This window comes from Pedobacter heparinus (genome assembly GCF_032678725.1).
Taxonomy (GTDB): domain Bacteria; phylum Bacteroidota; class Bacteroidia; order Sphingobacteriales; family Sphingobacteriaceae; genus Pedobacter; species Pedobacter heparinus_A.
This window is the reverse complement of record NZ_JAVTSC010000009.1, coordinates 115,344-171,268: the sequence shown is the minus strand read 5'-3', so window position 1 is coordinate 171,268 and position 55,925 is coordinate 115,344. Positions and strand designations below refer to the sequence as shown.

The following is a 55,925-nucleotide window of genomic DNA, read 5'->3' as shown; positions in this document are numbered from 1 at the left end:
CATCAGTACTAACCGTGAATCTCTCATCTGGAAAATAAACTTGTCATATTCCAGCAGCTTACTCAGTGCGGTGTAGCCAAACAATAGTATCAGTAGTGCTATGCATATTTCGATAAGTATCATTTTTGCCTTCATATATTTGTTATTGATTTGAAACAAAAATAGCCTCCCAGAAGGAAGGCTAAAAGTTGTTTTCGTGGTTTGAAAACAGTTTTTTCAAGGTTTTTTGATACTAATCAGGGCAAATCTTTCTTGCATCCAGAAGAGTACTCTCTTTTGTTCCGATAAAACTACAGATCTCCTTGTTGCTCAATCTCCATACCCCATTAACCAAAAATTCAGGAAACTTTTGCTTACACACGCAATAGCGCATCTTTTTGTCTACCATCTGCAGTATCTCTGTTTGCGAATCCTTGCGCATAATTTCCGCTGCCCTGATCTTTTCGGTTAGCCTATAGGCAACAGTATGTTCTTCATAGATATCATCCATGCAAAAATTGCTGATGCTGACCAGCTCGCAATCTTCCATTAGCTCTATATACAACACTTCGTTTACCAAACGTTCCCTGAAAGCTTCCAGTAAAACAACAATACTTCCGGCAGCCCATATAAAGCGGATCTTCTCTTCACCGCTTTGTGCATCAATGCTATACAGTTTAATCAGCCCTTTCCGCAGGTAATGGGCTTCTGTCATCAGCATATCCGGTTGCAACAGGAAATAGCCTTTCAGTTTAAAATGGGGCTTTAAAGTACTCATCAGTACCTGGGCAAGTGCACCCATGGAATTTGAATCAGGTAATAAAGAGGCCAGGTAGTTTACCACCTCTTGTTTCCATTCCAGTATTTGAGCTTCGGTTAATTTAAATGATTTTTTGTTCATGTTTAATTTTAATTAGTTAATTATTGATGCACAGCGTTCATATATCCCTATTTCCCCCTTATGATCGCTAATTCCCTAAAAAAAATTATTGCTTTAAGTGTCTTTCATAGTTTTTTGTTTTTAGTGAATAGATAGGTTAGTGTATTTATCCAATTGTTTTATGGATATATTTTCGAGTATTTTCAACGATTATCAAGATTTTGATAGCTTAGGCGGTAAAAAAAGCGGATCAATTCTTTCAGTTTTTATCAGCTCCAGTAAATTCATCATCCTCGTCAATTCTTCATTTAGATTTACAATTACTTTCCGCTGCCTTTTACCTGCATCAGTTAATAATTTGAGTATCCTTTCCTGCAGCTGCAGCAACTGGGTTTTACTATGCTGGTATTTAGCCATTGCCAGCTCTTTATCCTTTTCCTGGCTCAGGTGCTTAAATTCCTTCATCAGTAAAAATAACAAGTCATCAGTATGATAAAATGGCAATACATCTCCCAGGTAAGCCACATCCAAAAGCGAAGCAGAAAGCGCAGCAACATGGTCCAGATTATTTTCTTCTGTTTTATTCATTTGCCAGGAATGGCTTTATTTTTTCCTCGTTAAGTACAGGTATCAGATCGATGTATTCTTTTTCGAATAAATCCCATAGGAGGTCATTCGCTTCTTTTCTGGAGATACCCAGTCCGGCCATCAGGCTTTCAGTATCCAATATAGGCTCCTGGGCAAAAGCGATAAGTTTCATTTTCATCATAGCTCGCAATATTCTCGCTTCTACGTAAAAGAAACCGGTATTTTTCAGAAAAACTTTGGGATTATGCTATCAGGTAAAGTTCAAAGCCCCATGTTCAACAAAAAATTATTTCAGGTTTCTTGACTACTATAAACTCAAATCTATATAGGTTTACAATAGGACAAAAACTTAAATTCATAAACCAAACAAAAACTTGTCAATTTGAAAAGTTTTTACTATATTTGAACTGCATGATGAACATCATTAAGCGCCCAACAATTCAGTATTATAATGAAAAGTACAGACAAGCCGAAACAGCTTTAGACGTATGGTACCAGGATTTCCGGAGCAGTCCTTTAAAAATCCACAAGCCTTAAAGAAGGTATATGGCAACGCTAGTATAATTGCCAACCAGCGTGTGGTATTTAATATTATGGGTAATAAATATCGACTGGTTGTTATGATAAATTACGAGGCCGCCGTATGTTATGTGATCTGGTTTGGCAGCCATGCCGAGTACGATAGAATTAATGTTGAAATAGTAAAGTTTGAAGATAAGGAGCAGAAACAATGAAATTTAAGGTTTTAAAAACAGAAAAAGCATACAATATTGCTATTTACCGGATTGAAGAACTTTTCAATGCTAAACCAGGGTCAGAAGCATTTGATGAACTAGAACTGCTAAGCTTACTGGTTAAAGATTATGAAGACAGGCATTATCCAATGCCAGAGCCAGATCCAATAGCAGTAATTAAACTAAAAATGGATGAAATAGGACTAAAAAATAAAGATCTTATTCCTGTTGTTGGTTCAGAAAGTCATGTTTCATCTATACTAAGCGGCCGAAGAAAGCTTACTTTAGATATGGCCAGGTCGCTCGCCATATTTCTTGATCTTCCTGCCAGGGTCTTTATCAATGACAGATACAGCCTGGAGCATTATGCACCTGCGATCACGTCGTCTGCTACACCACCTGTTCTTGGTGCGGCACTAAAGTTAACCGTATATGCTGACCGGGCAGAGAAGAAACCTAAAAAGTTTAGAGAGGCTCGCTAAAAACTTGCCAATCCTGCAGAGGCTGTCTCTTCAGTGGCCACACTTGCAGGCATAGCCGGTCGTGTCATTCCAACCCCCGTTTATTACTTTCAATTGCTATGAACTCCGGTAAATAATTCGGCGTACATCCCTTTGACACCATTTCGCCTTTGTAAAGACCAGTTGCCTCGCCTATAGCAACGCAACGTTCCCGGAACTTTTTATCGTAAATCCCTATCCAGCCTGCAGTAAAATTCATGGCCCACTGCACTTCGGCTGCCTCCCCGGCAATGTTGGCTTCAATTGCAGAAAGCAAGTATGCAGTATTATCAGGAGAAACCTGCCCAACCCATCTCAAGCGTGCCTGATAATACCAGAAAACCCGCCTTTGGAGAGGCAAAGGGCTGTTTTCCCAGGATTCCATCAATGCAATAGTTTTCTTGTTTTTAGTAAGTTGATTGGCCATAAGCCAGTCTATCAATTGATTTCGCTCGTTAACCGGGTGGCCCTGAATATCCTGTACCAGATTATCGACCAGTTCTTGCGTAAGCACTTTATTATCCATAATTAAGATGGCCAGCTGCCTGGGCAGGAAATCGCCGCTGCTCCAAAGCTCAATAGCCAGGGCATGATCCATCTTAATTTCCTTTGCCATTTTCCGCAGGTCGCCAAGTTTAGTCTTACTATTGATCTGTCCCAGGAGTTGTTCTGCTTTTTTTGAACGTTGCATATCAATCTTTCTGCTTTCCAGTTAATTCCTCTATCAAATATATCATTTGTATATTTAGTTCGCTATAGCATCATAAAGTATAATTGCTTTTGGAATATTACTTATCTTGTCCAATAAACCACTACCAGCCAATCTATATTATTATCATTTGCATGTTTAATTTATTCAAAAAAAGGCAAAACAAACTTCATCATCATCAGTATAAGAATCTGTCGATTGAACTTCCTTCTCATTGGAAATATGAACTGGAAGAGGGCGAACAACAATCTTGTTATGATCCGAAATCACAAAGCACCTTGCGCATTAATATAATCAAGGCCATTCCTCCCCAACAGTCTGATGATGAGGCAATAAAAGCACTAACCGACAATCTACCTTACGTCACTACGTCAAAAGGATATTTATTAACCAATCCTACATACTTTGACACCACCGAAAACGGTATAAACATTACGCTCGTAACCTGGAGATTAATTAATCATAAAACTGCACAGAAAATAATAGCAGTGCTCACTTATACGGTACTATCAGCAGAAATTAACAGCGCTCAGGAAAAAGAAGCTATCTCTATGATTGAAAATTCAATACAAAATGCTGATCTCGAATAGCTGATATATCTCATGGAACGATCATTAACTTACGACAAATGCTCCTACACCCTTCTGTTATCAGGAAGCCAATTTTGCACAGATTTCTTAATTTGATTGGGCGGCAGTTTTTCAGCTATAGTTTTTTGCAGCAGGCCCGGTAGTTCAGCATCGGATGCAAAACGCAGCGCAGCGATCTGGCCAAAAGTAAGTTCCTCTTCCAGCGGCTCCAGTCTATTCCCGGTGATGGCAAGATACCGGTACCGCATCTCCAGTAACACAACGCGGTTTTGCAAGGTCATGGCATAATGCTGTCGGAGCATAAAGGAAAGCCAGCCTATAAGCAATAGTATTGCCGAGATAAACACCCACATCGTAGAATTTAGCTCATCGATGAAGGTTTGCCTGATGGCCAAAGCCAGTAGCACTCCTATTAATGGATAAAATACGAAGTGATGTGGAATATAAAAACGGATGTGATTTTTGTAATTCTGCATATAAACGATTTGCTTTATCAATACTACAAAATTATCGGCTGTTTGTTCCATGCTTTACATTGCGAAGAACACCAGATTACTCCTAGTTTGCTTCAAAATCCACCTTAAAAAGAAAGGCAACTTTTGAAGCATCAGTTAATCTATCAAAACTGAAAGCTGCATACCAACCATCTTCAACAGGCAAATAATTAGCCCAGCCCAGGATAAGTTTAACTTTATCTTTATTTTGGAAAGCCGATAAGGGCCTATCCATGTATCTTATCTTATTAATTTCGAACGTGGTGTCAGTTGTGAGTATGCCCACAATTTTGCCTTCTTTTACAGCCCCGCTAAATTTCCTGCCATTGTGTTCAAACTCAATTAAGTTTTCAAAACCATATGGTGGCGGCATATACATCTTATTATTAGCATCAATTGCACCGTTCCATGTATCCCCGATTTTAGGAAAGCTTTGCGCCTGGCTATTTGTTGTTAGTATTAAAGTTGTTATCACAAACAAGCTTAAAATTTGAAGATATCTATTCATGTTCTTTCTAATCTCCATAGTGTGAATATAGATAATTAAAATCATTCCAGGGCTTTATTTCAACGGATAATAAAAGTGTACCACATCCTCCCCTGTTGCACCCGTAGAACGATAGAAATCCAGGGCATAATCATCTGCCACATCTGCCTGCACAAATACTTCTTCCACTCCTATCTCTTTGCAGTAATTTTGGATAGCTGTCATCAGCATCTTGCCAATACCCTTACGCTGGTATTGTATACTACAATTTATCATATGTCTTTACCACCCCATCTTTTTTATTTAAGATTTTCTAAGTCGTTTTCCATTGTTTAAATAGATGATTTGTATATTTATTTCAGCATTAGAATGAACACGCACTCCTATCATTACTTATAAATTAACGCTTTTATGAAAAAATATTTCTGTACCATTTTACTCCTCTTTGTTGTTCTCCAATTATTCGCCCAAAATCCTCAAAAACAAAACCTGGCGAATCTCGCGACCATTACCTTCCCTCAAAAACCTGAAACGTTAGATACATTGGGGCATAGTATGACCCAGTTTATCGATTCTGCAGCCATTTACTCTACGATAACCAGAGAATTGGATGCTGATCAGCTGCTGCAGGTCCATAGTAAAAAATTGCCAGAATTTTATGACAGCACCATCAATGGCTTTTTAGATGCTGCCCAGGGTAAGCTAATTAGTAAAAAACCATTTGAAATAGACGGATTAAAAGGAATAGAAATAGAATTCGTCGCAACCTCGAACCCCAACCTGCCCGATTTAAGATTTGCACGTTTTATACTTTTAAATAATACCCTGATTACCGTAAATTTTATGACCTTGTCAGAAAACAAGCAGGCTACTCAAACAGACAGAACGCAATTTTTAAACTCATTAACTATAACCGCCGACAAAACGAGCTTAACACAAGGGATTGATCATCCAGTAGAATATACTATTGGATTTATAATTGGAAAACTTGCGGCCTGGGCAATTATACTTGGCATAATTGCAGGAGTTATCCTGTTAATAAGAAGATTCACAACAAAGAAAAAGACCATTAATAAAGCAGAATAAGAATGCTTTAATGATTTTCTTCCCTTGCCATGCAGCCTCTTTTAAATCCCTACCTCAACAATACAAACATGACCAGAATGTCAATAATCAAAAAGGCCACAAAGAAATAAACACGATGGCCAAAAAAGAACCGGGGCAAATATTTTTTAATTTCCATAAGTTAAATATAATAAATTCTTTACCACCCCATCCTTTTTCTTAACGAAATAATCTGTTCCGCATGATGCGCACCATGCCAGCTGTACTGATTGGTCATTTGCCATACCGGCATGTACTCCTTATTTCCAGGATGATAATAGGTTCTTGTCCAGTCCTCTTCCTTTAAGTTTTCCAGCAGCGTTGCCCATCTCCTATGCAGCGCATGTAGTAAAGTAACCGATACATTCAACGGCACAAGCTGTACATCCGGAAGTTCAGCCCAGGCATTTTCCTCATAAGGGCTAATGGTGGGCGTATCTTCTGTCAATGCCAGTTTCAACCTAATGTAAGCATTCATATGGCTGTCTGCAACATGGTGCACCACCTGTATCACATTCCAGCCATCCGGGCGATAAGGCGTATTCAACTGGGCCTCATCCAGGTTTTCGATGCAGTAATCGAACAGTAAGGGTGCCGATCTGATGCCACCTATCCAGGATGCCAGCGTATCTGGGTTGTATTGTCTGGCAGGAACAAAGCGGCCGATAGGATATTTAAGATTTTCTAAGTCGTTTTCCATTGTTTAAATATAAAATTTACTCCTGATTATTATAAATGATAAATCCAAATCTTTAGGACGAAAGGCTATCTTGATGATACGAAAAGCAAGGACGATGATACGAACGGAATAACGAGCAGGTTAGATAACGACATTTTCATCTCAATCAACGGATCTTTAAAAGATGTTTTCCAGATATTACAAATGCCTTTATAAATAAGCATGGTTCACGCCATTAAATTATCATCTTTGTGCACCATGGAAAGCCATATAGATCAGATTGAAACAGCTGGATTTACTATCCTTAATAATGTCTTTTCAGATGAACAGGTGCAGCAGCTCTGTGCGCTCATAGGTACTGCAAATGGTTCGAGCGAAACCTTCAGAAGGTCAGCCGATCTTTTTGCCATCAGGCAGTTTCTCAAAGAAATACCGGAAATCCAGCAGCTCATTTTTACTGAAAAATTTAAAAACATAATCACCCGGTTATTTGGAAGTGATTATTTCGTAGTGAAATCCATTTATTTCGATAAGCCAGAGCAATCCAATTGGTTTGTTTCCTATCATCAGGACCTGACCATTTCCGTAGATCAAAAAACTGAAGTCGATGGTTATACCAAATGGACGGTTAAGCAAGAGCAGTTTGCGGTGCAGCCACCATTAAACATCCTGGAAAAGGGATTTACCATCAGAATTCATTTGGATGATACTGATGAAAACAATGGAGCCCTGAAGGTAGTGCCCGGCTCACATCTTAAAGGAATTTACCGTTCTGAAGATATTGATTGGAAAACAGAGACCGAGGCCGTCTGTTCTGTACCCCTCGGAGGCGTAATGATCATGAAGCCATTATTGTTGCATAGTTCCAATAGAACAACTAACAATAACAAAAGAAGGGTGATTCATATTGAATTTAGCAATCAGGAACTGTCTGGAGGTTTGCAATGGGCAGAAAATGCACAGATTAGCTAGGTTTCCCCCATTGTGACCACAATGTCATGTGCCCGCATCGCACTATGTGCTTTCAAAAATAAAGTTAAGCAAAAATTCTCAAATCGCGAATCAAGAATTTAAGAGCGAATCATGTTGACCGTTAGGCGGTTTCCCTCCGTATTGTCATCTATAGTAATAAAACCAATTACTACTATAATTAGTATCAAAATTCTCTCTGCTATCAAGGCAAATGTTAAACTTTTCCCTGGTAAAATACCTGAATTCATCATTGGGCACCAATAAATCAAAATACTTATTCGCCCATTCTTTTTTCATATCACTATTTTCATAGTGCTGCACCTGTTCGTCTGTGTATAAAAAGAATGTAGGCTCTCCAAAAGCACGGGATATTGTCCAAAGGTCCTGGTTGCGAAGTTCCTTTTTCAACCTAGCAACATCCTGCTCCTGAATTTTTTCATAAGCTTCAATTCTGGCTATTGGCTCAAAGGCACTATAACAAACAAAAACATTCCTCGTATTATATTTATCATTGTCGGAATTTGTAAAAATGCTCCATATACCATTTTTACCACCCAAATCCTGTTCCTTCAATGTTTCTTTAAACTTACGCGCAATCAACTGTTGTTTTTTACTGTCAAAATTAAAAGCCGCATTATTTTCATTAAAAACTTGCTGCTCTCTTCCAAATTCAAAGCAAATATTCAATCTTGGCCTTTTGTCAACACCGAAAGTATCATAAATAATATTAATGGTTTTTACTCCGAAAGTTTGATCTATAAAGTCGGCAAGTAGCCTAAAGTCAGGGTTCATTACCGATTCACCAAGCATTATCCGCTTGGTTATCTTATAAGTTTTATCTGAGGGCATTATCATTTACCTAAGATATGAGTTTGACTTTAAAATTTAATCACAAATACATTGATCTGCCTATACCATAAGGTCAGCACTTGTTCAAGACCTCCCCAGTTCGGAGCTGCTCGAATTCTCTGCTCATCGAATACTAATGGCAATTTTCATAATCCCATTATTTCTTTATTGGAAGTCACATGATGTGACTTCCATTAAAATAACGGCCCTGGCTTCGATAATATGTATGAGGGTAACAAAATCTGGCCTTGATTGATATACCTGTAAACAAACAGAAATTAACATTTAAGATCAAGATCATGAAATCAATACTACCAGCTTTTATCCTGTCACTGATCAGTGCAGTAGCCATCGCCCAGTCGCCAGTTCAAAAACAAAATCAGGAACCAGTAAAAATTCAAAGCCAGGCTGCTGTTCCTGCACAAGCCGTCTCGTCAGTAGGCACACTTGCAGGCGGAGCCGGTGGCGGTGCAGCAACTGCATCCTATGCCGCTACAGGCAGAGTGGCCGCCCCTACTACCACCCCTGCAGACAGCACCAAAAATTCAGCAGAAAGAAGAAGAGTCGAAGTTTTAAAGAGCAATAAAACAGGCGATCCAAATGCGATTGAGGTTAACCCGCTTTATACACCTTCTGGCAATACTGGAGAAAACGTGCTATACAATCCGGCCTCAAGGGCAATCAATGAATCAGGTGTATCCGTCAAATCAACTACAAAACCAAAAAATAAATAGTAAACGTACATAGTTTTAGGTTAATAGTCCGGGGATATTTTCTCCGGGCTATTTTTACGAACGCTCCTCTTTTCATTTGTAAAAAACGCCATTTTTTATAAATGTTCTTTACACCAGCCTCTTCAATAACTCAGATGCATGCATCTCCATTTTCGAAAATGCAAACCACTTCTTACCAAGATCCTTTAAAGATGCTCCAATATGATAAACCGCAACGCCATCAATGATCAGAAATCGATCATGAGCATTTTTAAACTGCTTAATCATCACAGGCTCATATTGCTGATCATGCTTCTTTTTGTCCAGCAAGAGTTGCTTATTGACTTCTTTCGTATAAATAGTAAATGAAACGCCTTTAGGCCGTTTCGTAAACATATTTAACACCGTTTCATCCACGTAGTTATCAATCAATGCGATCGACTGTTTAGCAGACCTGACCAAATCAGCAACAAAAACATACGCATCAAACACCTGCCCATCATAAAATATCCCCTGCTTAGGTTTCAAGTCACCACTTTCTAAAGCATTAAAAACCTGATCAAATTTGCTATCAGTTTGATATTGAAGTAAAGCATGTTTACGTTCTACATTGTCTAATCTCGTAAGCACCTCTGCATTATCTCTCAAAAACTTCCGCATTTCTATAAATGCACTAATGATTTGGACACTTACATTAACAGCAGTTTCACTTTTTAAAACTGCACTCAACATCAGCACTGCATGTTCGGCGAAAACATATGGAAGTTTCCTGGTTCCGCCCCAACTTGATGTTCCATTTTGGAACATCAAGTTTTTAAACTCCTCGTCGGTCAGCTGAAACATAAATTCTTTTGGAAATCTGGTAATGTTTCTATTAACTGCTTTATTAAGGTTTCTTGTCTCCACACCATACAACGCCGCTAAATCCCGATCCATCATCACCTGTTTACCACGAATAGTATATATCTGATTCTTTATAGTTTCTGGAGTAAGTGCAATGATGTCCGCCATATCTCTATCTATTGGTTGAACAAAGATAATCAAAACCCGATATATTAACCAATGAGAAATATTTTACACCATTTATCAATTTACTAAAACAAGCATCAATATTTTGAGAATGATAGGAGAAGCTATCCATCCAATTCAAAATGTCGGTTTTAATTTCTAGCTTTATTTCATACAAACAGCAATTATGGAAGTAGCAGTTTTACTTTTTGACAACTTTGAAACTTTAGACGTTTACGGACCAGTAGAAATTTTTGGGCGCCTTGATAAATACACCATTAAATTTTATTCTTTAAAGGGCGGTCAAATAGAAAATCAACACGGAGTATCCGCATTGACAGATAAATTAGCAAACATCAGCAATGAGCCCGAAGTATTTTTAATTCCAGGCGGATTGGGCACACGAAAAGAAGTTGAAAACAAAGCACTTATAAACAAGATCAAAGAAATTTCCAATATCAGCAATTATGTATTAACTGTTTGCACAGGAAGTGCATTACTCGCAAAAACCGGTTTATTGGACAATAAAATCGCAACCTCTAATAAAAGGGCATTTGCCTGGGTAATAACAAACGGCGCAAATGTACTATGGAATAAAACAGCTCGCTGGACTGTTGACGGAAAATTTTATACCTCTGCTGGTGTAAGTGCCGGAATGGATATGGCTTTAGGCTTTTTAAGCGATAGGCACGGGATTGAATTTGCAAGACAAGTTGCGTTTGAAATTGAATACAATTGGATAGAAGATAAGACAACAGTACTAGAAATTATACCCAAAATGCAAGCCCGGCTGCCCAAAGAAGAATCTTGACCATTTATCGTCAACCTGTTTAAAAGAATCAGGCATTGTTGATTGATAAGGACGATGCGTCACTGCTATTGAAGGTTGAAAAAAAAGCCTGTCCTTGAAAAGTTTAATGTGGTAACCAATGGAATAAGTGTTAAAGATCTGAAAACCATTGTCAATCTTCTCACCGTTATCATTTACAAAGGTTTGCAAAGCAGGCATCACGTCAACCTGAGCAAAAAGTTGCTTCCATAAAAACCTTTGATAATTCAATGAAACACCGTATTCACGAATATAACCCGGAAACCCTTCTCCCTCTGCTTCAAATGATTTTCCATAAGGAATGCCAATTGGCCAGGCATATTTCCAGGTTTTAAATTCAAGTGAAATGACATCCTTTCCTGTAATGCGATAACCTAAGTTCAGATAAACCATTTCAGGCGGATTATTATCAGCTACTATATTAGCAATCATAAATAAGGTACTGCCTATAAAATACTTTCTATAAGTACTGTCCTGTCTGGAATATTGAGCTTTAACCTGTAGCGTGCCTGCCATCATTAAAATCAAGGCGAACCATAAAATATTCTTTTGCATATCAATCATTAATTGTTAAACGATAATACAAAGGTAGATCGGCGAGCGGCCATAACTCGTTCACTTAAGTTAAGAAAAAACCTTAGCCTGTGTTTTCCGCTATAGTCTTTAATATATCATCAAGAAATATTAAATTGACACCCGTATCGCCTAAATATTAGAAAAATGCAATTGACTAATGATAAAATGGATCAAATCCTGTTAAATTTTTTAGCGAAGTATGTAATCCTGTCCGAAGAGGAGCAAAATGTTATTTTAGATTTAGCCATTTTTAAAAGTTTTAAGAAAGGAACAATTTTATTGAAAGAGGGTCAACGCTCAAAAGATGCCTATTTTGTGCTTCAAGGATGCATCAGGTGCTACTATTTGGTTGATACAGAAGAAAAGACTACTGCTTTTTATACCGAGACTGAAACCCTTAACCCTCCGGGCGCATTAAACAATACCCCATCTGAATACTATGTTGATTGTCTGGAAAACTCTATTTTGATTGTAGCCAATTCAGAAACAGATGAAGAACTTTTTGCAAAATACCCTATCCTGGAAAAACTGTGTCGTCTTGTTTCCGAAGATTTACACTCAAAAAGTCAAATAGCATTTGATAATTTTAAGATTTCTACACCAGAGCAACGCTATTTGAATCTGCTGGAAATAAGGCCGGATTTGGCGCAAAGAATCCCTCAATACCATTTAGCCAGTTATTTGGGTATCACTCCGCAATCTTTAAGTAGAATGAGAAAAAGACTGGTTAAAAAAGCCTCTTAAATCCTTTCTTAACTTAAGTTAACGAGTTTAGGCTTTTATCATTTTTATGTTTGCATAGAACTATTAAAAATGATAAAAATGAAAATTGTTAACACCCTTATCCTGGTATTTTTTACGACCACAACATTGTTCGCCCAAGAAAATGGCGCCTTTAAAAAAGGAAATAAATTACTTAATATCGGTATTGGCGTAAACTCCTCTTATGACGGAGGCATACCTGTTGGTCTTTCTTATGAACAGGGAATCACAGGCAGCATCAGCATTGGTGCAAATGCAGATTATCTCTCCAATGAATACCTGTCCCTCAAATTTACAGCCATTTACTTTGGCGTAAGAGCGTCTTATCATGTTAATCAATTATTAAAAATCAACGGCGACAAAATAGATTTATATGGAGGGCCAACCCTTGGCTACAGAAGTTTTTCCTGGAAAGACAATGGTGAAGACCTGGGCGATAGTTACGGAAGCGGACTGTTTCTGGGCGCATACGTTGGGGGCAAATACTTCTTCAGCAATAGCCTCGGCGCATTTACTGAGCTTGGCGCTATAGGCAGTACCAATGCCAGAATTGGAATAGCACTTAAATTTTAATTAAAAAAATACCTTATGAAAAAGTCAATTTTTGCACTACTGATGGTGCTCACAGTTTTTGTTTCCTGCAAGAAAGATTCAGATAAAAAGCCTGATACAACTTCGCGTAACATCCGTTATGAAATCACTGGAAATTTTACAGGATCAGCGCTGATTGCGTCTTACACCACCGCCGGAGGTGGCACAGATAATGATCCGATCACTTCACTTCCATGGACAAAAGAAATTACTTACGCCACAAATGTAACTGCAGCCATTATTGCCATATCTGGAAATGGAGGAGTTGCTGGCCAGAAAGTAACCTTGGTGATTAAACGGGGTGGTATTCAGTTGGGGACACCGATTGAAGCGGTCGCCGATGCCGTAGGAAGTTTCTCTAAAGCTGCTCCGGTTATCGTTTTTTAGTTCCCTTTGAAAGCATAGCCAAGCCCATCCCGGTGAAACACAAAAGGGCAAATACCGGAACCCTTGTTTGTCAGTCTGGAAAGCGATTAGTATTCTATTTTCCAGGCTGATAATTTCAACTACAAACCAAAAAACAAATAGTCAACGTACATAGTTTTAGGTCAAGATTAGTCAACCGGCGTTTTCTGCGGCGGTGCTTCCAGCTCATCGTCACTGTCAAATTCGATATTCTCCAGTGTTCCAAAGTGACGAGCGTTCGGGTGCCGTGATTCGATCTGCTCAGCCAACAGGTGCAGGATTTCCAGGTCTATGCCTCCCGGGTTCTGGCACACATGTAAAAAGTCCTGTCCGTCAGACTCCAGGCTGGCTACAAAGTTACCGTTCTGAAAGATCTTGTATTTGCAGCCTCCGGTAGCATGATGCAGGTATTGACCAACCTGAAAGTGGTGTTGATGCTCCGGGCCGATAACAACGGTGTAGTTTTCCATGACGCTTTTTTTATTATTAAACAACCTGGCAGAAAAGTGGTTTGAGTTCTACTAAACTTTCACCTGTCAATTGAGATTACATATGCTTTTAGTTCATGCAATTTGCCCCCCTTGAGCTGCCAGACATCACAATAATCATATTTGGTTGATGTTCCATGCTCATCTTTCAGACTGATCTTTCCTACAGCGATGACAAACCTGCTCCCCAATGAAATTCCATTCAGTATCCTCGGTACAGTAGGAAAGGAAGCCCTCGTAGTCACCAGCAATAACTGCGGCGTTGGCTTGTTCTAAAATTTGCTTATTGAATTCAGTCATCAGCTATTTCATGATATTTATAACCTTCAAATAAAATCAAACAAGAATGGAATACTCTTGGAGTGTTTTCACTGCTCCATAAATTTCGCAAGGTTCTCCAGTGAAGATCGCATACCTTCATCATGGTCTTCTTTTTTAATAGTAGAAGGCACATTTTCTGCAATAAAGGTTACTTCTGTTCCATCCTTTACTGGGGTCAGCCGCGTCGTCATCTTCATTTCCTCTGCAAAGGCAGGGTCATCAGATTCAAATTTGATGAGTTCCACAATTTTCCTGTCCGCAATAAGTTCTACAAAAATCCCATTAAAAACATCCGCGTTTGCCGAGGTTTTTCCCGCAGTAGCGTCTTCAGATCTTGTATACTTAAAAGCCATCTTGTACTTTCCGCCTATGCTGGGTTCAAATTCATACACTTCACATTCCATACCAGCAGGCGGACGCCAACTGGCAATAGCTTCAGGGTCTAAAAAAGCAAGGTAAATACGGTGTGCGGGTGCTTTAATAACACGGGAAGCAGTATCAAAACGTTCGTTTTTTTGTTCCATAAATGCGTTGGCTAAATCATAGAAAGTGGTAAAGCTAATTAAGACACTTTTAATTATAAACATTTCTGAAATGCCTTTGTTTTTTACGCAACCGGATTAATCAGTTATGAGGATTTAGTCTTTGCTTAAATAGATCCTTTAGATTAACAAACAATAAATATTATCAGCAATTGTGTATCATTGTGCAATTGCGTAATTTTGATAAACAAATAGATACCGCCATGCTGGAAGTAAATACATTTTGGAAAAAAGAACGTGACACTATGTACAAATGGGGAAAGCAAGAGGCTGAGGCCAAAGCTCTAGAAGAAAAGAAAGCTATCGCCCGTAATCTTAAAAACAAAGATATTGACCTAAAAATCATTGCTGAAGCTACCGGCCTGCCAATAGGAGAAATCCAATCCCTATAATCCGACTATCAGTAACCATAATTCTCCATCCTTAGTGACATAGGATTTATCTAAACCAAAAGCCCTTTCCAACTCACCAAATTAAATTCCGAAAACCCCTAAAAATTCAGTAAAACGAGCTGATTATTTTAAACCATTTACACTCGTTGTTGCGGAGCTTAGCATAATAAAAACTAACGCTATTTATGCCAAAGCAACACCATCAAACTACAATCAGTAAGCCTGATACAAAAAAGGTAAATTCCAGATATCTAAATCCAAAAGACGACTTTGCCTTCAAGCATATTTTCACAAAAGAGACCCATCTGGATCTGCTTATGCATTTTCTGAATGCCGTATTCAAAGGAAAAAAAGTAATCACTAAGGTCCAGATCAGCAAAACAGAACATAAAGGGAACCAAAAGACAGACAGGAAATCCGTATTTGATGTGCATTGTACCGGAGCGGATAACGAGAAATTCACCATAGAGATGCAAAAGGAAAGTAGCCCCTATTTTGCAGACCGGCTCCTGTTTTACGCTGCAATCCTGATCCAGGAACAGGGCAAATCCGTGGATGCCAACTGGAATTATAAACTACCAGAAATCTATTTTGTAGCCATATTGGATTTCAAGTTTGCAGGTATGCCGGCAGATCAGTACATACACAATGTCAGCCTGGTAGAAACCAAAAGTAATCTCCCCTTTTACAAAAAGCTGGGTTACATCTACATAGAGCTGCCTGGCTTCAATAAAACCGAAAAAGAACTAAAAACAGATGAAGACAAGTGGTTGTTCTGTATAAAGCATATGGGAGATTTAAAAGATATTCCTGTATCTTTGAAGGACGACGAGATATTCAATAAACTGTTCAAAATTGCCGAAGTGAGTAACTTAACACCAGCAGAAATGAATGCATACCAACAAAGCTTGAAAATAAAACGTGACAATTACAACCATGATCAATATATCCTGCAACAGGGAGAAGCCAAAGGTGAACACAAAAAAGCCGTGGAAATGGCACTTAAATTAAAGCACAAAAATATGCCTCAAGTTGAAATCGCTGAACTCACCGGCCTTACTGTCGAAGAAATCGAGGCACTATAGTACCTACTACCATAAAAATATTTGATAAGCCTTTCCTACTGAAAGGCTTTTTTATTATCTAAATTTTCAACTTATCATTCTTTATCCCGGACCAGCAAGCTGAATAGCGATTGAATTCATAGTGTAAATTGATTATTCCAAGATAGCAATTCAATTTTATCTGTCCCGGCAGATCACCCAGATTTTTTTAAAACTGCTGACTAATCCTCAAAATCAAACAAAACACCAGTACCACTATTCCAACAATAAGCATTACCCTCCCTTTCTTTCGGTCTGCATCGGAGTAACAATACATTGTCTTACCGTTCGGTAATGTTTTGGTATTAGATGAAATGAACCAGCCCATCATTATCCCAAATACCCCACCCAATAATGCAAACAGGAAACCAGCATACAACCAACCTGGGCTTACCTTTTCAAACTTATTTAACTCCTGAAGTCTCTTTTCTTCAAACTCAGCCAACTCACCATTCCCGAGCACCTTACCCCGTTCCTTTAAAATTTTTTGAGCCAATAGAAAATCATAATTACTCCACTCGTCACGTTTTGAAATCAACTCCATCAGTTCCTCATCACTAAAAGTGAACAGATAATGATTCCGATCAGTCTCTTCCAATTGCACTGAAGCCTCTTTTATCAGCACTGCGTTCGCTCTTTCGAAATCTTCCGATTTCAGCTTTACCCTGTATTCCTGATTCACCGGATTATTAGCAAATGAAGGATCGAATGGAAGAGAAGAGTTTTCAGTAACATAGTCAATTTGATGCTCGGCCAATGTCACTTCCAGTTCCTGAACTAACCCATAATCATTAAAAATCCTATATGTTTTATAACTCTCTTTATTCATTCCTCTTTAATCTAACAAATTCATCCGGTTGTTGCCTTGCATACTTCTACTCTATTGTTTATCGTTATTTAATTTCAGGTAATCGATATTCCGGTTTTCGCACTAGTTTCAATGCCCTGAGCAAATTCAAATAATTATCCTCCATGATTTGCAGGCTGATCTCCCTAGATTTTAATCCTTCTAAACCAGCTATTTTATACTGGCTATTTTGTTTAATCAGATTTACGGTTCTGGATTCGTTATAGAATTTGAATTCCGCTCTATCACTTTCAAAAGTGACATCGCCCAATACCAAATTAAACTTTTCAATTTCTTTCGAAAGGACATCTTCACCTGATCTTTGTTTGGCATAGCTGTAAAATTTTTGGACCATGTTCCGGGTATCTGGAGTGGTGATGGTTTCAAGTTCATTGAGGCTACCCTCTTTAACATATTTTCTAACCCCTTCAAAAAACAGATTAACAACCTTTATTAGCGCATATATTGCAGGTTTATTTTTTTTAAACTCGATTTGATCAACTATCTTCTTACGTAGTGCGGCAATCTTCTCTACGGTCATGTATTCACTATTTTCTCCATTCACTTTCCAACTATCGCCTGTCTTGATCAAATGGATCGTATAATAGTCATGCCCAATCATGCGGCAGGTGGCTTTCTGGCCCTCGATCTTAACTTCACCAGCACTGATTCTACTTATGTCCTCACCTATAACAGGAGCATCAACTATTTTTAGATACTCCTGGGTTAGTTTGATAAACCTAAACAACAAAGGCTCAGTGACTGACTTTAGTTGTACGCTGTCACCGCTTTTAAGTTTAATACGCCCCTTCATATACTGGTTTGCTATTTCTTTAACTTTACTTTCCTCAGTCTGCTTACAGCTGATGGTCAATAAAAATATTCCAATAAATAATAGACAGGTAGTTTGGGAAAAAGATGATAATCGCGCCATAGATATTTAATTTAAATTGTAACTATATATTACCTACTACCTACCTCAGTAATTCAGCATTAGAAAAACAGGCTGTAATAGCCTGATCAATGTTCGAGCGATCAACACCAGCTACATACCATTGATCTTCCCCATGCTGAAGATCTTCCCACGCATAATATAAATCGTAGAAATCTGAAAGTAGTGGCTCATGGTCAAGATCGAAATACAGATTTTTTAATATGCTTAAAGCAACTGAAGGGCTTTCCATTCCAGATAGTACCCTTTGAGCGATATAGGAAATATATCCAGTTATTACCTTATTTTGATCAGCGTAATCTATCTCTAGCTCTTTCAATACCTTATCAGTCAAAGTCCACATCTCAAAGTATTCCAGATTTCCACGCATTCCTGCCAGAATAAGCAGACTTTCTGTTTCATAACCAGCCACAAGCATTTCGTATGCCCAATTTACCCAACCTTTTTCGTTGTGTCTTTTCAGTATCTTATATACTAGAACTTCCGCCGTAGATGCTACTGCCTTCATATTTTATAAATTCAGAATTCTTGTTTAAAATCAGCATTCCTATCCAGCAAGGGTTGCCTGTAAATAAACTCCTCTTCAAAACCTTCATCCCAGGGGAATTTATCATTCCGGTCTGTCCAGATCAACTGAAGTGCAGGTATATCCTTTACCCCGTAAAAATCTAATGCCGTTCCAAAGTAGTCCGCTATATTCCTGCAATCTACTTTTAAAAATTCAGCATTCCCGTTTTCGAAGAAATCATCATAGGGTCTGCCCGTTTCAATAATATGACCATTTTTGATTAATTCTGCAACGTCATTGATTATGATGTGCAAAGTTTGAACACTCAAACCAAAGCAAATAATTTCAGGGTGGTCGTATTTTTGCCAGAGGCCAATGCTGTACGCAAAAGATGGTAAATAATCTGTTGCCTCAATAAGGATTACTGAAAGTCCATATTTCTCTATATCAGAAATTGTTTTTTCATCATTCCTGCAGTTGTGTCGTTTTTCTTCTTTCATTTGATGCGTCAACCAGACGAATATACAAATTGTAGCGAAAAGGATATCGGATGTTATTTTGCAAACATATCCTGGCCGTAAAAAATTTCAGTAGCTAACCTGTAACTGCACTGATCAGTGCGGCCTGTAGCCAACTTGTTATTTCATGTACTTATAGAAATCTGTGATTAGCTCATTATTCTCGTAAACCTCAATGTCATAGTCACCAAGAGTTTGGGGAAACAGCTGTAGACCTCCGTCCTCACTTCCTATTCTTATCGACCACTTAAAATCATCTTGGCAATTAATTGCGACAAATTTTATAGCGTTTTCTGGTGATGCAATGAAAATTACTGCTTCTGGTTCTAACTGTATTTCTAATGGACTGTCGTTCTGATAGCAGAAGAATTCGATAATATTACTCATTAGACTATTTTTTTCGCTAAGTTAGAACTTAAATTATTTAGTCGAGTTGTTAGTTCTTATTCCAAGATAGCAATTCAATTTTATCTCCCTGCAGTTGTGTTGTTTTTCTTCTTTCATTTGATGCGTCAACTAACGAATATATTCCGCACTTTAGAATACAATTTAGTTAAATTCGAGCATCTAATTTGCGAGTTACCAATGAAAATTCTAAACCTGATCAAAAACATAATCAATGGTAAGCCCAAAGCTGGTCAATTTTCATATGTATTCGAGTTCCCAAAACAGAAGAATGGTGAATATACTTTGTCGAGGGCAGATAGAAATACAGGCATCGTTCTAAATGAAAAGTTCAAATATGCTGGCTCCGATCATGAAAGAGTATATACCGAGTTTGGTAATATAGAGGAAGCAATAAACACCGCCAGAGAAATAGCGAAGGCAAATGCTACTGTTGAAATTTATGTTTACGACCACAATGAACAATTGGTTTGCTATATAGATATTGAAAAAGAAAAGTTTCACAACCCCTATCTTGAATTCAATTTCAAACTCAAACAACAGATAGATATATCACCTGAGGAAATGCTTTTAGCCTTTGGCCTGAATATCTGCAAGCGACTTTTACCGGAGTACATCAAATTTTACGACAGACATCAATGGGGAGATCCCGGTGCTTTAACAGAAGTCATCAACTATTGCGAATCTCATAAGATAAATGAGATGCAAAAAACCAAACTTCAGGATTACCATAACCGCATTGACGCAGTAACTCCCGACACTGAAGATTTCGGAGACTCTGATGGCAGCTACGCGTTAAATGCAGGTTGTTCAGTTATTACTCTTCTGGATTTCTTAATTACTGGTGATAAGGCATCGATTTTCGACATCAGCACCTACATGACCGATACCGTAGATTTCAAGCTTCGCGAAGCTCACCCTGATTTAACAGAAAAGGAAATTGATGAACATGCCGACATGATTAACGAGCGGAAATATCAGCTTGAATTGCTGCGTTGTTAAGGTTACACCTCACCCTTACCTATCCTTCATCGTCTCCAGCACAAAATCCTTATCAGCACGTTTCAAACCACTATCCTAAACAGCAGTTTGTTTTTTATCCAGAATTATTAATAACTTTCTGCCTATTCTAAATCATATGCTCCAATTGAAATCACTCCTACTCGGAACTTGCTTTAGCCTGATTTTTAGCTTCAGCTTTGCCCAGGCATTAAAAAAAGTCACTAAAAAAACTAAAATAGACGCTTGTACCTTAGTTGAAAAATACCAGGTACTGAAATCAGATTCAGAGGTAAAACACGGCGATTATTCAGCCCAGATACTTACGTACACTGAAAAAGGACAATATAATCTAGGCAAGCAATCAGGCATATGGGAATTTTCCAGAAATACTGAAGTACATCAAAAGTTCGATTTTAGTACTGGTAAATTCCTATCGGACCAACCATCTAAATTTATTAAAAAAATCATTCTGCAGGACAATAATGACAAGCCAGGTAAGGAAATTGAAGCTAAAAACTTCTATCTAGGCGGAGATCCAAAAATGCTGACAATCGTTAAAAAATGCCTGAAATATCCCAGGGAGGCCATGGAAAACAATGTAATGGGTGAAGCTTTACTGTCGGCAACCCTAACCAAAGAAGGAGAAATCATTAATGAAAAAGCCGAGAGCCAGCTTGGCTTTGGTTTAGAAGAAGAATGGTTACGCGTATTTAAGCTAATCCCACCAACCTGGGTGCCTATTATGGTAAATGGTAAACCAGTTGATGCTAAACTATACTTCCGTTTTAAGTTCACATTGGTCACAATTTAAACGGAAAATCGGAGAAAATCTCAATTGGAAGTCACGTAATGATGATAAATCCAGCTGTATGTTCTAGCCAAAGTTCTTTATCAATGGAAAGGAATATGGAACGCTAATGCTTTTTTCATAATAGACCAAAACTACGATATTGAATATACCTGGTTCGCCGGTTTTGATCCCAAATGATGCCCTCCACCCGACTTTAGCGGTAATCCCTCGTAGGTAATAAATGCTTTCATGTCTCAGCGTTCATTTAAATAATCAGCATACTCTTCCTGAATCATTCCGGCTGATACGTATTTATCCAAAGATGCACCATAGGTGTTCAGCGCAAAATCCAATACTTCTTCTACCGAATCAAATAAATTAATAACTGCCGGTTCATCTGGATCTACATAGGAGAAGTCATAGATATCAAGAAAGCTTTCATTTCCCTCGTCAATGTGTTCCATATAAAGCAGCGAGTATTCTCCATTCCGTTCCTTTTCAATAGCAATGTATTTCAATATTACATAACCGTCTTCTTGTTGATGGCCAAGCCATTGTTCGACCGATTTACCTAGACGGAGATTTGATTTGAGTTGTTCGGGCAGTAAATATCTAGACATTTAGACGCAAGCTGTTAATAGGTTCTAATTCTAATCATTTTATATTAGCGGTACTAATTTCAATAATACTCAAAATAATTGTCCTTGTCCACATGCAATTAAACTTTGCCTTATCAACATCCCTTGATCGGATAATACCAATTAAACTTCCAAATTGAATTTGATTACAAAAAGACAGATTTTTTTTAAAACATATACTACCAACGGTTCTCTTAACTGTTTTCTTAAAAAGAAACCAAATACATCTAACCAATGAAAAAACTAAAACAAACCACAGCTATTTTCCTCACTACAATGTTATGTTTATTTTCTGGCTGCAAAGAAGCTGTGGAGCTAGTTGAACAACCCCACCCCACTTCAAACAAATCACCTGAACTATTCACAACGCTATCAAGTGGTAACCTCTGGTACGATAAATTTGTAGCATATGAAAGCGTATACGGAGATGACAGCTATGCAAGTACCAGTACCGCAACACTCGCCTGGGGCGAAAGCTACATACTGCGTTGCTATGTAAAAATGTGGGAACTTACAAAAGATACCTACTGGCTAAACAAACTGACTACCCATGTAGACGTAATTATCGCCAATGCATCCGACCTCGGTGCTGACGGATACCTGGATTGGGGAACAACAAAATATGGCGACGGAGGAAAGTATCCTTACCTGGTTCATGATGGCATGATTGCCTTGCCAATAGCTCAATTTATCAGACTGGTACACCAGTGGCCTACAGTGCTTGCCGCGTACGCAGCAAAGGCAGCAACCTACCGAAGTTTTATTGAAACACATGTTGTACCCAAGTGGGAAGACAGCGGCAGCTATATGGGAAATTGCTGGGTGCAATTCAGTTCAAGTACCGGCTACTATAAAGAACCCGCATTTAATGCTTTCCCAGGTGTAAATTATACGCAGCTACCCTATAACATGATGGCGCCTTATGCCGAGATGTTGTGGGCCATGTACGACGTAAACGGAATTGCATCTTATAATAACAGGGCCAATCAAATGGCCCAATACTTCAAAAATGGCTTAACCGTAAATGGTTCTGCCTATAAATGGAAATATTGCTTCGTTCTTCCTCAGATCGAAGATACTTCACACGGTAATCTGGATGTTGGAATGGCCCGTGAGTCATTTAACCGCGCAGGCACAATCAGCGGAACACATATTGCAAAAATATCCTACGCATTTACCGGAATCATGTGGAACCAGTCTGTAAGCGCCCCATTGGTTAAAGACAATGTGGATGGTACAGGCACTTCTTACGTATATACCAAATATATTGGCGATTGGATCCCAATGACACAATTTAACCAGAACGCATGGCTGATCGCTGCCGGGCAATATAGAAACTATACCATTACAGCCAGTAACCATAACTATGCCTATAACCTGGTTCAGATTATGGCCTGGGACCTCGAAAAAGTCATAAACCAGGGATTTGAATACAAAGCCTATCACGATCTTACCCTGCCCGCACAGTGGGTCCGTCTGGGCGGTACATCCGCAGAAATCCGGAGATACACTGCCGATAAAAGTGAGGGTACGGCCAGCGTTGCCATTACCTCAGCAACCGGAGACGACATCTGGCAGATGCTTTACCAGGACTGGAAGCAGTGGAAAGCAAATACAGCGTATGAGGTTTCTTTTGATGTGAAAACTAGTGGTGCTAACGGAGGCCGGATATTTATTCAAAATGTAACCGCCGGAACGATTCTGGGTACAGTTCAGGACGTTCCCTCCAGCCCTTCCTGGACGCATCATAGCTTTACGGTTACCACTCCGTCAACTACAAGTCCTAACTTAAGGCTTTACCTGGAAAACTGCTACAAGAGTACTGCAGGCACTGCTTATTTCGACAATGTGAAGATCAAGAAGGCTGGAGATGCGTGGTAAGTTTGTTGTGATGATCTGATTTTAATCCAATATTACCGATCCAATAATTATGTAATCAACCTCCTCAGATCCTTCAACTATCAAAGCCGCGCCTACATTAACCGAAGCATACCGTAGCAGCGGTTTAAATGTTTCCTTCTCGTATCTTGGACTAAGCTCTAATATATCGCTGGTTAATTTGTTTCCCTTAATTGGCTTACTCAATTTAACTCTGATTAGCGTTTTGCACATGTCTACGGTTATTTTAGCATAAGCATCAAATATAAATTAAAGTTAATCGAGTATGCCTCCCTTTATGAAACTGCTGGTCTTACACTTAGGGTTAGTTGTAAAGCCGTATTCACATTTTGTTGATTTTGACACAGTAAATCTGAGGGAATGTAATTTGGCTTCCTGTAAGTCTATCCAAATCGGATCGTAATTTTGTTTTATTTAAGGAAAACTGTATTGTGGATAATAAACTGCAAAATTTAATTAAAATTTATATATTTTGTCACAAATAAGTGATTTAAAATGAACGATTTAATGCTCGAATATGATCAGTTTCTACGATCAGTTGAAATAAGTAAGAATGATACTTTTAGTTTTTTATTGGGTGCAGGAGCTTCAGTTACATCAGGAATACCAAGTGCATCTGAATGCATCTGGCACTGGAAGACAAGTATATATGAAACTAAATCTGACGCTAATATTTTCGAAATATTGGACAGGAATTCCAGTCAGGCAAGAGAGCATGTACAGAGGTGGCTGGATTCCGAGGGCATTTATCCAAAAGCAGGTTCTCCAAAAGAATATTCAGATTACGTTACTTATTGCTATCCAATAGAGGATGACAGGAGGAAGTATTTTCAAAAATTATGTGAAAACAGAAAACCTGGAATTGGCTATAAAGTCTTGCCATTATTATTCGAATCAGGACTATTGAAATCCGTTTGGAGTACAAACTTTGATGATCTATGTAGAGATTCATTTATTAGATGCGGTCATACAGTGATTGATATTTCGTTAGATAGTGTGGACAGGATAATAAGACCGACAAATAACTCTGAGTTTCTATTGATTAAACTTCATGGGGACTTCAAGTATGGTGCGCTAAAAAACACAGATAAAGAATTAAATAAGCAGGATGAAACATTTAGGGATAGTCTAATTCAGTATGTTAGTGATAAGCATTTGGTTGTTTCAGGCTATAGTGGACGGGATATTTCTGTTATGGAGGCTTTAACAGAAAGTTATAAGAAAAAAGGATCAGGGAGGCTTTATTGGTGTGGTAGAGGTCGAGAAATTTCAAAAGAAGTAATTGAGCTGATTACCATTGCCAGAGCAAGTGGACGTGAAGCGTTTTACATCCCAACTGAGGGATTTGACAAATTAGCCATGGGGATCGCAGGTCTTTTTACCAAAACGAATTCGGCTCTAAAAGACCAGTATGATGCAACTCTAAAGACGGAGAAACAAGAGGATTTAAGCACTGCTTTTACTCTGGATATTAATAGAATTAACGCAAGTCTAAAAAGTAACTTATTTCCTATAAAATTTCCACAAGAGGTATTTCAATTTGAAATCAAGTATGAGCAAGATGAGCGTCCTTGGAAGACAATCAAAGGGATAATTAAAAAATTTGATATTGCAGCTGTACCTTATAAAAAACTCGTATGGTCACTCGGAATGCTTTCCGATTTAAATAGTGCGTTCGAAAACAGAATTGTAGGTAAGATTTTAAGGGTACCATTAAAAAATGAAGACTTATGGAAGGACACAGCTCTGTACAATCTAATACTATCAGGTTTGATAAAGGTTTTGTCAAAGCAATTTAATTTAAATACGAATGGCAAGGATCTTCTTTGGAAGCAAAAACATATTGATTATAGAATCATTGACAACGTAGGTTATTATACTTTTCAAGGTATCAAGCTCGCACTGATCTATAATAACTATAAATTTTATCTTTCAATCGTTCCTGACTTTAACATTGGATCAGATCGAGAGGAGATTAAAATAACTAAACAAATTAAACAAGAAATTGGGCGGACTTATTTCGACAAAATTAGAAATCAAGCCTACAATGAATATATAAACGAATGGCGATCACTTTTATTCAAAACACCTGAAAAGTTCGTTGAGTACGAATTCCCGTGTGATTCGGGCACGGGTTTTACCTATAGTATTAGTAAGCTTCCTGCATTTTCTAAAATTATGAAAGTAGAAGATTCAAGGCATTTGAATTTGGTGACGGACAAAGATAGATACCTGTATCGCTTTGAAGGCATACAGTATCCAGAACCACAATTATTGTTTGGGAGTAAATTCCCTGGCATGTTGGAATTTCCCAAGGATTTTCATCCTATGCGCGGTATTTCTAATAATCAGCCATATGATCATTGTCTAAATTCACTGTTGTTTGATCAATCTATAAAACTTGGGGTGATTTGCCCCATGCAGGAGAGAAACAAAGTCAGCCTTTTTCTTAAAAGGCACAATACTAAAGTTTCTTCGAATGGTATAAATAAAGCCTACCTAATTGACTATCCAGGTTTTTATGAAACATATGGGGTCAATCTAAATATTCCAGAAATTGGTACTGTTGACTGGGAGAATTGTCAAGAGCCTACAATAAAAGGAACCTTAAAAGACACGGCACTCGACTTAAGGCATAAAATAATTGAAAAAATAAATCATTTAACACGAGATTCGATTAATAAGGTCATTGTAATTATTATTCCTACTAGATGGTTAGATTACACATCTTATGACATTGAAAATGAATATTTTGATCTTCATGACTATATTAAAGCATATTGCGCTGAAAAAGGTATCGCAACCCAATTTATACAGGAAGATACCATAGATGATTCTGACTTAAGTTGTCAGATAAATTGGTGGTTATCACTATCCTACTTCGTGAAATCCATAAGAACCCCATGGGTTCTTGAAAACCTAGATAAGCACACTGCTTTTGCCGGAATTGGCTATAGTGTTAGTGGAAAGGGTGATAATAGTCAAATAGTGCTTGGATGTAGCCACATCTACAATTCCAAAGGGCAAGGACTAAAGTATAGGCTCTCTAAAGTAGAAGATCAGTTATTCTGGGACAGGCAAGAGAGACCGCACTTATCTTATAACGACGCGTATAAATTTGGATACTCTATATTAGAAATGTTTTATAATACCATGAATGAGCTGCCAAAAAGAGTAGTGATACATAAACGGACTTATTTTACCGAGCAAGAATTAAGAGGACTCAAAGACAGTTTAATGGGCAATGGAATTTTGGATTTAGAACTCATAGAGATAAACTTTGAAGATGATATAAGATTTATCGCAAGCAAAATAAACCAAATGGGAAAAATGGAAATTGATGGCTATGCTGTTCCTAGAGGAACCTGTATCCTCCTAAATAGTAATTCGGCTTTACTATGGACTCATGGTGTTACTCAATCGGTACAAAGCCAGTATCAGAAGTATTATCTAGGGGGACGATACATACCGGGACCTCTGAAAATAATCAAACACTTAGGAACAAGCAACATAAGTACTATAGCAAATGAAATTCTTGGTCTTACTAAAATGAATTGGAATTCCTTCGATTTATATAGTCAATTGCCTGCAACAGTGAATTCTTCGAATGAAATCGCTCGAATTGGGAAACTACTTTCAAAACGCGAAGGTGCGACCTACGATTACAGATACTTTATTTGATTTATGTTACAATGACTAACAATACAGATAAGTAATTTTTTATTACGTACTGAATTGGGTACATTTGATAATAATTTAGGTTTTACCCGATTATCTATGTTCTTTGATGCCCGCTTAAAATTTTGACGTGCCAATTGTTGGGGTTATACTTCATGATCGGTTGGTAGTTACCATATTTTCGGTAACTGAATGTGTGACTGGCTATTCGGAGATATTCACCATACTCTGATAATCTTATCCATATACTTTTTAAACAGTACTATTACTGATATTATTGATATTACATAAACAAAGAAAGCAACAGCGGGCATCAAACTACTTTTCAAACTGAATGAAGCCTACAAAGGAAAACACAAAATATATTGTCAAATCTTTTCAGAAAATGAAAAGTAAGCAAGATCTAGTTGACCTCCTTAATTATTGCAAACCATTCCTCTACGGTAAAAATTCCTTTCCTATATCCCTTGCGCAACTAACTTTTAATGCCAATCCCAAGAGAAGGTTAGAAAGATATAAACAATTTACCATTCAAAAACGCTCAGGTTCAGAACGAGTAATAAACTCACCTAATGCTGGTTTGAAATGTATTCAGCGATGCTTGAATATGATTTTTCAAGTAATATATGAACCTTCAATTTTTGCAACGGGTTTTGTGCCAGGAAAATCTATTTTAACTAATGCCGCTATGCATAAAGGCTGTAATTATGTTTATAACATTGATTTAAAAGACTTTTTTGGTAGTGTAGATCAGGCCAGAATATGGGGAAGACTTCAAAATAAGCCGTTTAATCTAAATAAGGGTTTTGGGAGATTAGAGTTAGCTAATGTAATTTCTTCCTTATGCTGCCACGAAATTGAGGTAGAACGACTGAACCCAGAAGGCAAATGGGTAATTATAAAAAAAAATGTGTTACCTCAAGGTGCACCCACGTCACCGACGCTAACAAATATAATTTGCCAACAACTGGATTACTATTTGTCTGCTATGGCTAGACGTTTTGGAATAAATTATTCTAGGTACGCCGATGATATAACTTTTAGTTCTATGCATAATGTCTACCATAAGGGCGGAGAATTTATCAATGAGTTAAAAAGAATTATAGGAACGCAGAATTTTCATATTAAAGAGGAAAAAACAAGAATTCAAAAGTCTGCATATCGGCAAAGGGTAACTGGTCTAATAGTCAACGATAATCCCAATCTACCACCTAAATATCGAAAAACAATAAAAATGTGGTTATACCTTTGGGAAATTTATGGATACGACAAGGCAACCGAATTGTTTGCCAAAGAGCTTAAATCTCCTGAGCAAGATCATAAAGGCTCGACACATCTTCAAAGTGTACTTTCTGGAAAACTGAACTTTCTGAAAATGGTTAAGGGTGCGGAGGATCAAACATATTTGAAGCTTAAGATGAAATTTGATGATTTATCTAAAGCATTAAAACAACAAGAATTAAAAATAGAAAATATAAACGTTAAAGAAGCAAACGATATCAAGAAACAAAATTCTTTTGAGCTTCCCATTTTACATAAACCACGTGAACTAGTTGAGATATTGAAGATGTTCACTGTCGACAACTCGATACTCAAGTATGCCACCCATACCTGGGATGCGGGGAGAGACGAAAGTAGATTTGAGAGCTACGAGGATTTTATTAAAAAAGCAAAAATAGAATTTGACAAAGTAAATAATGTTCTGCAGCAGTTAAGACCACAGCTCAGAGCTAAAATCCTCTCTTTTCTTTTCAATAAAGAAGTACAACATAACGGATGGGGAACAATGCGCATCAAATTTGGATGGAGTTCACCAGAACTTGCGGAAGTTATGAAAACAAACCCCGATACAAAACCAGAAGAACTGGCAATACCTATCTACGCACGGACATTTTATAAAACTTATAACGGTAGTTCCCATACCATTCAGCGCTTTAAGCAGATTATTGACATCTTTAAGAACGAGATAGAGCTTAGGGACAATAATTCTGCTCTGCCGAATATATTATTGGAATACCATGACCATTATCTGCCGGATTTCGAGATTGTAAGTTTCCAAAACTTGGAAAACAAAAGTTTTTATACTGATGTTGACTATCTCAGAAAAGTATTCATCATTATTTTTGAGAGCATAGCAGCACGTAAGAAGACAGACTTTCCTAATAGGCTAAGCTATATCCTTGATGAAGCTGAGCAATATTACACTTTAAAAATTGCTCACCATGATTCGTTCTCCCGCGGGCTTTCCAAAACTGATGGAAAATTCAGTCTAACCAGAGGCGATTTTGCGACCATAAAATCCAATCTGTTGAACCTCTGTGACTGGAGCATTGAAACCGAATTCCTAGAAGGCCGCTTTCAATTAAACTTTTTGACATCCGACTATCTTGCGCCAAAAGATCATCAAGTGGACAGCTGTGTGGGATTCACCCATATTTTTAGATTTTATAAATAATTATGCGAATAGCCCTTATAGAAGATCGTTTGGACAGACTGCTGAACTATGCTGATGAGAAGTTGATGAATATCGAATTTCTTGATGTAATCACCGATAATGCATTCGAAAAACTAAAAGCCAACCTGAACGTGGGAAAATTAGATGGCCTCGACAAGTATGCTTGCATCATGTCACACCGTTCAGGCCTAGATATAGCTCAAAGGGAACTGGTGATCAAATATTGCCTTGAAAGAAAAATACCGTTGGTTTTCTTTTCGGGGAGCATTTCATCGAGCAGCTATCAAGATGTAAATTCCCCTCTACTGTATATCAATTCCAAAGATTTTTACTCACAAAACATTTACCTGTTCTTGGAACATATTAAAACTCGTGCAGACATCAACTTATTAATCATCCAGTTCGGTGAACAATGGAAACTCAACCTTCTTCTCAATGCGCGAAATGTGATTAACTATAAATTCCATGTGGGTGCTATCAAACGGATGAGGGATTTTGAACTACCGAAAGATATCCTCGAAGAATTAGCTGAGAAAGGTGGACTAGACTGGTTAACCGCAGATCCCGTGGCAGCCGTATCGGCCGAACAGATCAGTGAACTCAAACAGAAACTTAAGGTACTCATTAACGAATCGTTATGAAAAAACTACTTATACACTCTCAAGACACAATCATTGCGAATCCGCATGTCTTTTCGGCAAACGAACAATATGTATTAAAGGTTGACAATTCGGAAACTGATCTTGACCACTTCATCAATGGGGCTCTTTCTAAAGGCGAGCTATACGAAAAGATAATGGATAGCGATATTATTTTCATTAGACTTTCCTTATCTATAAACTATCTTGAGTACCTTGGGTTGAGGTTGGCCTATCATATTCGGCTTACTACAAAATTGGGGAATAAAAGATTTATCCCCATCATTATGGTCTGTGAGGAGTCCTATCAGCTCATTGGACTAACAAGCACACTCCCAGAAATCCTTTTCACCCCAGGGCTTTATATTATGGAGGACTCAAGGAACGAATTCGACAGATATGCTAAAATGTTCAGCGAAGGAAAACTTAAACCAGTGAAGGACGAAAAATCGTTTTTGGACAAAATCAGAATTCCGGCGCCGGCAAACTACACATCACGCCATTCCCTTGCTAACGAATGGGGTATATTACGCTGGGCAGAAATGGGTAAGAATTTTTCAGAAAGCCTACGGACAAAGCTCAGCGAAATCAACACAAGCAACCGTACCTTGTATTTTAAGTACCTAGAAAGAAAACACCTTTTTGCATTAGAAAAAGAAGGCAGACAGGCGTTCAAAAAGGATAGCATGAGAGAAACATTGATCATTCCCTATGTAAAAGATGTTAAGATATATTATATAGATGATGAAGCAAAAAAAGGATGGGGCGTATTGTTTCAGGATGGGATCTTCAAGCAATATACAGATCAGAACTCCTTCGCTTATTTTCAGGATTTTGAAAAGGGCGGCGACAGGTTAATGCAGCTTGCTTCCCTTGAGGCAAAGATTGAAGAGCTAATCCATAAAGAAAATTACAACGTTTTTATCATCGACCTCCGACTGTTCGATGCTGACTTTAAAGAAGGTGCAGTGCCTACGGGATTTCAAATTATAGAAAGAATAAAAATATTGAACCCTGGAATACAAATAGTTGTGTTTACAGCCTCGAAAAAGGCCGAGAATGTACAAAGAGCACAAGAGCTAAGGACAACTGGATACATCATTAAGGAAAGTCCCGAAAATGTGCTGACCCGCGATGAAAGTTGGATGCAATTCATGGCATTTTCCAAAACTATAAGGGTTGCTGCTGAATATTCCTTTCTAGCAAATATTTATGGAAAGTTACAGAAAATCAGAAGTCTAGATGTTTATTCTACATCAACAATAGCTAAGGAGAAAGATTTTCATCTAGCTGTTACTAGTAAGGGTGGGTTTTTGGAAAAAATCTTTAAATTGTTGAACGCCAAGGAGCCTGACCTAATCGGCGCTGCTTTCCTGGAGTGTTTTGTCATGCTGGAAAAGTTTGCAAATCTTTTTTATAATGAAAAAGTTCGTGAATTAGAAGGAGTCATAGTTATGTCAAATGGAAGTGAACATTGCCACTTTAACACGAACGGGAACACCTTTAATACCTGTATTGAATTCAACAGGGGCAATTACAGTTATCAAAAAACACAAGATGGGCGCACACCAATTGCAGCAACCTTCCACCAAACAACAGTCTCAAGATCTAGTAAGATACCTGGCTGCGGCACTCGTGGGCTAGTAAGGCTGTTAGCTGTACTCAAATATAGATTTGCGCATCCTGATGCCCAACTCGAAATGATCATGGAAGCATCCTACCTTCGAAGTAATCTTGCAGCGCATGATACCGGAGAAATTGACAAGACCAAAAAAAGTATCGAATTAAAAGACATATTTTTTATCTTGGATACTTGCATTGAAGTATTCCGTAAAGTCTGATTAATGTTCTGTAACCTTGTTCAATTTTGTTATGGCGATCTAATACATCGATCTATTTAATTGAGTCCTTTCGCAATAGCCCTGCTTCAAATAAACTCCATGATTTATCTTTGTTTTCTTGTTAAACAGATAATTTCAAGACTAGTGTCAGCAAGCTCAGTTAAAATTTCTGAAAACAATAAAGCACCTCGATCAATCGACCTACCGGAAAGCCATGGTTCCGATGTCTGTATCGTACATTAAAGCCAAATATCGATTAATTCTGTAACCTGCTTGCTCTTTTCGCCCGACCAGTTAATGAAAACTTTCATATTATATACACATTACACATTATAACAACAATTAATAAATATAGTCTTCTAACTCTAAAACTTTTTGATTTAAGGACAAATTATTGCTTATGTCAGTCAAACCACGAATTCGGGATTAATGCTCTATCATCATTATCCTCCTCATCATCTCTCCACCTTTTAACTTTAATCACATTTTCCAACCCCTGCCAGGCATATTCACCTACGTGTTCAAGAACAATGACTTGAAGATTATTTTTTGTCCGGACAATCGCTTTGTTTAGCGCCTCGAATATTCGATTCACTCGAATCTCATCTTCATTTTTTTCAGTCCGTTCGTTATCATTCTTTTCAGGAAAATAAACCTGAGTAGGTTGATCAAAAAAAATGAAATTTGGACAAGGATGATTAATTTTTGTCAAAAAGAATTCATGAAATGCAAGGATTGTAGAAACATGATAGGCCATATAATTGGATCCTGAACCTATTTCATATAGTGCGTCAGTACGCCCACTATCAGACAGAAAAGTTAAAGTAAGATCCTTCTCATTAAACTGGATCAGTTCTGTATGGTTTTCAGCCTTAAAAATGTTTGCATAGAAAGAGATTGCATCTGTTATTTTACGCTTGGCTTTCTTCACTTTGTTTTCAATCACGTCCTGATTGATCTGTTTATAAATCACCTGTTTTCTTGCCTCCAACTTAGCGATTTCAACCTCTGTAATCGTGTCATTTGAAAATGAATGGTAACTAGTCAATTCTTTTTCCAGATTTCCCACAAAACGATAAATCGAATTCATAGTATTCAGTTGTTTGTTATTGTCTTCGCTACTCTTCCTGAGTACATCCAATTCCTGTCGAATAATATTCAAATTGGCAACCTTTTCATAAACCAAATTAGAAATTTTCCTAAGTTCACTTTTTAAGACAGTGGAATTATCATTTAATTGAACCCCCTTTGCTATAATTTCCTGATTCGTTTTTATTAGATCAGCGATGTAATCTTTACCGTTGGTTGTTTTGGATAAACAGAATGGGCATTCCTCCACATGTTTCGACAAAAGCGTATTAAACCAGCTACTGGTTTTAAGCCGTCCATGCTGCTTCAATAAATCATTCCTGTAAGTCACATTCCCATCAATTAAACGGTTCAATAGTTCCTGACGATGTTTGAGACCTTGCAATTCATAAGCAACATTTAACTCCTGAGAGGTAAGCTCGGAGATTCTATTCGAAGTTTTGGTAATAGAATCGAGCGGCATTTCTATAGCTACGCCCGAATTTAACCTTTGTGGAATAATATTTAAGCTATTAATGTAATCAATGGTCGTCCAATCGTCTGTTACTTCACTGACTGATAAAAGTCCGAATTCTCTCGCCTGCATATGATATCCTCTGACCTCTCCTAGCCAGCGGTTAATCCCACGCTGTTTTTTCTCAAGCTCACGGTTGAGTTCATAAAGTTTTCGGTCGATCAGTTTTAACTCTTCCTTCAGCTCCAAGTAACTATTGTCAACCGCCTGTAATACATAATTAAAAATACTGATGAGTTTCTGACGATGGGCCATGGAATCAGTTCTATAAAACAGACTTGCTTGGTTAGCAATAATATATTGTGGCTGGAATAGAAAGGAAGTAAAATCTCGAAAACTTGGATGAGAATCAAAGCCCACCTTATTACCATCCTCAGCAAAACTAAGATCCGATAACCCTGCAATATTATTTAATCGTTTTTTGACGTCTGTTACACTGCAATTACTCTCAATCTTTTGGGGGACTATTAATCCCACATCATGCCGCATAAACATTTCTCCTGATGCGATCAATTCTCCCGGCTCTCTTCTTGCCAAAATCAATTCTTGTCCATCCGCCAGAGAAATATGAATTCCAAACCATTCTGTAAAACTTCTTATTTTTCTTGTCGGAATTCGACACTTACTACTTGCCAAGCAATAATCGACAATCGCGATTAACGTCGATTTTCCTTTTTCACTGCCTCCCGTAATTACATTAACCTTGTCAGGAGCAAATGCTATCATTCTAATCGCTTTTTCGGAATTTTTAGGTAGTAAAAAAATAGATTTGATTCTAAATTCCATTAAAATTGAAGATTAAAGTAAAATAATAACTCTGAATGATTAAACTGGCTGAACCATGCCCCAACGCGCTTAGAAGTATGTATAATATCTGAATAATCTTTATTGGAATTTAGACCATCTTTAATTTTCGCAGGCAAGAATTTCATTCTTGGAATAATAAGACTGTTCTCACGGTCATAATAGAAAAGACCCGTCACTGCTCCTAGATATATAGATTCAAGTGTCAATTCAGCCATTCCCTCCATTCTATCTTGTAGTCCTGAAAAAAGATCTTTATTCTCATCCAATGTTTTTAACAAACTGCCTTCCTTAAATTTCCGTTCTTTAACATTCTCTATCACCCTTCTGTTTAGACATAGAGGGAGTACAGGCATGGTGCAGATTAGTGAGGGACAAAACTTGTCCACATGATGCATTTGGTAATATTTGGAAAATTCCCATATCGCATGAGCACCGACTACCTTGTTCTGAAAAATCTCAAACTCATTTAATTTCATCAGGTTTATCTATAAGTGATTTCCAATTCGGGTGCCATCCCAACTGTGTCTCATCGGCTAAATAGTGATAAGATCCCTTGTGGGTATAACTTTGTTCAGGCTCATAATTGTTTAGTCTGCCTTTGTATAATAAAGATTTGTAATAGACCTCGTAGCCAACCTTCTTATGATCTTTGTCTTGTGCAAATTTGAATATAGGTCTAGATATACTTTTCCAATGACTAATAAGATCATCGAAATAGTTATTAAACTTTTGTTCTGAAATCTCACCATCATTTGCAAAACGGCTGCGCTCTGATGCTGCTCTAACAAAATCATGGATTGCTTCAATAATTTCTTCTTCATTACAGCCAATATAACCTAGTTGCTCAACAAATAATTTCCCCCTGTTCCTTTCAATGTCCATATTACCAACGGGCAAAGAGTCCACTGTTTGTTCAAAGAAAGATTTCTTTTTAAAATCTGTCAGCAACTGTGTGTATTGCTGATTGAAAGCCTTAACAGAAATCCAACCTGGCTGCCTGTCTCGCCATTGCATAATCAATGTATCCGCAACATATCCGAACAAAGCTTTGTACATGTGGTCGAAAGGAATATCTTCTGACATACTTAAATTATTACGAAGTTTCAACTTTGCATTATGTGAATTATGTGTGTAGTGCATATCCATAATGGTGATCTTATCAACTATTTGAATCAACATTTCTAATGGGCATTCTAAGATAACCTGACCATACTTCTTCAATGATTTCGGAAGCTTACCGGCACGTTCAATTAAATTTTGAGCAAGAGCTCTAATCGACTGGTTTGCTTGGCCTAGGTTTTCAGGATTATTTAGTCTCTCCCGATCAAGCATAACAATCAATCTATTTGAAGGTATTTTTTTATTACTCAAAAAAGAGAATATCGAATGTTTAACATTAAATCTTCCTGATTGAACAGCTTCAACCCAGATGCTTAATGTTTTCCAAACATCCTCGCTGTTGTCTGAATAGGGTATTTTTTTACTGATACTGTGTTTTGACTGTTCATATATTGTTTGAATGTTATCACCAGCACTAAGCTTCACCGTAATATCATCGTCAACCTCAACACCTACCACCGCTTCAAGATTAGACGAACTAAGCCATTCCATAGCTCTTTCAATTTGATATAAAAAACCTAAAAAGCTACCGTCAGCACTATGCAAATTCTCTACACTATTCATTGTAATAAAAAATTACAATCTAGAATATTCTTGTACGTCATTAAGTCGTAAGTATAAAGTGACATATGAACAATTATTTGATATTCTTGATAAGGCGTTACGGAATAATATTTGGCAACCCAATGATAACATATTATTACGATATTATCAATAAATTTTACGGTCGATAAATAATAGCAATAAACAAAATATAATGCGTCTCCTTATATTCTCCACTAATCATCATCTCTATCCTCCCTATCAGCCCCGTAAACTCCTCATACAACACCACCATTATCCACCCCCCCAAAAATATCCCCCCACCATAAATTCCCTATATTTATTCGCTAAAACAGACCTTCCCTTATGGAGCGCTATGAATTTTTCAAACAATTCCACCACATTAGCCTGGCCGAATACCATCTGTTAACCGATTGCCTTAAAACCAAATCGTTCAAGAAAGGGGATTTCATCACCGTTCCCGGTCAAATCCAGCGGGAGCTGTATTTTGTAAAAAGCGGCGTTCAAATGTCTTACTTTGAAACCGGCGATAAAATCTACACACTGGTTTTCACCTATTTCCCGCATCTATGTGCCATAGCTGATTCTTTTTCATTTCATGTGCCTTCAAAATACCATTTAATTTGCTTAACAGACAGCGAACTGGATTACATCAGCTATGAAAATCTACAAAAGCTGGTCGATCAGTCACAGCAAATAGAAAGGCTCTTCCGCCGGATGACCGAAGCCATGTTCGCAGACATGATTGATCTGCATATCGAGCTGCGCGCAATGAATATCGAAGAACGGTATAAAAAGTTTTGCCGGAAAAGCCCACACCTACTCCAAATTGTACCGCACAAATACATCGCTTCCTATCTGGGCATAGACCCCACCAATTTCAGCAAGCTGTTCAACAACGTTAAATTTTGATCTTGGTGTACACCAAGATTTGTTTCCCCGGGAGTTCCCACCTTTGTCAATAAATAAGCACAAAAGAAATGGAAAATCGTGGAAACTATGCTAGCATTAATGGATTACAGCTATATTATGAAATACATGGTACTGGAGCGCCGCTGCTCCTTTTACCCGGTGCACTATCAGGAATCGGCACCGCATTCGGCAAGTTAATCCATCTGCTCGCCGCAAAAAGACAAGTTATCGCGGTAGAATTTCAGGGATATGGCCATACAGCCGATATCCCGGAACGCCCGCTTTCTTACAAACAGCTAGCAAATGACATTATTGAACTACTCCATGTTTTGAATATCCCGAAAACCGACATTTTCGGTTACAGTACGGGCGCAGGGGTGGCCTTGCTGATGGCTATCCGCAGGCCCGATGTAGTCAGAAAACTCATACTGGCCTCGGTCAGCTATAACAGCCTCGGGCGGCATCCAGATCTCAGTACCCTGTTTAATCCGGAGTTCATGGCGCAAGGGCTGAAAGGTTCGCCATATGAAACAGAGTACCTGGGCACAGCCCCAAGACCCGAAGACTGGCCTAAACAGCTTGCTAAAGTATGCGCTTTTGAACAGGAAGTGCAGGATTGGCCGGCCGAAGAAATCAGTGCGATTATCGCTCCCGCCTTGATTATAGCCGGTGATGCGGATATCATCCAGCCCGAACATACTATAGCCTTGTATAAATTATTTGGTGGTGGGAGCTTAGGTGAGCTGTCAATGCCCACTTCCCAGCTCGCCATATTGCCCGGAACCATGCACTCTGCACTAACGCAAAAAACAGATTTGCTGATGGCTATGATCCCGGATTTTCTTGATGTCGCATTAAATAAATAAAGAGCGGGCAGGTGAAGTATGTTAAATCCCTCCGCACCCTGCATTGACAATTAAATTACCTTCGTTGAAAAGCCCTAGCTTCTTTCCCGATTTTTCATCGGGAATTATGCAGGCTTTGAAACGAATGGTTGTTTAGTCCCATTATGCAGGCTTTGAAGCGAACGGTTGTTTACAATTTACTAAATAAAGAGCGGGCAGGTGTCGAAAATACAACGCTCAAATTGTTAGGTTAACCCCGCCACGCTCTTATTTCTTTATTTTAAGCTTAGTCTTTTTATATCTATAGTGCCAGATTTCAATAGTTCTATTTTCAACTCAATTGCAGTTGCGAACTCGTACTGCTGTTCAATAAGCTTGCGCAACATGCCCGCTTTCAATTCCCAATGTTCCAGCTGGCCCTTTAGGTTTTCTAAGTCCAGCTGGGCAATTTCGTATAAGATTTTATAATCTGGTTCTTCGTTAGGTAGGTTATTCATAGTATAGGTTTAATTCGGCAGTTCTTTTTTGATAAAACACAGGGCACTTTTTTCTGGCAGCCATCTGATCTGAATCATATGGGTATCGGCCAGGTATTGCAGCATTTCCGTGGCTTCTTTTTCCGATATCTTCCACTCCCCGGCAAAATTTGCACTTATGGGCCTGCCATGTAAGCCTTTAGCAATTGCTTCCAGGTTGTCGGTAAAGCTTTTTGGAAGCTTTGGCATTTTTGGGTTTGTTTTGTTTTTCATAGTAGCTGTTAATTTGTTATCATTTCATTTTTTAAGAGCCGGAAGCCCTCTGCACCTTCCGTTGACCATAAAATTGCCTTCTCTGAAGAGGCATAGGATTCATTTTTTTCTTCTGTTAAAGAAGAAAAAATTTATTCCAGCCTCAGAAGAGAACGGCTATTTTTACTTTCAAAACAAGCCAGTAATTTCTTCTGTAACGCCATGATTTCAATATTACTGACTTTTAGCTTCTCCTTCAATATTTCATTTTCTTTCTTTACCACCGCCTCCTCTTCATCCAGCAACCAACTGGCCTTCACTTCAAATATAGCAGCCAGCAACTTTAACCGGCTTACAGATACCTCTGTAAATGCACATTCAATCTTACTGTATGCCGGTACAGAAATATGCAATAGTCCTGCCATATGTTTTTGGCTCCAGTGCCGTTTTTTGCGTAGGGCTCTTATTTTTTGGTTGATGGTGGTATGGTACATTATTCTGATCCCAATAAATGAACAAACCCATGAAACTCCGCATAGTCGAATAACTCCATTTCCTGCGCCGGGGTAAATATCGAACCATCCAATGCCCGCTCCCGGTTATCCAGCAAATCCTGAAAGGTCTTGAAGCCCGCATTTTCTGCAGTAATCTGAAAATCATCCGACAATGCCAGGAAGATAAACAGTGTATTTAATACGTCCGGTTCCACCGGGCTCAATTGATTTCTTCGTTTTTTCATTTTCAGGTATAACATAAATTGTTGTTTCCTTTTAAAGAGCCGGAAGAGTACACCTAGAAACTCCTCCGGACATCTTCGTTCAACCAAACCTCAAACGGTTAATTTCATTTTAATTTCTTATTGAACCTGGTATTCCAATTTTATGTGATAAGCCTTCTTTAATAGTGCAAATGCTTTAACGTTGATTCATAAGGCACATCTTATAAAATTTGAATAACCAAGGTTCATTTAATTATGTCTTTTAAGATGCGGATGTGGTTTAATCTTCCCCATTTAGCCAAATCAATCTTTCTCACTTACTGAGCTTTTAAATGGACAGCAGTAGTACCAGGAATACCGGAGGTGTAGAAATAATACAATCCTGAATACGCACTTCCATAACCTGTATTTGAAAAATCAGGTTTCCATTCAAAACCATTCCAATTGCGTTCGGTTAAAACGCTACATAAAGCGTCTTGACCGTATCCACACAATTCATACGGATCTTGACTATCCAAAAAAACATAATTATTAGGATTGGTGTAATCGCTAAACCATATTGGCTCATTGGTTGGTCCTATGTACTGAAACCAATATGCATAATCGACATTTGTTTTCTTATTAGTGATGTTTGATTTACCGATCTGTGTGAAAGCTGTTCCTGCAATAATTATAAGCAAAACTAAGACAGGCAATAATTTCTTTCTAAATTTCATAACTTTCTACCTTTATTGAAAAAGGCTAAATTTTAAAATGAACAATAGTATAATTATTTGATTGGGTTTCTTCAGAAATAATTCACTGCCGTGACTCCAAAAGTTGCACTTCCTGTCGTCGTACCAAACACTCCTCTGATCAACAATGCTACACTTTTAAATCTGTTGGTTGCAGTGGCACTGAAATTGAAAGTTGTAATCAAAGCATCTGTAGCTGCATTCCTGACTTGAAAACTATAAACGGTTGTCGCCAATCTTGCTGGATATCCTTTCCATGTAGAGATGCCCTTATAGGGCAGATTATCTGCTTCATTGCCAGTTCCTGTAGCCAGTTTTATCTTTAAAGCGGGGCTGCCGATTGATAGATTTACAAATCGGACATTGACCACACTATCGGCCGATGATGGTATCCTTACATCGGTAACGATATAAGGGAAATCTATCTCCTCTCTGAAAATTGTATCTACTGCGACTTTTGTACCTGATAAATACATGGTATAAACCTTTGATTTAATTGCACGCGACGCATTAAATAAAATTGCATTGGTATCCAATGCAGGAACAACAATCAAATTAGGATTCCCTTCCGTTGCATAGTAAAACCCTCTTGCTAAATAGGCTGTTGTTGTGGTTTGACTGGACCAGGCAATGTTTTTCGCGGAAGAATTTACCTTTATTGCTCCGGCATCAGTTACAGCATTAATTACACAAATCGTACCTGTTGCTGGTAAAGCTTGATCTTCACTTTTACAGGAGAATAAACTTATAGTTGCTATAAATATGATTATTAGTCTTTTCATGATTATTAGTTTGATTTATTGTTTCCAATTAACAGTGTTTCTAAAGTTTTTTCCAGTTCTTCGCCTCTTATTTTATACCCTTTAACTCCAATTCCTTTCCCTGATAAACTAATTACATCAGATGCTATAATTTTCCCAGTAGCATCAAGTAAGATATAAGCAGGAATTCCTTCTACACTAAAAAAGGATTTAGAAAAATTTGCAACATCTAGCCCATTATCCCAAGGCATGTTTTCGTCCGACAGAGCCTTTTTCCATCGTATTTCATCCTTATCAGTTGATATGCCAATAATATTAAACCCGAAGTCTTTAAATTTTTTATATACCGACTTAAGATGTGGAATAGCGGATCTGCAAGGAACGCACCAACTGGCCCAAAAATCAATTAATGTTATTTTATTTTTGGTAGTCAATCCTTTTAATGAAATACTATTATTATTGGCTGTGACTATACTAAAATCTGGGATTTGTTCTCCAAAGTTAATCTGATTCGCAGTTTTTAGTTGTTGACCATAGAAGCTCATTTTTATTTTATCGGATAATGAATCATAAGCCTTAATCTTCTCCGCAGTAGTAAGAGTATAGCTATTCATAATTAGTAAAGGAACGGCATAAGAATTACCATTCATTTTAAAATAATCATTTAATACTTTTTTGTGATTTTCTTTAGCGTTTTTGATTCTTAAACTATCCTTTGGTATCTCACTAGTTAATGCAGCAATTTCTAATTTGCAGCTATCGTTTAACCTATGATATTGTTCATAAATCAATGTTGCTAATGAACTCGTGACAACTCCCAAAGGCCAAATGTCAGAATTCCCATCAATATTGATTGAGCTAGTATCGAGTATAAGTCTTATCCAATTAACACGTTTGTTAGAGAATTTAAAAGTATTTGTATCCACTATTAAAAAGCACATTTTCCCTTTTATAGGATTCTGAATTTTAAATTGGAAGCCTTCACCTTTAGTTCTTACAATTTGTAATGTATCTGCGATATCTGAGTTTTGATTATTTGCAGTAATTAAAGAAAGTTTGACCCCATTTGGTAACCCTCTTATTTTTCCTGTAACAATGTATTCATAGATTTTTTGTGAATAACTGTAATTATTCATCATAACTGAAAATACTATTGGTAATATGATTTTTATAGAATTGAGATCTTTCATTTTTAATCTATTTTACATAAGTTTCAACAATCTGTTTCAATTTTTCTTGCAACTTTAGCCCCCAAAAACTATCTTTTATTTCAGGATTTAAAATGTTGTAAGCAAATTCCAAATCGTCACCTGGCCACCACATCATTATTAACTCGGGAGTATAAAGGGACTCTGGATGTTTACATATCCATAAAATAGTCTCTTTAACATAAGCCTCTATAGCGGTCTTGTAGGTCTGATGTGTTAGCGCCATTCTTAATGAGTCTAAGCCAGCACTTTTCTTAAGGGATGACATCCAATCCTTAATGGACTTGCTTCCGGTAAAAGCCTCCATTCTATTTTGATAATCTTTTAATGCTTTTCTAAATGGAGCAGCTATTCGTTCTGTATGATCTTTATAACCATCATCCAATTTGTAATAAGAATCAGTATTGTAATTTTTATCATTTACCGCCAACTCTCTCTCGAGTGGGACAGAACTGTTGTTCGTATCGATCTTAATCAACAATTCTCTAATAATGGGTTCAAAGTCTCCATTTATCAGAAGCCCATTATACATTGCTAGCTTTCCTTCTTTATTTAATAATAGTAATTGAGGTACATAGGAAAACCCATACTTTTCAAATATCATCTTTCCAATGCTATTTTTTGCTACAACTCCGGATCTACCACTATTACCACCTAGCAACATTAATGGCCATTCGGCACCAACTTCATGATGTATTTTAAGAATTTGATCAATATCTTCTTCTGGATTATATGCAGCTGAAATAACCGTAAATCCCTTATCCTTATATTTATCGTAGATTCTCTTAATTACATGCATTCTCTCAATACAAACACTACAGGATGTCGCCCAAAAGTCTAACAAAACTACTTTCCCTCGCAGTTTAGCAATGTCAACGTCCTTCCCATTTACCGTTGGATGCTTTAGAACGAATGGTTCTTCTTGTAAAGAAAAAATAGATAATTTCTGATAAGCCCATTTCTGTATTTCGAAATGTTCATTTTTTTTGAAGTTGAGGGTGAATGATTTTAAATCATTATCATTTAACCCATACCCATCTTTATCCAAAAAAAGCATCTCCGCCAACCTAATTGACGAACTATAATCTTGCCCAAATTTCAGCTGAGAAAATGAAGCAATAAATCGTGCTTTTATTTTTTTAATAAATTTTTCTTTATCTCCTCTATAAGAGGCGTTTTTTGATCGAACCAATTCCGTTTGAAATTCTCCTAAACTAATCGTTTGTTTTTCTCGTTCGGAAATCTTTGAATCATTCAAAACACTTCCAGTTACTCTTAGAAGTTTTGTTTCCCAATTGTCATACAATTGAAAATCAAACGTCGCATCGTAGAATTCTAAAGTTGATTTCGCCTTAGCACCCAAATTTAGATCCATCCAAAAATCTGGTGCACAATAGGATTTTGTCGCTTGAAGCCACTTTATTCGTCTTTTATCATTTGGGAAATCATTCCAAAATTTGTACCCCTCTTCTAGGTATTTTCTATTCCTAATTTCTTGTTCTTTCAGTTGTTTAGGCTTGTCATTTTCAACTCCAACAGAAACTAGTCTTGCATTTAGTGCCTCCCAAGCTAGGTCAGCCTTAGATTTAGGTGCGGATTGAGCACCCAGCTTTGTTATCGAAAAGACAACAATCGCTATAATAATGATTAAATTTTTCATGTTCATTTGTATTTAAATTTGCGTGTTGATTAGAAGTTTTTTATATAGCTAGCGCCTCACACCCATATTTAAAGTTGTTAAAGTGTTTTTTGTCATCATAAATTAAATTACCGCCATCCTGATGTAAGCTCGGATCTCCGCCCTCCCTATTCACATCTAGCCCATCGACTTTTCTCTTCGGCGATATTGAAATAAATTCAGTATGACGGGCTGATCAGGACGCCACCACTAACATCCCTGTCATGGCCAGCCTGGATTTTGCTGTATCCCCGTCTGTTGAATAATGTCATCAGGTATCGGAAAAGTATACCTATAACTATTAGGTTCTAAAGTATATTCAACTCCCAACACAGTCCGTTTTAGGGTCACAGCATATCTTGGGTCTTTGTTCAACCTCCTCAAATCCATCCATCTAACACCCCGTAAAATCAGCTCTTTTTTGCGTTCTTCCAAAATTTTCACTAAGGCGTCGTCTGCACTTGTTGCAGTGATAGTAGGATAAGGAACATTTTTATCCCATCTTTTGATCATCAAATCATTTAAATCCTTCATGGCCTCTGCCGTTTTACCTGCTCGTGCATAGCATTCGGATCGAGTTAAGTAAATCTCATCGGTCGATAGACCGTTAAACTGCTGATTAGTAAGGGATTCATAAGCTCCTTTGAAACTAATAGTATTATTTGCATTTTGTCTATAAAATCTAGTTTTTCTTAGGTCATTGCTCAAATAGGCATCAAATAAGTTACGATCTACCAGACAGTTTGTTGTTATAAAAGATGCTACAAAGTTTGTATGAAATAGGACTTCTTTGTTATAGCGTCCAATAAAATTGGCTGATGCTAAGACCTCATTATAATCTAATAATGAAGAATACTGCTTCAAGCAATTATCGGCTGCTTTAAAAGAATTGTCATAATCCTCCATACTTAGGTAAGCCCTCGCTAGCAATGCATCAACTGCAGAAGAAGAGCCACGAGTAAGAACTAAAGGTCGGATTGGCAACAAATTCTTGGCTTCATTTAAATCTTTTAAAATCTGTTCGTATGTATCCTTGACAGTACTGCGCTTTGAAACAGATTTGATGTCAGAACTGAGTCTTAGAACAATACCGATATCCCTGTCAGCAGTTGAAGAATTATACGGTGGAGAATAGATTTGAGCAAGTTCAAAGAAAATCCTTGCCCTATGAAACAAAGCTTGGCCTTTTATGTTAGACCACTGTTCTTTATCAGCATTATCAGTTAATGTGAGTTTATTTAAGCCATCTAAAACAATGTTATCAATCAAAATTTTAGAATAGGAAGTGTTCCAATCTGTCACTGTATTATGGAGAACGGTTTTGCTCCAAACGTATCCATCCGAGGTCGCATTTTTCGTCGTATTTTGATATGAAATATCTGTGACGTAATGTCCATCTGATGCAACTTCTCCCAAATTGGGAAATTGTTGATTCATCGCACTAACATTATCCAGTAATCCTTGAAAATCATTTAAAGATATTGGCACCGTTAGTTTCTTATCGGATTTAACCTCCAACCAATTTTTTTTACATGCAATTAAACATGTAGTTATCACAACGAGATATAAAAGTGCATATTTTCTAAATTCCATATAATACTTTTCCATATTGTTAAAAGTTTAAATTTAAACCAACTGCTATACTACGTTGAACTGGTGGTACGCTATTATCTGGATAATCCGGATCAATACCATCTTTGTTTGCTTTCCATAATATGCCCAAGTTGCTTGTATAAACGAACAAATTTGCGTTGGTGAATGGTAAACGTTTAATAGTAGACCTATTTAGAGCGTACGAAAGACGGATATCTCTTAACCGAATATGATCTCCTTTGACAACTAAGGAATTAGAATTCATATAAAAATCATCTCGTCCATCATTGCTATTAGGCATAGAAGGGACTATTGTAAAATCTTCGTCACCTGGTTTTCGCCAGCGCAGGGCATAGTCACTATGTGCTTTGCCCCATCCAGAAAGCATACTGGCATAATTTATTGATGTTGTACGCACGAAATATTTCAGTTGAAACCCGATATTGAAGGATAAAGAAATTTGCTTGTAATTCAATGTATTTAATACATTGCCAAAAATCTCTGGAGTGGCTGAACCATGATAAATCAAATCTGAAGGATTAGCCCCACCAGAGGAAGACGGCTGAATGACTTGAATAAAGTCGACTATTTGCCCGTTTACGTATCCCCTTGGCTGTCCAGCTAATGGATCTAGACTTGCGGCAGGGTAGCTATAGACTTTTAAACGACGTTCGTTTAATACTAAGAATGTAGGACTAAAGTAATTTGAAGTATTATTCTTATTAAATTGGCTTATTTCATAGTTAGTAATTTTATCTGTATTGTAACTCAAATTAAGACTAGTTGCCCATTTCAGTTTTCGATCAAAGTTAACCGAATTTAATATAAGATCGAATCCTTTACCAGTCATAGTGCCGTAATTCCCACTATAAGTTGAAACTCCTACTGTTGATTCAATAATTTTAGCACCTATTAAATTAACTCCTTTTTTCTTATAGTACTCTAGAGTGCCGTTTATCCTATTGTTTAGAATTCCAAAATCTACCCCTAGATTAACCACTTTAACCCTCTCCCAAGTCAATCCCGGATTGGGTGGGGTTAATAAAGTCAAATAGATTTCATTGTTATATGTACCAGTGGGATTATTATACTGAGCTGTTGGAAGGGCGGTAGCTCTATTGTTCATATTAGCGTTATAGCCATAGGTAGCTCTCAATTTTAAAGAAGACAGCCATTTTAATTGATAGAAATCTTCATTTGATATATCCCATAATATTCCGGATGACCAAAGCGGAGTAATCCGTTGATTGGCTTTTGATCCAAAAAAATTGCTTCCGTCAATTCTTCCACTTGCTGTCAAGGTATATTTATTGTTATAAGTATAGCCGGCATTAGCAAAATAGCTCATAAAACGATTAAGAATTCCACTATTTGATTCACCTGAAGATATCGTACCAAAAGCACCAACGTGTCCAGCTGGTCTTATTGCAAAACTATTCTTGAAATCCATGTTGGTCGAAAATGTTGAGGTATTGCGATCGAATTTGTATTTTCTTTCAGTATTACTATAAAAGCTAATCTCTTTTGCTTCAACCCCAGCTATTGCACTGATTTGATGCTTCGCCCATTTCTTATCTATGGTAAGTGTACTGCGAATATTCCAGTCTATACTTTCGCTATTGGTAAAGTCTAATATTCCACCAAGCGGAACTGGGTACTGTATTTTACCAGATGCATCTTTGTACATGAATCTATTAATTGTATTTCTCGTTCCATACGACTTAATACTGCTATAATTATTGTTGTTAGAATTTACGTTTTCATATTGGGAGCTTATTGCAATGGCGATGCCTGGAAGAAGATTATACTTAATTCCACCTCCAATACGCGTACTATTTAAATCAGTTGTATTATCACTATTTTCCATTTCATCTAAAGGTCTATAATACCAGTCCAGGAGGGCGGGATAACTTGCAGTATCAAGATAGGCTACTCTATAATCAATATTTCTAGCTAATGGCAAACTATTTCCATAATTGTCAGCTAAGCGACTATATGGCGCAACAGTTCCACGTGCATTAGGGAGAAATGAAGTATAGTTAACACCGAAGGCAGCTGTATTCTTACGTTTTGTGTATACAATAAATGTATTTAATTCAAGATTTTTAATTGGCTTAAAAGTGCTGTTAAAATTTAAGGTAACCCGATCATTCTGATTGCCCTTTTCGATAGGCAAATTATTGTCATACCCAAACGAAGTATAATATTTCATCTTTTCACTACCCCCACTAATGTTAAAAGAATATTGTTGGTTAACAGCAGTTTGTAGCAAATATTTACTAATATCATCCCTGATATCATACCCTCCCATTGCAGCCAGTTGCGCAAGGACTTCCGGATCTTTTAAAACATTATATCCTGGGGTAGAAATATGCTGCTTTCTAGCAGCAAGCATCAATTCCACCGCAGGTGAAAGAGCGGGAAAATAATCAATAGAAGGATATAGATCATCATAAACATTATAAGAACCCACAGAAAATGCCTTTTTCTCAAATTCAATTGCTTCCATTGGATCGATCACTTTCATTTTATCCAATCGAGGTTTCTCAACGAGATTAACACTGCTTTGAAAGGACACATTTGTATTTTGATTAAACTTTCCTTTTTTTGTAGTAATTACAATCACACCATTTCCTGACCTCGCCCCCCAAATGGATGCGGCAGCGGCATCACGTAAAATTGTTATTGACTCAATATCATTAGGATTAAGGTTATTCAAAGAAATTCTGGTAGTGCTTTCTCCTACTTCTTCATAAGGGAATCCATCAACAACGATTAGTGGTTTCATACTTGCGTTAATTGTACTTAAGCCTCTAATTGTAATATTAGAACTCACAAGAGGAGTCTTTTCTATCTTTAAACTGTTAGTTACCTCCAATATTCTATCTAGTACATTCGTACTTACTCCTCTGCTAAATAGTTCCTTATCAATCTGCACAAAACTTCCCGTTGCACGCTCCTTAGGTATATTCTGATAACCGGTACTGTAAGTTACATTCACCTCCTCCAACTCTCCAGTAGCCACATTCAACTTAATCTCTAAGGGCATCACCGCATCTTTCAAACTAATCTCCAAAGTCTTAAAGCCCACGTAACTCACCAGCAAAACCGCATCCTCATCCACACCCTTAATCTCAAACTCACCATCCGCATTAGTATTCGTAACAGCACTTTTCCCTTTTACCCGGATACTGGCGTTTGGGAGCGGTTTCCCGTCCTGGTCTACAACCCGACCTTTAACAGTCAGATCCTTCCACAGGTTCTTCGCTGCGCTCTGAATGACATTAAAAAGAGAAGACTCCTTCGCTTTTATAAAAATTGTCTTTTCTACGATCTCATAGCTAACCGGCTGGCCGGAAAAGGATGCAGACAAGGCTTTCTCTAAACTTGCATTTTTTACGGAAACAGATACCGGATGCAGGCGCTTCAATAGATCGCCGTCTATAATAAACTTATACCCCGATTGCTTCCGTATTTCTTTCAATACCTGCGCCATCGGTGCCTTGTTTGCGGTAATCGTCAGGCTTTGTGCAAATGTGGATGCACTTACCTGTACCATACTGACAATCAATATAAGGATGCTGATCTTCATCGCTAATAATAGATTAAGGTCTTTCAGGTAAGGAACTGGCCTACCTAAAAACTTCATATTTTTTCTATACATTTACTTGCTTGGTTTACGCGGTGTATGCCTGATATCTTTCCAGGACGTTGGCATACACGTAATTAAATTGTGTTTAATTCATAATTTGCCATCAGCACAAACAGGGGTGTTCAAGCATCCCTGTTTATTTTTTATGGGCTTGTAAATGGTGTTAAGGGTCGTTCCTGTAAAGTCTTTTCATCTTTTGGTTTGTTGGTTAGCAATTTATTTGGTTCTCGAGTTGATTCTATACTGTTTGGGTGTCATTCCGGTCATCCGTTTAAAAAACCGGCTGAAATAGCCCGGATCTTCAAAACCCAGGATAAACGCCAGGATTCTTATATGCATCCGCGTAGTACGCAGGAGGTATTGGGCTTCTGCCAGTACCCGGTCCTGAACCATCGCAAAAACGGTTTTGCCACGTTCCTGATGGGTAATGTTATTGAGCGTTCGGGTAATATGGGCCAGCGCGCTGCTGTAAAAATCAGGGCTCTTTTCTTCCCTGAAATGCTCGTTAATCAAGGCATCCAATTGCTCCATCAGCATTACAGGAGATACGTACAATCCCTTAAAAGCTCCCGGACTAGGCTCTGTATCGTACATAACGGGTCCGATGGGTGTTCCTGCTGTCATTTCCTTTTAAATGGTTTTACTACAATGGTTTTATTGTTGATCTCAAAATCTACGGTCTGCGCACCGGCCAGCATTTTTAATACCTTGCTCACCTGCTCGTATTTCGATACCGATCCCCAGATCTCCTTATTGGCTACATCCCCTTCATAAATCACATCCACATTATACCAGCGCGCAATCTTGCGCATAATGCTGCCAATCTTTTCATTTTCAAATACGAATTCGCCGTTTTTCCAGGCAACGGCAGATTCCACGTCGATTTTGTTTACGGTTATGCGGTTGTTGTTGGTAATAATGGATTGTTCACCGGGTTTTAATACTGTTGTGCCTATGCTCTTTGTCATCCCGAGTTCATTTGTCATCCCGAGTTCCGAGGGATCTAGATCCTTCGCTTTCGCTCTGGATGACAAAACATTCGCTCTGGATGACGGGGTGTTCAGGCTGGACGACGTGATGGTCGGCCCTGACGACGACACCCTTACACTACCTTCCAACAACGTAGTCTTAACACCATTTTCATCCTTATAAGCACTAATGTTAAAGTGCGTTCCAAGCACGGTTACCTCCTGCGCCATATTTTCCACTATAAACGGCATTTTTTTATGCTTAGCCACTTCAAAATACACCTCGCCGTATAATAACAATATTTTGCGTTCCTTACCAATAAATTGTGAAGGGAAACTTATTCTTGAATCAGCATTTAACCAAAGCTTGCTGCCATCCGGTAAAACCACCTGGTACATCCCACCTCTCGGCGTAGTTGCAGTAAGCATCTGCACCTTGCTATCAGCGCCCTGCCCGTCATCTCGACCGTATGGGAGAGATCTCTTGTTTGTGCTATTCAAGAGATCCTTCGCATTCGCTCTGGATGACAAAATAGTACCATCATTATATCTCAACTCACTCCCCACCACAACCCCCGTTTTCCTATCACTCAAATTAATCACCCTCCCATCAGCAAGCGTAAGCGTTGCAGTGTTCTTGCCGGGTGCAATGTCATTTTGATACGCCAGGCTTTTGTCATCCAGAGCACCGCGAAGGATCTTATCGCTATTATAAAACCATACCCCAAAAACAATTGCTGCTACCGCAGCAGCCACGCCAATAACACGCGGCCAGAGTTTCACCTTCCTGATCGGTTTTGCTTCCCGCTCAACAACTGCCCACATTAAACTTTGTGCAGCCTGCAGCTGCTCAGCAGTTAAAGCCAGCTTATCAGTTTCGTTCCACTGCAGGTAAGCATGCTCCAGCCAGGCAATTTCCTCCTCACTAGCTTTACCTGCTGTGTACCTTTCTAATAACGCTTTAAATTCATGCTCCTGCATCGCTATCTGGATTAATTGATCTGCTTTCTATATGTAATACAACTCAGCAAACCAGATTGGGTATGCGAAATGAAAAAAATGTTAAATAATTGTGAATAACACTTTAAATAGTTTGATGGAACGTTATTCGGGAAGATGAGCCACAGGTCTACCTTTCATGCCTTCATTAACTAAATGTGCTATGAACTTAGTCAATGCTGTTATATCTTGTGCTACACTTGCCTTTTCCAGGGCTTCCATATATTCCGCCCTCATCTCTACTGGAATCACCGTCCAGGGATAGCCACCTGAAGCAAGCATCACATTCATTAGAAAACGGCCAATTCTACCATTCCCATCCATATATGGGTGAATAAATACAAATGCAAAATGACCTAGTACTGCCCTTACCGACGCCTCTGTTTCGGCTGCTAGTAGCTCAAAAAGTACAGGCATTGCGTCACGCATCGCCTCAACGCTAAGTGGAACATGTTAGATCCGCCAATATATACCTGATGACGGCGGTATCCTGCCAGATCAGATGATTTTAACAAACCAGCCACCACGCTCGGGTCAAAAAGCTCACGATACCATTTTTGGTGATCAACATCGGCTTGTTTGCCCGCATTAGCTCCGTTCAGAATTTTAATTATAGTTTCCTTTACTATTAAAAAGGCTTGGTAGTAGCCTCTGGCTGCCATAGCATCCTTTTGTTTTCTATCTTCTTTATTGATGTTATGGTTCCACATACCACTGCTCACGCGATCAATCAGTTCGGCCGTTACTTTATATCTCTCTATAGATAAGGAATGGTATGCATCTGTAGTATACACATCATCTATTTTTGAAATATAAGCACCATGTTCTTCAGAAATACCTGGTGCTTTAGGGAAAGCCTTGATAATAATTTCCCGCATTTCCATCCACATCAGCTTAATTCTATTTACAAATGGTGATCTCTCCCGAACAGAGAGATCGATATTTAATTTACTTTCAAACGGATCAATTTCTCTTACGTCATAGCCAGCCTGCCTCATGGTATCAACAATTTGATCAGATATCTTTTCTCTATTGATATTTCGAAATGCCCCTGCAATCCTGCCGGCCAGTGTAGTATGTCCATATTCAAGCAAAGTCGGTAATAATTCAGAGGCATCGCTTATCATTGACAATGCAGTCCTGGCATCTAAGGAATTATTGGAAAAGACAGATGTAGAAGCATAAATTAATGCAGCGGCCTTGCTATACATTCTAATGCCTTTTTCCATTACAATTAAGTCTTCATCCGGCAAATCCGCTTTTAAATTAAACAGAGAGGTATTATTTGGCAGCGGGGTTGTCGTATTATTTGATTTTGGAGATCGTATAATCAATTGTGCAGGAACGGACCAATTACCGGCATGCAACTGTAGAGACTGGTCTGCTGATATACACCATTTAGTATCGTTTTTATGGGTTACGAATTTAGCTACAAAATCCCAATAGGAAGTATACCATGAAGTGGTATCACCAGATCTTTCTTCGGGACTAGTTGCAATATACCATCCTTTAGAAACCTCTTTTAAAAACCCCGTTCTAATTAAAATGCTTTTATATGTTCTGTTCGGAATTTCATCAGTGTGAATAGCAACAACACCATTATCCTGCAGTTTCTGCAATTCTTTTAACGATTCTATAAATCTTTCTTGCGGAGTAGCCATGACTTATTTCGTACGATTACAATTATATCCTTCTGGGCTATTACAATTAAATTATGTAGTGCTATTACAATTATATCGTGCAATAGTAACGAAATTTAATCGTTCCACCAAACTGTATAAAAATTAGTAATTAAGAATCCATCCAGGAGATCAGCACAAGGATCAATCCAATCTTTGGTTTCAATATCCTCAACGCCTTTTTCATTTGATCCGCCACTGTCGACTCTGCAATACCCAGGCGCTCGGCAATTTCCTTGTTAGACAAGTTTTCATGTCTGCGCAAATCAAATACCGCACGCATTCTTGGCGGCAACGCAGCGATCTCATTTTCAATCATGGCAGCAAACTGCCGCTCCCTGATTAAATAATCAGTAGGCGCAGTGATCTGCTGGTTTATTTTGGTAAAAGTTTCCGCATAGGCAGATACCACCTTTTTATGCTTCACCAGGTTGAAGATGGCATTACGCACAGCCATATACAAATACCCCGACAGGTTATTGCCCGCATCCAGATGGTCATGTTTAGCCCACAGGGCAATGAACATCTCCTGAACCACATCACGCGCATCCGCTTCATCCCGCAGCTTATTAAAAGCATGGGCATACAATAAGCTGCTGTAACGGTTAAAAACTTCAGTAAAAGCCTGGTGGTTCCCTGCCCTCAGCAAAGCCGTCAGTTCCTGGTCAGTATATGAACTATAAGTTGTCATCGGTTTCCCTTGTAGCTGTAAATTTACCGATAATTTAAATAATTAACCACAAATTATTCGGTAATTTTTACTTAGTGTAGCGCTTACACACAAGGAATTAGCCTCCAAAACCAAGCTCAAACCATCAAAAATCCAATTCGAAAAATGGAATCTTCCACTGTACATCCGGTAACAACGAATGGCCACCCTAAACAGAATTAACAGCAAAATTTCGTCCTGAAAAGCCCAGTTCCGAAACCTCCAATTCCAAACTAAATTTCGCAAAACCCTAAAACTTTAGTGTTTCCAGCTGATCTTCACGGAAATTAGATTTCGCAATAATAGTCAGCGTAGCTTTGTATCTATGTCAAATTCTGGTTATTTCGTTTTAAAAGGGCACCATACAGAAATTGGAATTAAATATTACTTCACAAGTAATGGAAATTCTAATATTGTAAAGTACCAGGCCGTATTTGTTACCAACGAAAATTGTTTAATTTTGTACTATGAGAACCAAGAAAAGAAATACTGATAAATTGGTAAAAATATCCGAAAAAACGCTATTGTCATTAGTGGCAGATCGCCTGAAGGATAGGGTATTATTCCCAGAGAAGTTAGAAAGCTCACGTAAGTTCATTGAATCAATAAAGGAAAGCACAATCTAAACTTTCAATCGCAAGGTCCGACCTGAAGAGATGAACGAATATCAGCAAAGTCTAAAAATACAACGTGACAATAATGCCACGCTACGCTACGCCGAAAAAGAAGCCAGGGCAAAGGGATTTGCTGAAGGTTTAGCAGAAGGTTTAGAAAAGGGCAAACACAAAAAAGCTGTAGAAATGGCACTCAAACTCTTAACCAAAGGTACTGCTCTTGATGAAATTGCGGATATAACCGGCCTTACCATCAAAGAGATCGAAGAACTTTAGCCCACCCGCCAATACATGCAGCTTGTCCTTTATGCAATAAAAACAATGCAGTTCAAAAAAGTAAATATTTGAATTAAGAAGCAAATGCAAAAGCTGATCCTTTTTCAGAACGGTAAGCAGCAAACAGCGATGAAGGAGAACTTTTAACTTTAATCCGGTTTACATGATATATTTTTAGCACTACTGCCGCCATAACCGAGTTCCTCGCTGAGCACTATGTTGCTAGCTTCCTGCAACGTTTTGTCGCATATAGTTCTGATTTTTTCAGATCCTGATTTTTTAATGGTACACTTCCAGCAACCTACTTCATCATCCGAACTGGTACAGGAACTCAGGCAATAAATAATCAGAATCAAGGTACAGCGTAAAAAATTTTTAGTCATGACAGCGAATTTTCACGAATATAAGAATCTTTGGTTTACTAACAATCTAATGCTATTTTTCCCTTTTTTTGAACAGAATTTCATCCTGAAAAGTACATTCCGGAAACCTCCAATTCCAAACTAAATTTCGCAAAACCCTAAAACTTTAGTGTTTCCAGCTGATCTTCACGGAAATTAGATTTCGCAATAATAGTCAGCGTAGCTTTGCTGAAACTAACCAGCAATAAATGTCAGAAAAAACAAGTACAACTACCGATACCACAATCCTGGATCAAGATCAACTTACCCGCTTTATTGATCCATACAGTGACTTCGGATTCAAGCATCTGTTCGGAAAAGCACTAAATCGCGATTTACTGATCAAGTTCTTAAACGGCGTATTTAAAGGCAGAAAAGTAATTGTCGACATTCAATATAAAAACACGGAGTACAAAGGTCCGGGAAAAAAGTACAGGAAAACCATCTTTGACCTTTACTGTACCGGGGATAAAGGCGAAAATTTCATCATCGAAATGCAAAAAGCAAAAGTCCAGAATTTCATAGACCGCAGCATCTTCTACACAACCAATCTGATACAGGAGCAAGGTGTCGACGTAGATGCCGACTGGGACTACCTCCTACCGGAGATTTACTTTCTTGCCATCATGGATTTTAAGTTTGACGACAGCCATCCCGACCATTTTATACACGACGTAAGGTTGATAGAAATTCATACCAACAAAGAGTTTTTCCCAAAATTGAGCTATATTTTTATAGAGATGCCCAAGTTTAAAAAAACAGAAACTGAACTCGAAAACGAATTAGAAGAATGGCTGTACATCTTAAATAATTTAAAACAATTTGAGGAGATTCCTGTATCTTTGAGAGAAAAGGAAGAATATAAAAAAGTATTCGAGATTGCAGAAATTG

62 protein-coding genes (2 of these 62 cut by a window edge) are annotated in these 55,925 nt (G+C 38.0%); 23 read left to right on the top strand and 39 right to left on the bottom strand.

The window, feature by feature from the left end; translation table 11 throughout:
* The 4 genes from R2Q85_RS15020 to R2Q85_RS15005 form a co-directional block, all read right to left on the bottom strand.
* A protein-coding gene (locus R2Q85_RS15020; RefSeq protein ID WP_316812614.1) for a MauE/DoxX family redox-associated membrane protein crosses the window boundary here: on the bottom strand, positions 1–135 show its 5' end (the start). 399 nt of this gene lie to the left of the window's left edge; 135 of the gene's 534 nt are visible here — the first part of the coding sequence; it begins with the start codon at positions 133–135; its stop codon lies beyond the left edge, outside the window.
* A 97-nt stretch (positions 136–232) separates the two neighbouring features.
* On the bottom strand, positions 233–880 hold the full coding sequence (locus tag R2Q85_RS15015; RefSeq protein ID WP_316812613.1) for a Crp/Fnr family transcriptional regulator: 648 nt from the start codon (positions 878–880) through the stop codon (positions 233–235).
* A 192-nt stretch (positions 881–1,072) separates the two neighbouring features.
* The gene (locus tag R2Q85_RS15010; protein WP_316812612.1) at positions 1,073–1,447 is read right to left on the bottom strand and encodes a hypothetical protein; all 375 of its coding nucleotides are present in this window, start codon (positions 1,445–1,447) and stop codon (positions 1,073–1,075) included.
* The gene (locus tag R2Q85_RS15005; RefSeq protein WP_316812611.1) at positions 1,440–1,628 is read right to left on the bottom strand and encodes a hypothetical protein; all 189 of its coding nucleotides are present in this window, start codon (positions 1,626–1,628) and stop codon (positions 1,440–1,442) included. The genes R2Q85_RS15010 and R2Q85_RS15005 overlap by 8 nt, the downstream gene beginning before the upstream one ends.
* A gap of 307 nt (positions 1,629–1,935) precedes the next feature.
* Between R2Q85_RS15005 and R2Q85_RS15000 the strand changes: the two genes are divergently transcribed.
* Both R2Q85_RS15000 and R2Q85_RS14995 read left to right on the top strand, forming a co-directional pair.
* Positions 1,936–2,181, top strand: a complete 246-nt coding sequence (locus R2Q85_RS15000; RefSeq protein ID WP_316812610.1) for a type II toxin-antitoxin system HigB family toxin — start codon at positions 1,936–1,938, stop codon at positions 2,179–2,181.
* On the top strand, positions 2,178–2,663 hold the full coding sequence (locus tag R2Q85_RS14995; protein WP_316812609.1) for a transcriptional regulator: 486 nt from the start codon (positions 2,178–2,180) through the stop codon (positions 2,661–2,663). Before R2Q85_RS15000 ends, R2Q85_RS14995 begins: the two co-directional genes overlap by 4 nt.
* 64 nt (positions 2,664–2,727) lie before the next feature.
* Here R2Q85_RS14995 and R2Q85_RS14990 read toward each other — a convergent pair whose 3' ends face one another.
* Entirely contained in the window at positions 2,728–3,372 is a 645-nt protein-coding gene (locus tag R2Q85_RS14990) for a DNA alkylation repair protein (RefSeq protein ID WP_316812608.1), read from the bottom strand.
* A 152-nt stretch (positions 3,373–3,524) separates the two neighbouring features.
* On the opposite strand from R2Q85_RS14990, the gene R2Q85_RS14985 reads away from it, so the two are divergent.
* Complete coding sequence (locus R2Q85_RS14985; protein ID WP_316812607.1) at positions 3,525–3,980, top strand: hypothetical protein; 456 nt, start codon at positions 3,525–3,527, stop codon at positions 3,978–3,980.
* A gap of 44 nt (positions 3,981–4,024) precedes the next feature.
* Here the strand turns inward: R2Q85_RS14985 and R2Q85_RS14980 are convergent, their stop codons facing one another.
* Genes R2Q85_RS14980 through R2Q85_RS14970 form a run of 3 tightly spaced genes read right to left on the bottom strand, consistent with a single transcriptional unit; the run spans position 4,025 to position 5,237 of the window.
* Positions 4,025–4,507, bottom strand: a complete 483-nt coding sequence (locus tag R2Q85_RS14980) for a DUF6526 family protein (protein WP_316812606.1) — start codon at positions 4,505–4,507, stop codon at positions 4,025–4,027.
* Positions 4,508–4,538: 31 nt separating this feature from the next.
* Positions 4,539–5,000 carry a hypothetical protein gene (locus R2Q85_RS14975; RefSeq protein ID WP_316812605.1) on the bottom strand — a complete coding sequence of 154 codons (462 nt, stop codon included), beginning with the start codon at positions 4,998–5,000 and terminating at the stop codon, positions 4,539–4,541.
* Between the two features lie 36 nt (positions 5,001–5,036).
* Positions 5,037–5,237: a GNAT family N-acetyltransferase gene (locus R2Q85_RS14970; RefSeq protein ID WP_316812604.1), complete on the bottom strand. Its 201-nt coding sequence runs from the start codon at positions 5,235–5,237 to the stop codon at positions 5,037–5,039.
* 135 nt (positions 5,238–5,372) lie between these two features.
* Here R2Q85_RS14970 and R2Q85_RS14965 point away from each other — a divergent pair, with 135 nt between their 5' ends.
* Complete coding sequence (locus R2Q85_RS14965; protein WP_316812603.1) at positions 5,373–6,047, top strand: hypothetical protein; 675 nt, start codon at positions 5,373–5,375, stop codon at positions 6,045–6,047.
* A gap of 178 nt (positions 6,048–6,225) precedes the next feature.
* Here the strand turns inward: R2Q85_RS14965 and R2Q85_RS14960 are convergent, their stop codons facing one another.
* On the bottom strand, positions 6,226–6,765 hold the full coding sequence (locus R2Q85_RS14960; RefSeq protein WP_316812602.1) for a YfiT family bacillithiol transferase: 540 nt from the start codon (positions 6,763–6,765) through the stop codon (positions 6,226–6,228).
* A gap of 237 nt (positions 6,766–7,002) precedes the next feature.
* Here R2Q85_RS14960 and R2Q85_RS14955 point away from each other — a divergent pair, with 237 nt between their 5' ends.
* The gene (locus tag R2Q85_RS14955; protein WP_316812601.1) at positions 7,003–7,716 is read left to right on the top strand and encodes a phytanoyl-CoA dioxygenase family protein; all 714 of its coding nucleotides are present in this window, start codon (positions 7,003–7,005) and stop codon (positions 7,714–7,716) included.
* Between the two features lie 144 nt (positions 7,717–7,860).
* On the opposite strand, the gene R2Q85_RS14950 is transcribed toward R2Q85_RS14955, so the two are convergent.
* Positions 7,861–8,571 carry a hypothetical protein gene (locus R2Q85_RS14950; protein ID WP_316812600.1) on the bottom strand — a complete coding sequence of 237 codons (711 nt, stop codon included), beginning with the start codon at positions 8,569–8,571 and terminating at the stop codon, positions 7,861–7,863.
* Between the two features lie 293 nt (positions 8,572–8,864).
* Between R2Q85_RS14950 and R2Q85_RS14945 the strand changes: the two genes are divergently transcribed.
* On the top strand, positions 8,865–9,299 hold the full coding sequence (locus R2Q85_RS14945) for a hypothetical protein (protein ID WP_316812599.1): 435 nt from the start codon (positions 8,865–8,867) through the stop codon (positions 9,297–9,299).
* A 108-nt stretch (positions 9,300–9,407) separates the two neighbouring features.
* On the opposite strand, the gene R2Q85_RS14940 is transcribed toward R2Q85_RS14945, so the two are convergent.
* Positions 9,408–10,289, bottom strand: a complete 882-nt coding sequence (locus R2Q85_RS14940) for an ORF6N domain-containing protein (RefSeq protein ID WP_316812598.1) — start codon at positions 10,287–10,289, stop codon at positions 9,408–9,410.
* 184 nt (positions 10,290–10,473) lie between these two features.
* On the opposite strand from R2Q85_RS14940, the gene R2Q85_RS14935 reads away from it, so the two are divergent.
* The gene (locus R2Q85_RS14935) at positions 10,474–11,097 is read left to right on the top strand and encodes a DJ-1/PfpI family protein (protein WP_316812597.1); all 624 of its coding nucleotides are present in this window, start codon (positions 10,474–10,476) and stop codon (positions 11,095–11,097) included.
* On the opposite strand, the gene R2Q85_RS14930 is transcribed toward R2Q85_RS14935, so the two are convergent.
* A complete protein-coding gene (locus R2Q85_RS14930; protein ID WP_316812596.1) occupies positions 11,047–11,670 on the bottom strand; it encodes a hypothetical protein in 624 nt (207 codons plus the stop codon). The genes R2Q85_RS14935 and R2Q85_RS14930 overlap by 51 nt on opposite strands.
* 165 nt (positions 11,671–11,835) lie before the next feature.
* On the opposite strand from R2Q85_RS14930, the gene R2Q85_RS14925 reads away from it, so the two are divergent.
* The 3 genes from R2Q85_RS14925 (at position 11,836) to R2Q85_RS14915 (ending at position 13,431) form a co-directional block, all read left to right on the top strand.
* On the top strand, positions 11,836–12,435 hold the full coding sequence (locus R2Q85_RS14925) for a Crp/Fnr family transcriptional regulator (RefSeq protein WP_316812595.1): 600 nt from the start codon (positions 11,836–11,838) through the stop codon (positions 12,433–12,435).
* 78 nt (positions 12,436–12,513) lie between these two features.
* Positions 12,514–13,026: a hypothetical protein gene (locus tag R2Q85_RS14920; RefSeq protein WP_316812594.1), complete on the top strand. Its 513-nt coding sequence runs from the start codon at positions 12,514–12,516 to the stop codon at positions 13,024–13,026.
* Positions 13,027–13,041: 15 nt separating this feature from the next.
* Positions 13,042–13,431, top strand: a complete 390-nt coding sequence (locus R2Q85_RS14915; RefSeq protein ID WP_316812593.1) for a hypothetical protein — start codon at positions 13,042–13,044, stop codon at positions 13,429–13,431.
* A gap of 167 nt (positions 13,432–13,598) precedes the next feature.
* Here R2Q85_RS14915 and R2Q85_RS14910 read toward each other — a convergent pair whose 3' ends face one another.
* From R2Q85_RS14910 to R2Q85_RS14900, 3 genes are all read right to left on the bottom strand, one after another.
* Positions 13,599–13,919 carry a hypothetical protein gene (locus R2Q85_RS14910; protein WP_316812592.1) on the bottom strand — a complete coding sequence of 107 codons (321 nt, stop codon included), beginning with the start codon at positions 13,917–13,919 and terminating at the stop codon, positions 13,599–13,601.
* 59 nt (positions 13,920–13,978) lie between these two features.
* The gene (locus tag R2Q85_RS14905; RefSeq protein WP_316812591.1) at positions 13,979–14,188 is read right to left on the bottom strand and encodes a hypothetical protein; all 210 of its coding nucleotides are present in this window, start codon (positions 14,186–14,188) and stop codon (positions 13,979–13,981) included.
* Between the two features lie 117 nt (positions 14,189–14,305).
* Complete coding sequence (locus tag R2Q85_RS14900) at positions 14,306–14,782, bottom strand: SRPBCC family protein (RefSeq protein ID WP_316812590.1); 477 nt, start codon at positions 14,780–14,782, stop codon at positions 14,306–14,308.
* Between the two features lie 188 nt (positions 14,783–14,970).
* On the opposite strand from R2Q85_RS14900, the gene R2Q85_RS14895 reads away from it, so the two are divergent.
* Positions 14,971–15,192 carry a hypothetical protein gene (locus R2Q85_RS14895; RefSeq protein ID WP_316812589.1) on the top strand — a complete coding sequence of 74 codons (222 nt, stop codon included), beginning with the start codon at positions 14,971–14,973 and terminating at the stop codon, positions 15,190–15,192.
* Positions 15,193–15,377: 185 nt separating this feature from the next.
* Positions 15,378–16,277 carry an Rpn family recombination-promoting nuclease/putative transposase gene (locus R2Q85_RS14890; protein ID WP_316812588.1) on the top strand — a complete coding sequence of 300 codons (900 nt, stop codon included), beginning with the start codon at positions 15,378–15,380 and terminating at the stop codon, positions 16,275–16,277.
* 187 nt (positions 16,278–16,464) lie between these two features.
* Here R2Q85_RS14890 and R2Q85_RS14885 read toward each other — a convergent pair whose 3' ends face one another.
* The 5 genes from R2Q85_RS14885 to R2Q85_RS14865 all read right to left on the bottom strand — a co-directional run bounded on the left by R2Q85_RS14885 (position 16,465) and on the right by R2Q85_RS14865 (position 19,507).
* Positions 16,465–17,124, bottom strand: coding sequence for a hypothetical protein (locus tag R2Q85_RS14885; protein WP_316812587.1), 660 nt, complete (start codon positions 17,122–17,124; stop codon positions 16,465–16,467).
* A gap of 64 nt (positions 17,125–17,188) precedes the next feature.
* Positions 17,189–18,076 carry a hypothetical protein gene (locus R2Q85_RS14880; RefSeq protein WP_316812586.1) on the bottom strand — a complete coding sequence of 296 codons (888 nt, stop codon included), beginning with the start codon at positions 18,074–18,076 and terminating at the stop codon, positions 17,189–17,191.
* Positions 18,077–18,116: 40 nt separating this feature from the next.
* Positions 18,117–18,602, bottom strand: coding sequence for a hypothetical protein (locus R2Q85_RS14875; RefSeq protein ID WP_316812585.1), 486 nt, complete (start codon positions 18,600–18,602; stop codon positions 18,117–18,119).
* Positions 18,603–18,613: 11 nt separating this feature from the next.
* Positions 18,614–19,102: a DUF4262 domain-containing protein gene (locus R2Q85_RS14870; protein WP_316812584.1), complete on the bottom strand. Its 489-nt coding sequence runs from the start codon at positions 19,100–19,102 to the stop codon at positions 18,614–18,616.
* A 138-nt stretch (positions 19,103–19,240) separates the two neighbouring features.
* Positions 19,241–19,507, bottom strand: a complete 267-nt coding sequence (locus R2Q85_RS14865; protein WP_316812583.1) for a hypothetical protein — start codon at positions 19,505–19,507, stop codon at positions 19,241–19,243.
* A gap of 198 nt (positions 19,508–19,705) precedes the next feature.
* On the opposite strand from R2Q85_RS14865, the gene R2Q85_RS14860 reads away from it, so the two are divergent.
* Together R2Q85_RS14860 and R2Q85_RS14855 are read left to right on the top strand one after the other, a co-directional pair.
* A complete protein-coding gene (locus R2Q85_RS14860) occupies positions 19,706–20,527 on the top strand; it encodes a DUF416 family protein (protein WP_316812582.1) in 822 nt (273 codons plus the stop codon).
* Between the two features lie 145 nt (positions 20,528–20,672).
* On the top strand, positions 20,673–21,338 hold the full coding sequence (locus R2Q85_RS14855; RefSeq protein ID WP_316812581.1) for an energy transducer TonB: 666 nt from the start codon (positions 20,673–20,675) through the stop codon (positions 21,336–21,338).
* 233 nt (positions 21,339–21,571) lie between these two features.
* Here R2Q85_RS14855 and R2Q85_RS14850 read toward each other — a convergent pair whose 3' ends face one another.
* The gene (locus R2Q85_RS14850) at positions 21,572–21,937 is read right to left on the bottom strand and encodes a hypothetical protein (protein ID WP_316812580.1); all 366 of its coding nucleotides are present in this window, start codon (positions 21,935–21,937) and stop codon (positions 21,572–21,574) included.
* A 252-nt stretch (positions 21,938–22,189) separates the two neighbouring features.
* On the opposite strand from R2Q85_RS14850, the gene R2Q85_RS14845 reads away from it, so the two are divergent.
* The 5 genes from R2Q85_RS14845 to R2Q85_RS14825 all read left to right on the top strand — a co-directional run bounded on the left by R2Q85_RS14845 (position 22,190) and on the right by R2Q85_RS14825 (position 32,466).
* Positions 22,190–23,836: a carbohydrate binding domain-containing protein gene (locus tag R2Q85_RS14845; RefSeq protein ID WP_316812579.1), complete on the top strand. Its 1,647-nt coding sequence runs from the start codon at positions 22,190–22,192 to the stop codon at positions 23,834–23,836.
* Between the two features lie 513 nt (positions 23,837–24,349).
* A complete protein-coding gene (locus R2Q85_RS14840; protein ID WP_316812578.1) occupies positions 24,350–27,535 on the top strand; it encodes an SIR2 family protein in 3,186 nt (1,061 codons plus the stop codon).
* Between the two features lie 331 nt (positions 27,536–27,866).
* Positions 27,867–29,987: a reverse transcriptase domain-containing protein gene (locus R2Q85_RS14835; RefSeq protein ID WP_316812577.1), complete on the top strand. Its 2,121-nt coding sequence runs from the start codon at positions 27,867–27,869 to the stop codon at positions 29,985–29,987.
* Positions 29,988–29,989: 2 nt separating this feature from the next.
* The gene (locus R2Q85_RS14830; RefSeq protein WP_316812576.1) at positions 29,990–30,628 is read left to right on the top strand and encodes a hypothetical protein; all 639 of its coding nucleotides are present in this window, start codon (positions 29,990–29,992) and stop codon (positions 30,626–30,628) included.
* Entirely contained in the window at positions 30,625–32,466 is a 1,842-nt protein-coding gene (locus tag R2Q85_RS14825) for a response regulator (protein WP_316812575.1), read from the top strand. Before R2Q85_RS14830 ends, R2Q85_RS14825 begins: the two co-directional genes overlap by 4 nt.
* Before the next feature lie 403 nt (positions 32,467–32,869).
* Here R2Q85_RS14825 and R2Q85_RS14820 read toward each other — a convergent pair whose 3' ends face one another.
* The 3 genes from R2Q85_RS14820 to R2Q85_RS14810 are packed head-to-tail and all read right to left on the bottom strand — an operon-like array spanning position 32,870 to position 36,559.
* Positions 32,870–34,855: a DUF3732 domain-containing protein gene (locus R2Q85_RS14820; RefSeq protein WP_316812574.1), complete on the bottom strand. Its 1,986-nt coding sequence runs from the start codon at positions 34,853–34,855 to the stop codon at positions 32,870–32,872.
* Positions 34,855–35,352, bottom strand: coding sequence for a three component ABC system middle component (locus R2Q85_RS14815; RefSeq protein ID WP_316812573.1), 498 nt, complete (start codon positions 35,350–35,352; stop codon positions 34,855–34,857). The genes R2Q85_RS14820 and R2Q85_RS14815 overlap by 1 nt, the downstream gene beginning before the upstream one ends.
* Positions 35,339–36,559 (bottom strand): ABC-three component system protein, encoded by a 1,221-nt coding sequence (locus tag R2Q85_RS14810; RefSeq protein WP_316812572.1) that lies wholly within the window; start codon positions 36,557–36,559, stop codon positions 35,339–35,341. Before R2Q85_RS14810 ends, R2Q85_RS14815 begins: the two co-directional genes overlap by 14 nt.
* Positions 36,560–36,904: 345 nt before the next feature.
* Here R2Q85_RS14810 and R2Q85_RS14805 point away from each other — a divergent pair, with 345 nt between their 5' ends.
* Complete coding sequence (locus R2Q85_RS14805; protein WP_316812571.1) at positions 36,905–37,471, top strand: Crp/Fnr family transcriptional regulator; 567 nt, start codon at positions 36,905–36,907, stop codon at positions 37,469–37,471.
* Between the two features lie 68 nt (positions 37,472–37,539).
* Positions 37,540–38,337 carry an alpha/beta hydrolase gene (locus R2Q85_RS14800; RefSeq protein WP_316812570.1) on the top strand — a complete coding sequence of 266 codons (798 nt, stop codon included), beginning with the start codon at positions 37,540–37,542 and terminating at the stop codon, positions 38,335–38,337.
* A gap of 254 nt (positions 38,338–38,591) precedes the next feature.
* Here R2Q85_RS14800 and R2Q85_RS14795 read toward each other — a convergent pair whose 3' ends face one another.
* From R2Q85_RS14795 to R2Q85_RS14725, 15 genes are all read right to left on the bottom strand, one after another.
* Positions 38,592–38,813 carry a hypothetical protein gene (locus R2Q85_RS14795; protein WP_316812569.1) on the bottom strand — a complete coding sequence of 74 codons (222 nt, stop codon included), beginning with the start codon at positions 38,811–38,813 and terminating at the stop codon, positions 38,592–38,594.
* A 9-nt stretch (positions 38,814–38,822) separates the two neighbouring features.
* Positions 38,823–39,065 (bottom strand): hypothetical protein, encoded by a 243-nt coding sequence (locus R2Q85_RS14790; RefSeq protein ID WP_316812568.1) that lies wholly within the window; start codon positions 39,063–39,065, stop codon positions 38,823–38,825.
* 131 nt (positions 39,066–39,196) lie between these two features.
* Positions 39,197–39,538 (bottom strand): helix-turn-helix transcriptional regulator, encoded by a 342-nt coding sequence (locus tag R2Q85_RS14785; RefSeq protein ID WP_316812567.1) that lies wholly within the window; start codon positions 39,536–39,538, stop codon positions 39,197–39,199.
* Complete coding sequence (locus R2Q85_RS14780) at positions 39,538–39,783, bottom strand: hypothetical protein (protein ID WP_316812566.1); 246 nt, start codon at positions 39,781–39,783, stop codon at positions 39,538–39,540. Before R2Q85_RS14780 ends, R2Q85_RS14785 begins: the two co-directional genes overlap by 1 nt.
* A gap of 296 nt (positions 39,784–40,079) precedes the next feature.
* Positions 40,080–40,478 (bottom strand): hypothetical protein, encoded by a 399-nt coding sequence (locus R2Q85_RS14775; RefSeq protein ID WP_316812565.1) that lies wholly within the window; start codon positions 40,476–40,478, stop codon positions 40,080–40,082.
* A 71-nt stretch (positions 40,479–40,549) separates the two neighbouring features.
* Entirely contained in the window at positions 40,550–41,278 is a 729-nt protein-coding gene (locus tag R2Q85_RS14770) for a hypothetical protein (RefSeq protein ID WP_316812564.1), read from the bottom strand.
* A gap of 5 nt (positions 41,279–41,283) precedes the next feature.
* Positions 41,284–42,447 (bottom strand): TlpA disulfide reductase family protein, encoded by a 1,164-nt coding sequence (locus tag R2Q85_RS14765; RefSeq protein WP_316812563.1) that lies wholly within the window; start codon positions 42,445–42,447, stop codon positions 41,284–41,286.
* Positions 42,448–42,454: 7 nt separating this feature from the next.
* Positions 42,455–44,125, bottom strand: a complete 1,671-nt coding sequence (locus R2Q85_RS14760) for a TlpA family protein disulfide reductase (protein ID WP_316812562.1) — start codon at positions 44,123–44,125, stop codon at positions 42,455–42,457.
* 240 nt (positions 44,126–44,365) lie between these two features.
* Positions 44,366–45,751, bottom strand: coding sequence for a RagB/SusD family nutrient uptake outer membrane protein (locus R2Q85_RS14755; RefSeq protein WP_316812561.1), 1,386 nt, complete (start codon positions 45,749–45,751; stop codon positions 44,366–44,368).
* Positions 45,752–45,755: 4 nt separating this feature from the next.
* Positions 45,756–49,400, bottom strand: a complete 3,645-nt coding sequence (locus R2Q85_RS14750; protein ID WP_316812560.1) for a SusC/RagA family TonB-linked outer membrane protein — start codon at positions 49,398–49,400, stop codon at positions 45,756–45,758.
* Positions 49,401–49,604: 204 nt separating this feature from the next.
* Positions 49,605–50,012 (bottom strand): AraC family transcriptional regulator, encoded by a 408-nt coding sequence (locus tag R2Q85_RS14745; RefSeq protein WP_316812559.1) that lies wholly within the window; start codon positions 50,010–50,012, stop codon positions 49,605–49,607.
* Positions 50,009–51,337, bottom strand: coding sequence for a FecR family protein (locus tag R2Q85_RS14740; RefSeq protein ID WP_316812558.1), 1,329 nt, complete (start codon positions 51,335–51,337; stop codon positions 50,009–50,011). The genes R2Q85_RS14745 and R2Q85_RS14740 overlap by 4 nt, the downstream gene beginning before the upstream one ends.
* A gap of 123 nt (positions 51,338–51,460) precedes the next feature.
* A complete protein-coding gene (locus R2Q85_RS14735; protein WP_316812557.1) occupies positions 51,461–51,784 on the bottom strand; it encodes a Fic family protein in 324 nt (107 codons plus the stop codon).
* Positions 51,748–53,016, bottom strand: coding sequence for a cell filamentation protein Fic (locus tag R2Q85_RS14730; protein WP_316812556.1), 1,269 nt, complete (start codon positions 53,014–53,016; stop codon positions 51,748–51,750). Before R2Q85_RS14730 ends, R2Q85_RS14735 begins: the two co-directional genes overlap by 37 nt.
* A 130-nt stretch (positions 53,017–53,146) precedes the next feature.
* Positions 53,147–53,725, bottom strand: coding sequence for an RNA polymerase sigma-70 factor (locus R2Q85_RS14725; protein ID WP_316812555.1), 579 nt, complete (start codon positions 53,723–53,725; stop codon positions 53,147–53,149).
* Positions 53,726–54,399: 674 nt separating this feature from the next.
* Between R2Q85_RS14725 and R2Q85_RS14720 the strand changes: the two genes are divergently transcribed.
* Together R2Q85_RS14720 and R2Q85_RS14715 are read left to right on the top strand one after the other, a co-directional pair.
* Positions 54,400–54,633, top strand: coding sequence for a hypothetical protein (locus R2Q85_RS14720; RefSeq protein ID WP_316812554.1), 234 nt, complete (start codon positions 54,400–54,402; stop codon positions 54,631–54,633).
* A 610-nt stretch (positions 54,634–55,243) separates the two neighbouring features.
* Positions 55,244–55,925 carry the 5' portion of an Rpn family recombination-promoting nuclease/putative transposase gene (locus R2Q85_RS14715; RefSeq protein ID WP_316812553.1) on the top strand. Its footprint extends 230 nt past the window's final position, so only the first 682 of its 912 coding nucleotides appear in the window; the start codon lies at positions 55,244–55,246; its stop codon lies off the right edge, out of view.

What these genes read in the sequence shown, in the direction of transcription:
- R2Q85_RS14750 (WP_316812560.1), bottom strand. Translation starts at nt 49,400, where the DNA reads ATGTATAGAAAAAATATGAAGTTTTTAGGTAGGCCAGTTCCTTACCTG.
- R2Q85_RS14880 (WP_316812586.1), bottom strand. Translation starts at nt 18,076, where the DNA reads ATGGCGCGATTATCATCTTTTTCCCAAACTACCTGTCTATTATTTATT.
- R2Q85_RS14735 (WP_316812557.1), bottom strand. Translation starts at nt 51,784, where the DNA reads ATGCGTGACGCAATGCCTGTACTTTTTGAGCTACTAGCAGCCGAAACA.
- R2Q85_RS14825 (WP_316812575.1), top strand. Translation starts at nt 30,625, where the DNA reads ATGAAAAAACTACTTATACACTCTCAAGACACAATCATTGCGAATCCG.
- R2Q85_RS14985 (WP_316812607.1), top strand. Translation starts at nt 3,525, where the DNA reads ATGTTTAATTTATTCAAAAAAAGGCAAAACAAACTTCATCATCATCAG.
- R2Q85_RS14940 (WP_316812598.1), bottom strand. Translation starts at nt 10,289, where the DNA reads ATGGCGGACATCATTGCACTTACTCCAGAAACTATAAAGAATCAGATA.
- R2Q85_RS14720 (WP_316812554.1), top strand. Translation starts at nt 54,400, where the DNA reads ATGAACGAATATCAGCAAAGTCTAAAAATACAACGTGACAATAATGCC.
- R2Q85_RS14850 (WP_316812580.1), bottom strand. Translation starts at nt 21,937, where the DNA reads ATGTCTAGATATTTACTGCCCGAACAACTCAAATCAAATCTCCGTCTA.
- R2Q85_RS14950 (WP_316812600.1), bottom strand. Translation starts at nt 8,571, where the DNA reads ATGATAATGCCCTCAGATAAAACTTATAAGATAACCAAGCGGATAATG.
- R2Q85_RS14790 (WP_316812568.1), bottom strand. Translation starts at nt 39,065, where the DNA reads ATGAAAAACAAAACAAACCCAAAAATGCCAAAGCTTCCAAAAAGCTTT.
- R2Q85_RS14870 (WP_316812584.1), bottom strand. Translation starts at nt 19,102, where the DNA reads ATGAAAGAAGAAAAACGACACAACTGCAGGAATGATGAAAAAACAATT.
- R2Q85_RS14890 (WP_316812588.1), top strand. Translation starts at nt 15,378, where the DNA reads ATGCCAAAGCAACACCATCAAACTACAATCAGTAAGCCTGATACAAAA.
- R2Q85_RS15010 (WP_316812612.1), bottom strand. Translation starts at nt 1,447, where the DNA reads ATGAATAAAACAGAAGAAAATAATCTGGACCATGTTGCTGCGCTTTCT.
- R2Q85_RS14725 (WP_316812555.1), bottom strand. Translation starts at nt 53,725, where the DNA reads ATGACAACTTATAGTTCATATACTGACCAGGAACTGACGGCTTTGCTG.
- R2Q85_RS15005 (WP_316812611.1), bottom strand. Translation starts at nt 1,628, where the DNA reads ATGATGAAAATGAAACTTATCGCTTTTGCCCAGGAGCCTATATTGGAT.
- R2Q85_RS14845 (WP_316812579.1), top strand. Translation starts at nt 22,190, where the DNA reads ATGAAAAAACTAAAACAAACCACAGCTATTTTCCTCACTACAATGTTA.
- R2Q85_RS14810 (WP_316812572.1), bottom strand. Translation starts at nt 36,559, where the DNA reads ATGAATAGTGTAGAGAATTTGCATAGTGCTGACGGTAGCTTTTTAGGT.
- R2Q85_RS14840 (WP_316812578.1), top strand. Translation starts at nt 24,350, where the DNA reads ATGAACGATTTAATGCTCGAATATGATCAGTTTCTACGATCAGTTGAA.
- R2Q85_RS14875 (WP_316812585.1), bottom strand. Translation starts at nt 18,602, where the DNA reads ATGAAGGCAGTAGCATCTACGGCGGAAGTTCTAGTATATAAGATACTG.
- R2Q85_RS14995 (WP_316812609.1), top strand. Translation starts at nt 2,178, where the DNA reads ATGAAATTTAAGGTTTTAAAAACAGAAAAAGCATACAATATTGCTATT.
- R2Q85_RS14955 (WP_316812601.1), top strand. Translation starts at nt 7,003, where the DNA reads ATGGAAAGCCATATAGATCAGATTGAAACAGCTGGATTTACTATCCTT.
- R2Q85_RS14860 (WP_316812582.1), top strand. Translation starts at nt 19,706, where the DNA reads ATGAAAATTCTAAACCTGATCAAAAACATAATCAATGGTAAGCCCAAA.
- R2Q85_RS14920 (WP_316812594.1), top strand. Translation starts at nt 12,514, where the DNA reads ATGAAAATTGTTAACACCCTTATCCTGGTATTTTTTACGACCACAACA.
- R2Q85_RS14830 (WP_316812576.1), top strand. Translation starts at nt 29,990, where the DNA reads ATGCGAATAGCCCTTATAGAAGATCGTTTGGACAGACTGCTGAACTAT.
- R2Q85_RS15000 (WP_316812610.1), top strand. Translation starts at nt 1,936, where the DNA reads ATGGTACCAGGATTTCCGGAGCAGTCCTTTAAAAATCCACAAGCCTTA.
- R2Q85_RS14775 (WP_316812565.1), bottom strand. Translation starts at nt 40,478, where the DNA reads ATGAAATTTAGAAAGAAATTATTGCCTGTCTTAGTTTTGCTTATAATT.
- R2Q85_RS14745 (WP_316812559.1), bottom strand. Translation starts at nt 50,012, where the DNA reads ATGACAGCAGGAACACCCATCGGACCCGTTATGTACGATACAGAGCCT.
- R2Q85_RS14800 (WP_316812570.1), top strand. Translation starts at nt 37,540, where the DNA reads ATGGAAAATCGTGGAAACTATGCTAGCATTAATGGATTACAGCTATAT.
- R2Q85_RS14780 (WP_316812566.1), bottom strand. Translation starts at nt 39,783, where the DNA reads ATGAAAAAACGAAGAAATCAATTGAGCCCGGTGGAACCGGACGTATTA.
- R2Q85_RS14765 (WP_316812563.1), bottom strand. Translation starts at nt 42,447, where the DNA reads ATGAAAGATCTCAATTCTATAAAAATCATATTACCAATAGTATTTTCA.
- R2Q85_RS14865 (WP_316812583.1), bottom strand. Translation starts at nt 19,507, where the DNA reads ATGAGTAATATTATCGAATTCTTCTGCTATCAGAACGACAGTCCATTA.
- R2Q85_RS14835 (WP_316812577.1), top strand. Translation starts at nt 27,867, where the DNA reads ATGAAGCCTACAAAGGAAAACACAAAATATATTGTCAAATCTTTTCAG.
- R2Q85_RS14730 (WP_316812556.1), bottom strand. Translation starts at nt 53,016, where the DNA reads ATGGCTACTCCGCAAGAAAGATTTATAGAATCGTTAAAAGAATTGCAG.
- R2Q85_RS14770 (WP_316812564.1), bottom strand. Translation starts at nt 41,278, where the DNA reads ATGAAAAGACTAATAATCATATTTATAGCAACTATAAGTTTATTCTCC.
- R2Q85_RS14885 (WP_316812587.1), bottom strand. Translation starts at nt 17,124, where the DNA reads ATGAATAAAGAGAGTTATAAAACATATAGGATTTTTAATGATTATGGG.
- R2Q85_RS14785 (WP_316812567.1), bottom strand. Translation starts at nt 39,538, where the DNA reads ATGTACCATACCACCATCAACCAAAAAATAAGAGCCCTACGCAAAAAA.
- R2Q85_RS15015 (WP_316812613.1), bottom strand. Translation starts at nt 880, where the DNA reads ATGAACAAAAAATCATTTAAATTAACCGAAGCTCAAATACTGGAATGG.
- R2Q85_RS14820 (WP_316812574.1), bottom strand. Translation starts at nt 34,855, where the DNA reads ATGGAATTTAGAATCAAATCTATTTTTTTACTACCTAAAAATTCCGAA.
- R2Q85_RS14930 (WP_316812596.1), bottom strand. Translation starts at nt 11,670, where the DNA reads ATGCAAAAGAATATTTTATGGTTCGCCTTGATTTTAATGATGGCAGGC.
- R2Q85_RS14970 (WP_316812604.1), bottom strand. Translation starts at nt 5,237, where the DNA reads ATGATAAATTGTAGTATACAATACCAGCGTAAGGGTATTGGCAAGATG.
- R2Q85_RS14945 (WP_316812599.1), top strand. Translation starts at nt 8,865, where the DNA reads ATGAAATCAATACTACCAGCTTTTATCCTGTCACTGATCAGTGCAGTA.
- R2Q85_RS14960 (WP_316812602.1), bottom strand. Translation starts at nt 6,765, where the DNA reads ATGGAAAACGACTTAGAAAATCTTAAATATCCTATCGGCCGCTTTGTT.
- R2Q85_RS14925 (WP_316812595.1), top strand. Translation starts at nt 11,836, where the DNA reads ATGCAATTGACTAATGATAAAATGGATCAAATCCTGTTAAATTTTTTA.
- R2Q85_RS14740 (WP_316812558.1), bottom strand. Translation starts at nt 51,337, where the DNA reads ATGCAGGAGCATGAATTTAAAGCGTTATTAGAAAGGTACACAGCAGGT.
- R2Q85_RS14980 (WP_316812606.1), bottom strand. Translation starts at nt 4,507, where the DNA reads ATGGAACAAACAGCCGATAATTTTGTAGTATTGATAAAGCAAATCGTT.
- R2Q85_RS14990 (WP_316812608.1), bottom strand. Translation starts at nt 3,372, where the DNA reads ATGCAACGTTCAAAAAAAGCAGAACAACTCCTGGGACAGATCAATAGT.
- R2Q85_RS14965 (WP_316812603.1), top strand. Translation starts at nt 5,373, where the DNA reads ATGAAAAAATATTTCTGTACCATTTTACTCCTCTTTGTTGTTCTCCAA.
- R2Q85_RS14935 (WP_316812597.1), top strand. Translation starts at nt 10,474, where the DNA reads ATGGAAGTAGCAGTTTTACTTTTTGACAACTTTGAAACTTTAGACGTT.
- R2Q85_RS14805 (WP_316812571.1), top strand. Translation starts at nt 36,905, where the DNA reads ATGGAGCGCTATGAATTTTTCAAACAATTCCACCACATTAGCCTGGCC.
- R2Q85_RS14755 (WP_316812561.1), bottom strand. Translation starts at nt 45,751, where the DNA reads ATGGAAAAGTATTATATGGAATTTAGAAAATATGCACTTTTATATCTC.
- R2Q85_RS14910 (WP_316812592.1), bottom strand. Translation starts at nt 13,919, where the DNA reads ATGGAAAACTACACCGTTGTTATCGGCCCGGAGCATCAACACCACTTT.
- R2Q85_RS14900 (WP_316812590.1), bottom strand. Translation starts at nt 14,782, where the DNA reads ATGGAACAAAAAAACGAACGTTTTGATACTGCTTCCCGTGTTATTAAA.
- R2Q85_RS14975 (WP_316812605.1), bottom strand. Translation starts at nt 5,000, where the DNA reads ATGGAGATTAGAAAGAACATGAATAGATATCTTCAAATTTTAAGCTTG.
- R2Q85_RS14815 (WP_316812573.1), bottom strand. Translation starts at nt 35,352, where the DNA reads ATGAAATTAAATGAGTTTGAGATTTTTCAGAACAAGGTAGTCGGTGCT.
- R2Q85_RS14760 (WP_316812562.1), bottom strand. Translation starts at nt 44,125, where the DNA reads ATGAAAAATTTAATCATTATTATAGCGATTGTTGTCTTTTCGATAACA.
- R2Q85_RS14795 (WP_316812569.1), bottom strand. Translation starts at nt 38,813, where the DNA reads ATGAATAACCTACCTAACGAAGAACCAGATTATAAAATCTTATACGAA.
- R2Q85_RS14915 (WP_316812593.1), top strand. Translation starts at nt 13,042, where the DNA reads ATGAAAAAGTCAATTTTTGCACTACTGATGGTGCTCACAGTTTTTGTT.